Origin of the sequence: Brevibacterium oceani, from assembly GCF_017948325.1 — a bacterium.
In the GTDB taxonomy this organism is placed as follows: Bacteria; Actinomycetota; Actinomycetes; order Actinomycetales; family Brevibacteriaceae; genus Brevibacterium; species Brevibacterium oceani.
This window is the reverse complement of the sequence record NZ_CP072846.1, coordinates 1,207,024-1,264,694: the sequence shown is the minus strand read 5'-3', so window position 1 is coordinate 1,264,694 and position 57,671 is coordinate 1,207,024. Positions and strand designations below refer to the sequence as shown.

Genomic DNA, 57,671 nt, shown 5'->3' with positions numbered 1-57,671 from the left:
GCGAGGTTCGCGGTGATCGGCTGTCCGAGGTCGGTCTCGAGGCCGGCGAGCAGTCGCCGGGTGCGGACCCGGGCGAAGGAATCGTCGTCGTTCATCGGGTCGTTCCAGACCTCGATGCCCTGTGCCGAGCAGGAGGATTCGGTCTGCTCCCGGTCGAGGCCGAGCAGGGGGCGCAGCACTCGGCCGGTGCGCGGGCTCATCCCGGCCAGGGAGCGGGTTCCCGAACCGCGCATGAGTCCGAGGAGCACGGTCTCGGCCTGGTCGCTGCGGGTGTGGGCGGTGAGAATCCATTCGGCGTCGGCGGCGATCCGTGCGTCGTCGAGCGCGGTGTAGCGGGCGTCGCGAGCGGCGGCTTCGAGCCCTTCCTGTCCGGCGGTGATGGTCACGGTGCGGATCTCGGCGGGCACACCCCAGGACTCAGCGGCGGCGACGACACGGCGGGCCACCTCGGCGGACCGGGACTGGAGTCCGTGGTCGACGGTCACGGCCCGGGCGCAGACCTCCCCGCGCCGGTGCAGGAAGGCGGCCGCGTGGAGCAGCGCCATCGAATCCGCTCCCCCGGACACCGCGACGATGGCACCCGGGACGGCACCAGAACCCGACCTCGCGGTGCCCGCCTCTGCCGCGTTCGGACCTGCGCCGACGGCGTCAGCCTCGGCCAGCCCGGCCCGCACGGCGTTGCGGACTGCTCCGCTGGCCGGGTCGAGGGTCGGCCGCCTCGGCGAAGGGGAATCAGCCATGGACACGGTCGAGCCAGAGCTGCGGCTGATGGATCTCGGTCGTCGACGGCAGATTCACAGGTTCGGCGTAGATGCGGGAGAAGCCCTTCTGCCCGACCTCGCGGCGCACGGCCCGGACGAACTTCGCGCCGTCGCGGTATTGGGCGAGCTTGAGATCCATGCCGAGCAGATTCGACAGGAACCCGCCCTGTCCGGCGTCCCGGCGGGCCTCGAACTTCCGCCGCAGGCGACGCACGCTGGGGATCACCCCGGCCCCGACCTCGTCCATGACGACGTCGGCATGGCCCTCGAGGAGAGAGAGGATCGCGGTGGCCTCGTCGAGGGCGGCGCGCATGTCATCGTCGCGGATGAGATCGACGAGGCTGGCCTCACCCTTGACGATGCGTCCGAGGGTCGCGAAGAGGTCGACGATTCCGCCGACGCCGGGCATCGTCACCCGTGTGGACACGACCCCGGAGAGGAGGGTGCGCATGTGGTCGCGCAGCCATGGAGCGGTCGCGAACTGGACCTGGTGGGTGGCTTCGTGGAGGGCCACCCACATGCGGAAGTCGCGCGGATCCACCCCCATCGCCTCCTCGGCGACGAGCACGGCGGGGGCGACGAACATCAGCCTGCCGGTCTCGACGGCGAAGGGGTCGAACTGTCCGAGTACCCGCGTCGAGAGCAGGGACAGGACACCCGCGAGCTCGACGGCGGCCCCCTTGGCGGTGGCCGGGGTCACCGGCGCCGGCAGGGCCGCATCGTCGACCATGCCGTTGATCGACTGGGCGTTGGCCTTGACCCAGCTGACCTGGTCGAGGACGAGCACGGTGCCGGCGGCCAAGCGGGTGCGCACCGCATCGGCGTGGTCGGCCTCGAGCAGGAACGAGTCGAGGACGAGGTCCTGGGCGGTGAGCGCGTTGTCCTTCATCCCGGTCACGAGCGCATCGAGATCAATCGGGTCGGGGACCTTCTTCGCGGCGACGAGCTCACGGGCGGTGCGGGCGGCGAACTTCTCATCGACGATCATCGGCAACCGCAATCCGCAAGGGAGGTGACGATGTCGTCCACAGTCTTTCTGGCTTCCAAGATCTTGTCCTTGTCCACGTCGTCGATCTGGATGGAGAACACGAGGTAGCGGCCCTCGGCGTCGAGCACGCCTCCGGCCAGTGAGGTCACGGTTGAGAGCGTGCCGGTCTTCGCATGCACGATCCCCGAGGCGTTCTTCTCATCGAGGAACCGATCGTGCAGGGTGCCGGTCAGTCCGCCGACGGGAAAGTAGCTGATGAGGCCGGCGAGGGAATCATCGGCGACGACCGAAGCCTGCAGGACGGTGGTGAGATCGTGCGGGGCGATCCGGTTGTCATAGGACAGCCCCGAAGTGTCCACGAGGTGCGTGCGACCGAGGTCGACGGTCTCGCCGAGCGCGGAGAGCACCGCCTTCGGCCCTGCGGTGAGGCTGCCGTCCTGGCCCTCGGCGATTGCGACTTCGTTGCCGAGCACCTCGGCGACGACGTTGTCGCTGTGGACGAGGGCGTACTCGACGATCTCGGAGATCGTCGCCGACTCCACCCGGGCGAGCTCAGTGCCGTTGGTGTTGTCGGTGCCGTCGGCGTTGTCGGTGCCGTTGGTGTTGTCGGCGCCGTTCGCACCGTCAGCCGAGTCGCCTCCGGAGTCGCTTGCGGAATCCTTGTCCCCGCCGCCGTCCCCGTCGGCGCCGGTCACGTCGATGCCGGCCTTCTTCAGTTCCTTCGCGAATGCGGAGAGCGCATCCTTGGCCGGGTGTTCGCTGCGGGCGCGCCATTCGCGGTCCTTCGAACCGATGTAGCCTGTGTCGATCATGAGCGGTTGGATGGGGGTGATGACTCCCTTGGCGATGTCCGCCCGCTCCCACCCGGAGGCGAAGTCCTCGCCGCTGTAGCGGCTCGTGTCCAAGTTCAGCGTCACCTCGGTGACGTCGTCGTCCTTGAGTGCCGCAGCGGTGTCCTCGGCCAGAGTCCGCAGCCCGCCGTGTCCGTTCACCGAGGCCGGATCGGAGTCGCCGGCCGAGAGCAGCGGGTCGCCTCCCCCGGTCAGGGTCAGGGTGTTCGTGGACTCGTCGAAGTTCGTCGTCGTGGCCAGGCGGGTCTGCCCGCCGATGGATTTCAGTGCCGCGGCCGCGGTGAACACCTTCGTCACCGAGGCGGGTGTGCGCGGCGTCGTCTCGTCCTTCGCGTACAGCACGTCATCGGAAAGCCCGTCGCGGACCTCGAGGCCGAATCCCTTGACCTTCGAATCCTTGAGGATGGCGTCGACCGTCTTCGCAACCGTCGTCGGCACGGGGGCGGAGTCGTCCACCGCCGAGGCGGGGGCGGGCACGTCCTTCGCCTCCGCCTGCGGAGTGGGAACGGTCTGGACCTCGATCTGCGGATCCGTGGTGAGGAAACCGGGCAGGTCGGGGACGAGGTCGTAGGCGTCGACGGCGGTGTACCCGCCGAGGATGAGGACGAGGACTCCGGCGGTGATGCCCGCGGCCTTGCCCCGCTTGCGTCGGCGTGTCCGCTGCGTGCGTTCTGCGCGTGGGGATTCGGGGTCCGTCGACTTCGGCGCCTCCGGCTCATCGGGGCTGTCGTTCAAACGCGTTCTCATTCCTCGGCGACCGCGATCCGGCCGCCGTCGGTGGACGTGACGGGGACTTGTACCATCTATTCTAGTGATGCACCCCAACCGTGAAGGAGCACTATGGAACTGTTGGCCACAATCGAGATCCCCCGCGGATCCCGCAACAAGTACGAGGTCGATCACGAGACCGGTCGGGTGAAGCTCGACCGCTACCTCTACACCTCGATGCAGTACCCCGCCGACTACGGCTTCATCGAAGACACCCTCGGCAACGACGGCGACCCGCTCGACGTGCTCGTGCTGCTGCCCGAGCCCCTGTTCCCCGGTGTGCTCGTCGACGTCCGCCCCATCGGCATGTTCCAGATGGAGGACGAGGCCGGCGGCGATGACAAGGTCCTCGCCGTGCCCGCCGGTGACCCCCGCTGGGACTCGTACACCGACATCTCGGACGTGGACAAGTTCACCCTCGACTCGATCGAGCACTTCTTCTCCCGGTACAAGGATCTCGAGCCCGGCAAGTACGTCAAGGGTTCGAGCTGGGTCGGCCGCGAGGCCGCCGAGGCCGAGGTCAACGCCTCGATCGAACGCTTCAAGGCAGAGGGCCACTGAGCCTCACCCCTCGTCGTTCCCGATACGCGACCGCCCGGATGTTCTCATCCGGGCGGTCGTGTGTCTGCACACCGTGACCGCGATCACGATTTCTTAGGTCACCCTAAGGGGCAGTGTGAGCCAGGTTATGCCATCGTCGAGTCATGAAACTCGATCATGTGTCATACGCCAGTGAACCTGACGGCTATCGTGCGACGGCCGAGCGGATCTCGGAGAAGCTCGGAGTGGTTCCCTACGACGGCGGTGTGCATCCTCGATTCGGCACCAGAAATCTCATCTTCCCCCTCGCGAACGGCCACTACCTCGAAGTCGTCGAAGCCTTGGAGCACCCGGCCGCTCTCTCCACCCCGTTCGGCCAGGCCGTGCGCGCTCGTTCCGAGCTCGGCGGCGGCTGGATGGGCTGGTGCGTCTCGGTCGATGATCTCGCCGAAGTCGAAGCCCGCCTCGAGCGCAAGGCCGTCGACGGCAACCGCACACCGGAGTCCGGTCTGGAACTCAGGTGGCTGCAGATCGGAGTCAAGGGGCTCATCGCCGATCCCCAGCTCCCGTTCTTCATCAAGTGGTCCGCCGATTCCTCTCAGCATCCGTCGACCTACAAGACCAACAGCGATGTCGCCATCGACACCCTGCAGATCGCCGGGGATCGTGACCGTCTGCGCGACTGGCTGGGCACCGAGGATGCCAAGCCGATCCCGGAGATCCACATCGACTGGTCCGCGCCCCATGGGACGCCGGGCATCATGTCTGTGAGCTTCGAGACGAAGAACGGTCCCACCACCATCTGAGGCCTGACTCTCTTCAGCGCCGAGACAACGCCGGAGCGCCGAGACCACTGTGCACAGTGGTCTCGGCGCTCCGGCGTTGTCTCGATCTTGTGGACCGCCTCGGCGGAACTCAGTCGCCGCTGATCTCCTCCTTCGGCGCGGCCTCCGCCTCGGCACCAGCGCCGTTCTTGCGGCGCAGATGAGCTGCCGTGGCCATCGCGCCGCCGACGGCGAGCAGCCCGGCGCCGCCGCCGAGCAGCGGCAGAGTGCTGTCCGTGCCCGTCCAGGGCAGGTCTCCGCCGTCAGCACCCGACCCTCCGGAGCCGGAGCCGCCCGAGCTGGAACTCCCGGCCCCCGAGCCGCTGCCTCCGGAACCTGAGCCGCCGGAACCTGCCCCTCCGTCGGCAGCGGCGCTCGACGCGGCACCCGCGGCGGCTGCGTCCTTCGCTCCGTCCTGCGACCCGGCGGTCGAGCCGGAGCTGTCGGCGTCCGTTCCGGTTGTGTTCCCGCTGGAGTCGGCGTTCTCACCGCCGCCATTGGCATCGTCGCCGTCGGAGCCGCTGCCGGAGTCGCCTCCGCCGGCCTCGGCGTCTTGGTCCTTCGGCGGTTCCGTCGGGTCGGGAGCCGAACCGCCGTCGCCCTTGATCACCTGGACGACGGTCGGTCGCGGCAGGGCGGCCACGCCGGTGTCGACATCGGTCGCGTCCACGTAGTCGGGGAACTGCGAGTGCTGATCGGACCATTCACCGTCCTCACCCGGGTGCTGGACGGCGACGAAGGCCGAATCGTACTCATCGTGGACGAGCGGGCCGCAGACCTCGGCCTCACGAGGCACGGACAGGAACTGTTCGACGCGTCCGCGGTCATCGCCGTCGATGGTGACCTTGAACAGGCCGTCGCAGTAGCCGATGCCGTCGGGGGCGCCGTCGGTGGAGATCCACAGGTTCCCGGCGGTGTCGAAGGCGACATTATCGGGGCAGGAGATCGGTGAGACCTGGTCGGCCGGGAAGCCCGAGAAGTAGGTGGCGTCACCCTGCTTCGGGTCGCCGCAGACGATGAGCAGCGTCCAGTCGAACTCGACTCCGGTGTGGTCGCCGGAGCGTTCGGTGATCTCGACGATATGCCCGTCGCGGTTCTCGGTGCGCGGGTTCGCTTCGTCGGCGCCGGCCTTGCCGTCGGTGCCGCGATCGGAGTTGTTCGTGCAGGCGACGTAGATCCGACCGTTGACCGGGTTCGGTTCGACATCTTCGCAGCGGTCCATCTTCGTCGGCCCCACCTTGTCCGCGGCCAGACGGGTGTTGACGAGGACCTCCTCGACGGAGAAGCCGGAGACCCGCGACTTGCCGTCCTTGATCAGCGGCAGCCACTGGCCGCTGCCGTCGAATTCGCCGTCGGAGGGCACGTCTCCGCTGCCGTCGATCTCGGCCTTCGGCGAGTTGCCGGTGAACTTCGCGACATAGAGATCACCCGCAGTCAGCAGGGTCTTGTTGTGCTCGCGATCGCCCTCGACATAGGTGTCCTTCGACACGAATTTGTACAGGTAGTCGAACTTCTCGTCATCCCCCATGTACGCCACCGCATGGCCCGAATGGGAGATCGTGATGTTCGCACCTTCGTGCTTGAATCGGCCCATGTTCGTGTGCTTGACCGGGGTGGAGTTCGGGTCCCAGGGGTCGACCTCGACGATCCAGCCGAAGCGGTTCGTCTCGTTGCCGTAGCCGGCATTGTTCGTGTCGAAGCGGTCGACGTCGGATTCCCATCCGTTGGCCGATTCCTCATTGCTCAGCCCGTAGCGCTTGTCCGCCGCCGAGGTGCCCGGAGATCTGAAATACGAGTTGAAGTTCTCCTCCCCGGAGACCAGGGTTCCCCACGGGGTGAGTCCTCCCGAACAGTTGCCCAGCGTGCCCTGCACCTTGTCGCCGCCGGGATAGTCCTTCGTCCGCAGCAGGTCGGATCCTGCCGCAGGACCGGTGAATGCGTATTCGGTGTCGATGAGGAAACGACGGTTCCTCCGCCCGTTGACGTCGACCTTCCACGCGGACTTCTCGTCCTTGCGCATGAGTTCGGCCACGGTCAGTCCGTGGGCTTCGCGGCTGATCGCCCGCTGGTCCGCCGGGTCCATGTCGGTGGGGTACATGATGGCGTCGTTCGTGTACTCCTGGTTCGAGAACAGCAGGGCCCGGTTCGGGTCGCCGTCGTCGACCTGGATCGAGAGGAAGTCGTTGTTGTAGCCGAACTGTCGACGCTGGGATTCGGGGCTCTGGTTCTCCGGATCGAATTTCGGTGAGTCGGGGAACAGCGGGTCGCCCCAGCGCACGATCGGACGCCACGAATACCCTTTGGGGACGATGAACTCGTCGATCTCGTGCTGGACCGGGTCGATGGCGTCGAAGGCGAGAGTGCCGGCGGTGGCGGCCGCCGCGCTGCGGGCGGTCGGGCTCGGGGCCGAGGTCACGGCGATCGCGAGAGCTCCGGCGGCCGAGGCGCCGAGGACCGCACGGCGGCTGAGCTTCGCACCGACGATGTCGCGGAAGTACCCGTTCGACGAGGTGTTGCAGGTGGCCTTGAGGCAGGCATTGTCGCATTTCAGGGCGCAGGTCACGGGACTGCGTTTGCCTCGCACGTGGTCGGCCATCGGCAGCAGGGTTCTCATCGGGTCTCTCCTCGTCTCGGGTTGTTCCACCCGGCGCCTGCAGCGAATGAGGCTCGACGCCGGTCGGCTCACCCGATCGACCCTCCCACCGGCACTTGTCCCGGACCCTACCCGGCAATGAACGCAGGGTGAATGCCCGGGCGGTCAGCCGAAGTCGACGAGGCTGAGGACCCCTGGGGCGAGGAATCCGACCGCATCGATGATGAAGTGGGCCCACACCAACGGCATCAGTCGGCGCTTGCGCAGGAAGTACCAGCCGAAGATGAGGCCCATGGCGACGTTGCCGAGGAACGGGCCGATGCCCTGGTAGAGGTGGTAGCTGGCGCGGAAGAGTGCGAGACCGATGATGATCGTCCACGGCCCATACCCCAGCTGGCGCAGCCGCTGCGCTCCGAAGCCGAAGATGAGCACCTCTTCGAGGATGCCGTTCTTCGCGGCGGCGAGGATGAGCACCGGGATGGTCCACCAATGGTCGCCGAGGTTGGCCGGCTGCACCTCGGCGGTGATCCCGAGTGCCCTGCCGCCCGCGTACACGCCCAGCGTGCCGATGCCGATGATGAGGAAGATGAGGGTCCCGTGCCCGAGGTCTCTCGCACGGTGTCCGTCGACTCCCAAGCGGGTGCTCAGGCGGGGCTGATCGCGGTCGCGGGTGAGCAGGTAGAGAGCCAGCAGCACCGGCACGAGGGTGAACGCGATGTCGAGGAGCTGGTAGACGAGGTCGAATCCGGGACGCGGTGACAGTGAGGTGTTCAGCTTCGCCTGGGCCTCGCCGATCGGGCCGCGAGTGACGATGTCGGCCAGCCGCACGATCGCGTAGACCGCGGACTGGCCCAGCGACAGGGCGGCAACGAGTCCGAGCTCGAACCACAGGCGCTTCTTCTCCTGCGGTCCGAGCTCGGTCGTCATGGACTCAACTGTAACCGGGTCGGCTCAGTGTTTGGGTTCGCTGCCCCCGTCAGTGTCGCGGGGCGGCGAGCTGCGCAGCGTGAAGTCGGTGTCCGACTCGGGCTCGGTGGCCGACGAGCTCTCGGAGGGTCGCTCGGTCGCAGCCGCCTCGGCGGATTCGTCCGACCTCACCGAGGTGGCCGTGCCCGTGGATCCGGCCGCCGTCGCCCTGGAGGCCGTCCCATCGGACCCGACACCAGATCGTGCAGCGCCGGACCGGACACTCGATGGGCTCTCCGTGGCCCGCGCTTCGGCGGCGTCGAGGACCTCTCCGCGGGCCATGTTCTTCACGTGCTTCTTCTCGGCCCGGCGCTCCTTGACCCCTTCGAGCAGGAGGTAGAGCACGGGGACGAGGATGAGCGTGAGCAGCGTCGAGCTGACGAGTCCGCCGATGACGACGATCGCCAGCGGCTTCGAGATGAACACTCCCCCGCCGGTCAGGCCCAGTGCCATCGGCAGCAGCGCGAAGATCGTCGCCGCCGCGGTCATGAGGATCGGGCGGTAACGCAGCCTGGCACCGTGGACGACGGCGGTGCGAAGGTCGACCCCGCGCAGTCGGAAGTGGTTGATGAGGTCGATGAGCACGATCGCGTTCGTGACCACGATGCCGATGAGCATGAGCAGACCGATCATCGACGTCAGCCCCAGCGGGGTGTCGGTGATGAGCGAGAGCGCAATCGAACCGGTCGCCGCGAACGGGATCGAGACCAGCAGGATCAGCGGCTGCAGCAGCGACTTGAACGTGGCGACCATGATGACGAAGACGATGAGGATCGCCGCGAGCATCGCCAGTCCCAGCTGCGAGAACGCTTCGTTCTGCTCCTGGGTAGCACCGCCGGTGTCGACGGACACCGAATCGGGCAGGTCCACCTCGTCGAGGGCGGACTGCACGTCGGTCGACACCGCACCGAGGTCATCGCCTTCCGGAGTCACCGACACGGTGGTCGAGCGCTGCGAATCAGTGTGGCGGATCGTCGGGGCGGTCTTGACCTCCTTGACGTCGGCGACGTCGTCGAGCTTGATGAACCGCGGCTCCGAGGTCACGGGCGCACCGGCATTCGGGTCACCGGCTGCACCGGCACCCCCGGCTGCGCCCGCGCCACCGGTCGCACCACCGCCGGCCGCACCTGCGTCGCCTCCGCCAGCGCCACCGCCAGCGCTACCGCCAGCGCTACCGGCTGCGCCGGCGTCACCAGCCGCACCGCCCGCGCCGCCGGCCGCACCTGCGTCCCCGGTCGCACCGCCTGCTCCGCCGGCCCCTCCGGCTGCACCCGCACCACCCGCGGCAGCAGTCTCCTTCGGTTTGCCGGGAATCTTGAGATCCCGCAGCTTCTTCACGGTGTCGGCATTGCGGTCGAAGAGCAGCACCGAATGGGAGACATCGTCGATGACGACTTCGCCGATCTGCTGACCGTGCATGGCGCGTTGAACGTACTGGCCGATGGCGGCCTCGGTGAGGTTCTCCTCGGCGGCCTTCTTGTGATCGACCTTGACCTCGATGACGGGCTGGACCGCCTCGATGTCGCTCGTCACCGACTGTGTACCGGAGACGCCGTCGAGCTTGTCGGTGACCGTCTTCGTCGCGTCCTCGAGCTCCTTCGGATCCGAGGCTGTGAGGGTGACATCGATCGTCTGCGCACCGGGGGTCGAGCTCTGGCTCGCCACCTCGACGTCGCCGACGCCCTCGAGGTCGTCGAACTGCTTCTGCAGGTTGGCCGAGATCGACTGCGCCGAGACTCCGGACTTCGTGTTGACGATGTAGGTGCCGGTGAGCGATGAGTCGTCGGTGAACCCGAAGGTCGTTCCGCCCAGCGACAGCTGATAGTTCTCGATATCGGACTCGTCGGCGAGGATGTCCTCGACCTTCTCCGCCTGCTTCGAGGCCTCATCGAGATCCGTTCCGGGATCGAAGGTCTGCGAGACCTGCAGGGAATCCTGTCCGGTGTCGCCGAACAGTTCGGTCTTCAGTTGCGGGATCATCGCACCTGTGCCGGCCAGCACGAGCACGGCGATGAGGATCATGACGATCGGATGCTTCGTCGAGAACGCGATCGCCGGCATATATGTCTTCTGCAGACGGGTCACCGGCGAATGCATTCCGGCGAGTTCGTCGACGGCTTCCGTCTCATCCTCCGACTCGCCGTAGCGCGGACCGTCGGCGGCCACTCCCGCCGTACGGGCTCCCCCGGCACCGGCGCCCACAGCACCGACGCCGTCGCGGCCCGTCGTGTCTTCGGCCTCGGCACCGGCGGCGACGATGTCGCGTCTCTTCTCCGCCTTCTTCGCGGTCTTCTTCTCCGACCTCCACGTCGAGAGCATCGACCTGCGGTTGGCTCGGATCTCCTTCTTCTCAGCACGGGTGAGCTTGACCTTGGCCTCACGTTGCCGGAGGAACCAGTAGGCGAGGACCGGGACGATCGTCAGCGCCACGAACAGCGAGGACAGCAGCGCGATCGTCGCGGTCAGGGCGAAGGGTCGGAACATCTCTCCGGTCTGCCCGGTGACGAACGCCAGCGGCAGGAACACCGCCACCGTCGTCAGGGTCGATGCGGTGATCGCACCGGCCACCTCGGATACGGCGGCGAGGATATTGGAGAACTTGTCGCCTCCCGAGGCGTGTCTGCGTCTGATCGCCTCGATGACGACGATGGAGTCGTCGACGACGCGGCCGACGGAGATCGTCAGCGCCCCGAGGGTGAGCATGTTGAGCGTCTCTCCACCCATCCACAGGCCGACGAGCGCAATGAGGAGGGACAGCGGAATCGAGATCGCTGTGATGATCGTCGCGCGCACCGAGAGCAGGAAGACGAGGATGACGAGCACGGCGAAGAGCAGACCGAGCCCGCCTTCGTTGAGCAGATCGTGGATGGACTGTTCGATGAAGGGCGCCTGGTCGAATGCGGAGACGAATTCCGTGTTGTCCCCGACCATCTTCTCCAGCTCGGGCAGCTTGTCTGCCACCGCGTGCGAGACGTCGACGGTGTTCGCGTCGGATTCCTTCATCACCGACACCGACAGCGAGGGCTGCCCGTTGGTGCGGGAGATCGACTCGATGGGTTCGTCGACGAGCTTGACGTCGGCAACGTCCGAGAGAGTGATCGGGTCGTCCTTGCCGCTGATGACGAGGTCCTTGATCGCGTCGATCGAGCGGATTCGGGTGCCGACCTCGACTGGGGCGGATCCGTCGTCTCCCTTGAGTTCACCCGCCGAGGTGGGAACGCCGTTGGACTGGAGGATTCCGGCCACCTCGTCGAGGTTCGCCCCTTCGTCCTCGAGATCGTCGCGGCGGATCTTGATCTCGACCTGCTTCGTCTTCGCACCGGAGATCTGGACCTGGGAGACGCCGTCGATCTTCTTCAGCTCGGGTTCGACGATGTCGTCGAGGTTCGCGGCGAGTTTGTCCTCGTCGGCATCGGAGGTCACCGACAGCGCAAGCACCGGGATATCGTCGGTGCCCATCATCATGACATTGGGTTCGACACCGTCGGGCAGGGACGGCTGCACCTGGGACACGGCCCGCTGCAGGGCCTTGACGATATCGTCCGAGTCGTCGCCGTACTTCGTGCTCACCGTGATCTGCGCGCTGCCCGCCGAGGACGTCGAGGTCATATCCTCGACCTCGGGCAGTGCCGTCAGCGCACCCTCGAGCGGGTCGACGACCTCGGATTCGACCGCCTCGGGGGTGGCTCCCTCGTAGGAGGCGGTGACCGTGGCCTGGGGATTCTCTAGGGAGGGGAACAGTTCTTGCTTGAGAGCTCCGGCCCCGATGACACCGAAGATGACGGCGACGACGGAGATGAGCGCGATGAGCGCCCGGTTCTTCAGGCTCAGGCGGGTCAGGAAACTCACACGGGGACTTTCTCTTCGGGGCACATGGCGGCAGAGACACCGCCAGGCCCATCCTAGTGAGTGTCACGTCAACGCGACATGAGGATAACCTGAATTCGCAGAATCCGACCCGCCGACAGCGGGTCGCTTCGATCACCAGCTTGGTGAACCTGCACCAGCTTGGTCCCTGCACCGAGCTGGTGCAGTTTCACCAGGCTGCAGCTGCCGTGCGCGGGTGCGTCACCCAGCCGATTTCACTGCTCGGGGCCGGGTCTCGCGGCCGAAGAACCACAGTCCTGCGGCGATGATGCCGAGGACGCCGGTGAGCAGGAACGCCCACGAGTAGTCGAAGTGGTCGACGACGGCTCCGGCGATGACGGGACCGAGGATCGCACCGCCGTCGAGGGCCATCTGGTAGCGGGCGAGCACCCGCCCTCCCTTCCGATCGCGGCCGATGACATCGGCGACGGTGGCCTGCTGGGCGGGATTGGCCAGCCCGGAGCCGATGCCGGCGATGACGGAGAAGACGAAGAACAGCCAGATGGCGTCGGTGAAGGCCAGGGCCGCGGTGGTCACTCCGAGGACGAACAGGCCCCATTGGATGAAGGGCTTGCGGCCGACAGTGTCCGCGAAGCGTCCGACGATGGTCACGGCCGAGGCATTGCCGATGGCGAACATCGTCAGTGCCAGACCCGCCACGGCGGTGTCGGCCTTGAGGGCCTGGATCGCGAAGAGCGGGTAGATCGCCACGCGGATGCCCATCGCCGACCAGCCCTGGACGAAGGCGGAGATGAGGGCTGAGCGGTAGGCGGAGTCCTTCCAGGCTTCGCGGAAGGACATCACCTCCTGTTGCTTCTCGTTCTTCTCTGCCTCCAGGCGGGCGCGTCCGGACTTCGTCGAGGATCCGAAGGACGCGGTCGAGGCGAGGAAGATCCGCACGACGACGGCGGCGACCAGGAGGCCGACGGCGTAGATGATGAAGGGGATGCGCATCCCCCATCCGGCCATGGCACCGCCGAGCACGGGGCCGGCGATGTTGCCGACGAGGAACGCGGTGGCGTACGTCGACGACGCCTTCGCGCGGGCGTCGACGGGGGCGAGGCGGACGATGAGCGCCATCGCGGAGACGCTGAACATCGTCGATCCGATGCCGCCGAGGCCGCGGAAGATCAGCAGCTGCCAGTAATCCTGGGCGAAGGCCACGGCCGCCGTGGAGGCGGCGACGATGAGGAGGCCGGTGATATAGATGCGGCGTTCGCCGAAGGCATCGACGAGGCGGCCCGATGAGGGAGAGAAGACGAACCGGAAGAACGCGAAGGAGGAGACGACGATGGTCGCTGCGGTGACGCCGAAGTCGAAGCTCGCCGCGAACTGCGGGAGGACGGGGGCGATGATTCCGTAGCCGAGTGCGACGATGAACGCCGCGGCGACGAGGACGTAGATCTCCTTCGGCAGACGCCGGGTTTCCGCCTGCGCGGCAGCATCCGCCGAGCCGGCGTCGCCGGGTGGGGTCACGGCCGCCTCGTCGTGGGTGCCGTCGTTCTCGTGCGCGGTCACAGGGTATCGAGGAACTGTTCGGGCTTCGGCAGCGGTCGGGTGCTCGTGGCCAGGCGTTGACGGTACCGGTCGGGCACGGCACCGATGTAGAACCAGCCCATGAGGAGTTCGTTCTCCTCCAGCCGGTGGAGGTCGCGCACGGGCTGCGCGTTCGTCAGGGTGCCCGAGCGCCACATCACTCCCCAACCGGCCTGCCACAGGGCGAGTTCGAGGAGGTGCCCGGCACCGGCGGCGGTGGCGTGCTGCTCCCATTCGGGAACCTTGTCGTGCTTGGTCGGTGAGGCGACGAGGGCGAGGAGGAGTTCGGCCCGCAGGGGTTTCGTGTTGGTCTCACCAGGTTTACGGACCACTCCGGCGGCTTCGTCGAGGGCGGCGCCGAGGCGAATCCGGTCATCGCCGCGGAGGATGAGGAAGCGCCAGGGACGCAGTCCCTTGTGGTCGGCGACCGAGGAGACCGCGCGGATGATCTCGAGCAGGTCGGAGTCGTTCGGGGTCTCCGGTTCGACCTTCGAGATCGACCGGCGGGTGCTCATGGCGTAGAGGACGGGATCGGCGACGATGTCGATCGACGCCGAAACCGAGTAGTCCGGACCGCGGCGAGGTGGCTCGTCCGAGGCGGTGAACTCGTTCCCGGCAGCCGCCTCGGCGGATTGCGGCTTCGCCGAGTCCGCGGCTGGACGGGCGTTCTTCATGTCCTCGGCGGCGAGGTTCTTTGCCCACGGGCCGGTGTTGCCGTCGAGGAAATGGGCGCGGACACGATCCTTCGTCACCTGACAGGCGTCGTCCTCCTTGCCGCCGGCTTTTCGGCACTTTTTGGATTTGTGCTTTTTGTCCTTGTGCTTCTTGTCCTTCTTATCGCCGCCCATCAGCTCACCCATTCGGCGAATTCGGCGCGGGCACGGCGCAGCTTCGGATCGATGATGACACGGCAGTAGCCGTTGTCGGGGTTCGCAGTGTAGAAGTCCTGGTGGACAGCCTCGGCGGGATAGAACGTACCGAGGGGTTCGAGCGTGGTCACGATCGGTGAGTCGAAGAGGGTCTGCGCGGATTCGACGGCGGCGGCGAAGCGAGCCTTCTCCTCTTCGTTGCGGTAGAACATCGCGGACCGGTACTGGGTGCCGACGTCGTAGCCCTGCCGGTTGAGGCTCGTAGGGTCGTGCCCGGTGAAGAAGAGTCCGAGGATGATCTCTTCGGGCACAATCTCGGCGTCGAAGGTCACCTGCAGTGCTTCGGCATGACCGGTGGTCCCGGAGCAGACTTCCCGATATCCGGGGTTGTCGGTGTGGCCACCTGTGTATCCGGAGATGACTTCGGTGACTCCGGTGGTCCGCTGGTAGACGGCGTCGAGGCACCAGAAGCAGCCGGCACCGAGGGTGAGAGTACGCAGATCGCTCATAACTCGTATAACGATGACGGATTCAAGTTATTCCCGCAACGAGGTGGCCCCACCCACCCGGCGAACCTCACATCACCATGCCGCTGGGCAGGGAGAAGCCGAGTTCGGCTGCGGCCTTCTGCGTCGAGGGCTGATGCCAGAACTTCGCCACCGAGGTGTTCGTCGCCAAGGACCGCATCTCGGCCTTGTCGAGGAACAGCACCCCGGACAGGTGATCGGTCTCATGGGCGACGATGCGGGCGGACCAGCCGGTGACCACCTCGGCGATGGGGCCGCCGCCGAGGTCGGTGCCGTGCAGTTCGACCTCCCGAGGCCGGGCGACGACAGCCTGGTAGCCGGGGATCGACAGGCAGCCTTCATAGAAGGCGACCTCGTCCGCGCTTGCCCGGGAATAGGCGGCGTTGAGGACGACGCGCAAGGGCATGGGCTCGCGCTGCCGCACCGCGGCGACCTCGGGGTCGCGGGCGCCGGGGTCCTCGGCGACGAACATCGACAAGCTCACCCCGACCTGCGGTCCGGCCAGGCCGACTCCGGGGGCGGCGAGCATGGTCGCGCGCATCACCTCGGCGAGCTTCTCAAGCTCCGCATCGTCGACCTGTCCGTCGAAGGGTCGCGTCTCGGCGCGCAGCACCGGGTCTCCGGCCTCGACGATGGGTGCGGTCCCATCCCCCGACTCGGCGGCGGTGAGGACAGCGCGGATCTGGGCGGCGATGGTCGCGTCGGCCTCGTGCAACTTCGAAGTCCCTCCGTTGTTCAGTTCGCGCGGTTCTGGGCGCGTGGTTCAGTTCGCGCGGGCGACGATGAGTTCGGCGTGCTTGAGCAGCGGTGCGTCGATCATCTTGCCCTCAAACGCGAAGGCGCCCTTCTCGGTCTTCGCGAGTTCGAGCACGGACTTCGCCCAGGTCAGCTGTTCGTCGCTGGGGCGGAAGGCGTCGCGGACGACGGGGACGTGGTTGGGGTGGATCGAGACCTTGCCGGAGAATCCGGACTGCACGGCGTCCTCGGCCTCGAGCGCGAGTCCTTCGAGGTTCGGGATGTCGGCCCAGATGGAGTCGAGGGCGAACTTGCCGTGGGCGCGGGCGGCGAGCAGGGTCTGGCTGCGCACGTGCTTGGCGACGTCGCGGTAGTCGCCGTCGGCATTGCGCGAGGACCCTCCGCCGAGGTCGGCGATGAGGTCCTCGGATCCCCACATGAGGGCGTAGGCATTGGGTGCGGCGGCGATCTCGGCGACGTTGAGGGCACCCAGTCCGGTCTCGATGAGGGCGATGACCTGGTAGCCGGCGAGGATCGTCAGGTCGGACGCGCGCTGCGACTTCGGCAGCATCACGGCCGTGTAGTCGGTCTTCGCGAGCATCTTCAGGTCCTCGCCGAGGTGCTCTGAGTCCCTGGCATTGACACGCACGACCGTGCGGGCCGGGTCGAGCGGGTAGTCGATGATCGCTTCGCGGGCGGTGTCTTTGTCCGCGTCGTTGACCGCGTCCTCGAGGTCGAGGATGACGATGTCGGAGCGTTCGGCGGCTTTCGTGTACCGGTCGGGACGATCGCCGGGGCAGAAGAGCCAGGCGGGTTTGAACTCGAGGGCCATGGGAGTGCTCACTTTCCTGATTCGGGCCGGTCGTCCGCGGCGTTCCCCGCGTCGCTCGCAGCCGCGTTCGCGTCTTCCCCAGCCGCCGTCGCGTCCTTCGCGTGGCTCGAGTCGAACATCATGGTCTGGCGCACGGCCGTGGCCACGAGGGTGCCGTCCTGGTTGTACCCGCGGTGTTCGAGGGTGACGATGCCCTGACCGGGGCGGGACTTCGAGTTGCGCTTGTCGAGGATCGTCGTCTCCGCATAGAGGGTGTCGCCGTGGAAGAGGGGCGCCGGGAAACTGACCTCGGAGAAGCCGAGGTTGCCGACGATCGTGCCCTGGGTCAGCTGAGTGACCGAGAGCCCGATGAGCGTGGCCAGGGTGAACATCGAGTTCACGAGCCGCTGACCGAACGGTTCGGTCTCGGCGAAGGCGGCGTCGAGGTGGAGGGCCTGGGTATTCATGGTCACGGCCGTGAACCACGTGTTGTCCGCCTCGGTGATGGTGCGTCCGGGCGCGTGCTTGTAGGTCGCGCCGACTTCCATCTCATCCAGCCACAGACCTCGTTGTTCGATGACCTTCTCACCCATGTGTCACTCCTCACTCGTCGTACTGCGAGCTTATCGTCTGGCATGGACACGGAGGTAGCCGGGGCGGGCTTCGTGTCGGGTAGCCTCGGAGTCATCATGGCAGTCGATCGCACGCTCTACCTCGTCACCCACCCCGAGTCCCGCCACCATGTCGAGGGGCGCGTGGGCGGGTGGTTCGACTCGTCCCTGACCGAGCGCGGACGGTCCCAAGCCCGGGCCATCGCCGCCGAACTCCGCAGACGGATCCCGGCCGCCTCGGCGGAGGTGCGTTCGCGGCTCGCTCGGGCTGCATCACGGAGCTGACCGAGGATGCCGCGTTCGGCAATCGCACGCTGCGTCGGCTGGCAGACGTGAGCCACCTCGGCGAGACCTGAACCGGGCTGTTTCGATCAGAACTGAGCCGGGCCACCTCGGCGATTACTGAGGTGACCCGGCACCAGGTCAGGGATGCAGCCAAACGGTCAGCCGACGATCTCGGCGTCGAGGACGTTGAACGCGGAGTTCCAGCCGTCGTAGGCGCTGGCGTCGGATCCGGAGTCGTTGGGGAGTCCGACGACGGTGAAGGTCATCCGCGTGGTGGCGGGGTCGATTTCGTCGAGGATGACGCTGACGAGCGGGGCGTCGTCGATGGCATCGGGGCTGCCCCACGTGAAGTCGAGTCGGCGCGGTTCCTCGATGCGGCGGTAGCGCCCGGCTGTCGGGAACTCCTGCCCGGTGTCGGGGATGCGCATCGTGTAGGTGTATTCGCCGCCGACCCGGAGGTCGACGGTGACGGATTCGCGCGGGGTGATCAGGGTTTCGGGGTGGAACCACCGGGCCATGGTGTCCGGGTTCGTCCACGCATCCCAGACCTGGGCACGCGGTGCGGCGAAGTCCCTGACGATGGTGAAGCTCGGCTGGTCGGTTGTTGCGGTCTCGCTGTTGGTGTCGATGGTGTTCATGATGGTTCTCCTCCTTGAGTCGATCATGGTTCTGTTCAGTTCGTGCGCTGGTCCTCAGGGTGGCGAGCGGACTTCGGAGCATCCTCGGCGAGGATGTCGTCGAGGTTGTCGAAGCGCTGCTGCCATTCCTCGTGTGCCGCCAGCAGCCACTCGGTGGCGCCCGAGAGCTTGTCGGCATTGAGCGAGACGATGCGCCTCTGCGCGCTCTTCGACCGGGTGATGAGCCCGGCGACTTCGAGCACCTTGAGGTGCTGTGAGACGGCGGGTCGGCTGATCGGCAGCGGCTCCGCCAGGTCACCGGAGCTCAGATCACCGGCGCGGAGACGATCGATGATCGCCCGCCGTGTCGGATCGGCAAGAGCGCCGAAGACCAGATCCAGATTCATTGAAGCACTTCCTTAATTAAGTAGCCCCTACAATACAGTTCATAGCTCCGGTGTCAAGGGTCGATGACGATGAATTCGCCGTTCGGCTCCCCCACGGACACGGCGGGTTCGGCTCCCGGGTCCGCATCGGCGGCCGGGCCGACTAGGCTGGGGGTGTGCCGCTTCGGCCCACCCGCTGACTCGAGGAGAGACATGGATCGCGATTCCATCGAATGCTGGCTGACCGATATGGACGGCGTCCTGGTCAAGGAGAGCAATCCCCTGCCCGGCGCCGCCGAGCTGCTTGCCCAGTGGCGGCAGGCTGACATCCCCTACCTGGTGCTGACGAACAACTCGATCTACACCGCCCGTGACCTCTCGGCGCGACTGCGGTCGAACGGTCTCGACGTTCCCGAGTCGAACATCTGGACCTCGGCGATGGCGACCGCCGATTTCCTCTCCAACCAGGTCGAGCACGGCACGGCCTACGTCGTCGGCGAGGCGGGCCTGACCACAGCCATCCACGAGGCCGGGTTCGTCATGACCGAGAAGGATCCCGAATTCGTCGTCGTCGGTGAGACGCACTCCTACTCGTTCGAAGCGATCACCAAGGCCATCCGACTCATCGAGGGTGGGGCGCGCTTCATAGTCACGAACCCGGATGCCACCGGCCCGAGCCCCGAGGGCATTCTTCCTGCCACCGGTGCGATCGCAGCGCTGATCACGAAGGCCACGAACCGTGAGCCCTATGTCGTCGGCAAACCGAATCCGATGATGTTCCGCTCGGCGCTGAACAAGATCGGTGCGCACTCGATGAGCACCGCGATGATCGGCGACCGAATGGACACCGACATCATCGCCGGGATGGAGGCGGGCATGCACACCGTACTCGTCCTCTCCGGGATCTCGACCGCCGAGGATGTCCGCGCCTTCCCGTTCCGGCCGAACGAGATCGTCGCGGGAGTCCACGAACTCCTCGACGTCCCGTTGGAGCAGCAGAGCGATCTCGGCCCCGACGTCACCGGTTCCGCCTGAGCCTCGATTTCCCGTCTGCATCCGATCCGTCGGCCGCGGAGGCGATGCACCCAAAAATTTAGGTCACTATCGGATACTTCTGACCGCGGAAAAGTATCCGATAGTGACCTAAATTTTTGGCGAAAGTGTCCGATAGTGACCACAAGTCCGCGCCAGGAAGTGCGGGGACCGCTCACTGCAGGGCGGACGTCAGCCTCATCGCGGATTCGAGGTAGCGGCGGATGAGCGGTCGCTTCTCCCACTCCTCGAGAGTGAGTTCGTGGCTGGCTTCCTGGTAGTCGGAGATCACCCCGTCGATGTCACCGACGAGATCCCCGCCGGTCGTGAGCAGGCTGATCTCGTAGTTGAGGCCGAAGGAGCGCATGTCCATGTTCGATGACCCAATCACCGCGTATCGGTCGTCGACGACGAAGCACTTCGTGTGGAGCACCTGCGGTTTGGGGTACTGGAAGATCCGCACCCCGGCTTCGAGCAGGGACCGGTAGTACGAGGACTGTGCGTAGTCGACCATGAACTGGTCGGCCTGTTCGCTGACGTAGAGTTCGACGTCGACGCCGCGCCGGGCGGCAGTGCTCACCGCAGCCAGCAGCGATTCGTCGGGCACGAAGTACGGGCTGACGATGGCCAGACGCTCCTGCGCCAGATACATCAGCGATGTGAAGACCTTGAGGTTGGGTTCGGTGGTGAATCCGGGCCCGGAGGGCACGAGCTGCATCGCGCTCGTCTGCCCGCCGACCTCGGGCTCGACCTCATCGCCTTCGTAGGGTCGGATGCCCAGGGAATCCCCGCACTCGGTGTACCAGTCGGTGGCGAACACCGCCTCGACGGTGGCGACGATCGGACCACTGAGCTCGACCATGATGTCGTGCCAGTGCCGGCCGATCGTCACGTTCTTCTTCTTGAGGTAGCTCGAGTCGATCATGTTCTGCGATCCCATCATCGCCTTCCTCCCGTCGACGACGAGGAGTTTGCGGTGATTGCGCAGGTCGATGCGCCGCAGCTTCCCGCGCCACGGGATGAACGGGAGCATGAGGTGCCATTCCATGCCGGCCCGGCTCAGGCGTTTGCCGAGGCGGTGGAAACCGGGGTACTTGCGGGAGCCGATGTGGTCGAAGAGGACCTTGACCTTGACTCCGCGCGCGCTTGCTCGCTCGAGCGCTTGGAAGAAGACATCGGTGGTGGCATCCCAGGCCATGATGTAGATCTCGACATGGGCGTATTCCTCGGCCGAGTCGACGAGTTCGGCCATCCGAGCGATGCTCGCCTCGTAGTCCGAGATCACGCCGTGACTGTCACCGGTGACCATCGGCAGCGCGGTCAGCGCCCGCCCCAGCTGGGCGACGGAGACGAACTCCCGTGGTGCGTCCAGGGAGGGAGGCACATCGGGTAAGTCATCGGCGCCTTCGTGCATGAGCTCATTGGCCTGGGCCTGGATTCTCGCCCGCCGCTGATTGATGTAGGGGCTGCCGAGCATGAGGAAGAGCGGGATGCCGACGATCGGCACGAAGAGGATGAGCAGCAGCCATGCCGATGACGATGAGGGGCGACGGTTCTCCGGGACCACACCGATCGCAACGATCTTCGCGATGTACTCGAGGACGATCCAGCTGATGGACAGCACGGACGGAATCGAGCCCAGCTCGAAATCGAAATTCAGCCGCATGTCCCCCGCTCCTGCTCGTCCGTGGTCGCCGGCGGTCATCTGCCGGTCCGCTCACCCCACCTTAACGGGTGCCGCATGGCGAAGTTCGGCACGCACCGAGGTTCGCCGCACGCCGGAGTTCGGAACACGCGGGTCCTGCATATGGCACCGCCCGCCGTCTCCTGATTCGGATGACGGCGGGCGGATGTGTGAGGGTCCCCGCGCCGAGGCGGCCCCGCGTACCGGATCGCCTGCCCGGCTCAGCGGGTGTGTTCCTCAGATGGCCGGACTCAGATCCCGAGTTCGCGGGCGATGAGCATGAGCTGGACCTCGGTGGTTCCCTCCCCGACCTCGAGGATCTTCGAGTCCCGGTAGTGGCGGGCGACGAGGTATTCGTTCATGAACCCGTAGCCGCCGTGGATCTGGGTGGCGTCGCGGGCGTTGTCCATGGCCGCCTCACCGGCGATCATCTTCGCGATCGCCGCTTCCTTCTTGAACGGCAGTCCGGCGAGCATCCGGGAGGCGGCGAGGTAGTACGCCGAGCGGGCGGCGACGACGCGAGCCTCCATGCGGGCGATCTTGAACGAGATGCCCTGGAAGTCGGCGATGGGGTGACCGAAGGCCTGCCGTTCCTTCGCGTACTTCACCGACTCGTCCACGCAGCCCTGAGCGGCACCGACGGAGAGTGCACCGACGGCGATGCGGCCCTCGTCGAGGATGCGCAGGAAGTTCGCGTAGCCGCGTCCGCGCTCACCCAGGAGGTTCTCTTCGGGCACCTGCACATTGTCGAAGGTCAGCGGGTGCGTGTCCGAGGAGTTCCAGCCGACCTTGTCATAAGCCGGTTCGGCGGTGAAGCCGGGAGTGCCGGTGGGGATCATGATCGTCGAGATCTCGGGGACCTCGCGGCCGGACTTCGAGGTCCGGGTTCCGGTCACGGCGGTGGCGGTGACGAGTCGGGTGATGTCGGTGCCCGAGTTCGTGATGAAGCACTTGGAGCCGTTGATCGTCCACGTGCCGTTCTCGAGCGTGGCCTTCGTCTTCGTCCCGCCGGCATCGGAGCCGGCTTCGGGTTCGGTCAGCCCGAAGGCGGCCAGACCGGAGGCGTCGGTGAGCTTGGGCAGCCATTCCTTCTTCTGTTCCTCGGTGCCGAACCGGTAGATCGGCATCGCGCCGAGCGAGACTCCCGCCTCGAGCGTGATCGCCAGGGACTGGTTGACCCGGGCGATCTCCTCGATGGCCAGGCACAGCGCGAAGTAGTCCCCGCCCATGCCGCCGTACTCTTCGTCGAAGGGCAGTCCGAACAGGCCCATCTGCCCCATCTTCGCGACGAGGTCATAGGGGAATTCGTGCTTGGCATCGAGCTCGGCGCTGACGGGAGCGACCTCCTCGTCGGCGAACTTCGCGACTCCCTGGCGCAGATCTTCGTATTCTTCGGGCAGCATGCCCGGAACAAACGTGTTCATGGTGTCCTCCCCCGCATCACGCGTGGTCGTGGTGGTCATTGTTCGGTTGCTGTATCGGCGGTGGATCCGGCGTCTGCGGTGATCCCGGCGTCTGCGGCGACGTCTTCGTCGACGACGGTGGCGAGCACCTCATCGAGTCCCACCTGAGTGCCGGGGGCGGTGGCCATGGTGACGATGCCGGCGGCCGGTGCGGTGAGCACGTGCTCCATCTTCATCGCCTCGACGACGACGATGGGGTCGCCCTGCTCGACGCGGTCACCTGTGTCGACCTTCACCTCGACGACGGAGCCGGGCATCGGGGCAAGCACCTCAGCGCCCTCGAGTCCGGGCGTGAGCGAGGAGTCGGCCAGCGGTCGGGTGAAGACGTGAATGCCGCGGTCGCCGCAGACCCAGACGCTGCGGTCGGCGGCGTCGGAGAAGACCTGGGCGGTGTGCTGGACTCCGTCGAGTTCGACGTGCCAGATACCGTCATCGTCGACCGTGACCTTGCCCGTGCGTGCTTCGACAGCGTCGGCCTCCCCCGCCGAGGCGAGGGTGACGGTGGGACGGAAGTCGGGCCGTGAGGTGCGCCAGGCGGTGGGTCGTTCCCACGCCGAGGCGGCCGTGCCGTTCCCCTTCATCTGACCTGATCGAATCGCTCCGGTCAGCTCCGTCCCCGCGCTTCCGCCGGTGGCGAGCACCGCGGCCGCGGCGATCTGCTGCGCGGCCTCGTCGACAGGGTGCGCCAGCTGCTCCTCGCTCATCGCGTCGATGAGGGAGGTATCGAGGTCACCGGCGATGACCTCGGGCAGGGCGAGCAGGGTGCGGAGGAAGTCGATGTTCGTCACGATCCCCGGCACCGCCGAGGCGGCGAGCGCGGCATCGAGGCGGGCGATCGCGGCCGCCCGGTCGTCGGCGCGGACGATGAGCTTGGCGATCATCGGGTCGTAGTCGGAGACGATCCGCTGCCCGACATCGAGACCGGCATCGACGCGGATTCCCTCACCTTCAGGGAAGACGACGTCGAGCGCACGCCCACCTGTGGGCAGGAATCCTCTGGAGGGGTCCTCGGCGTAGATGCGGGCCTCGACCGAGTGCCCGGTCAGGGTGATGTCGTCCTGGGTCAGAGGCAGTTCCTCACCGGCACCGACGCGCAGCTGGAGTTCGACGAGATCGACTCCGGTGACCTCCTCGGTGACGGGGTGTTCGACCTGCAGGCGAGTGTTCATCTCCATGAAGAAGAATTCGTCGGGACGGTCGGCGCCGACGATGAACTCGACGGTACCGGCCCCCACGTAGCCCACGGACTTCGCGGTCTCGCAGGCCGCCTGTCCGATCCGGGCCCGGGTCGCCTCGTCGAGCAGTGCCGACGGGGCTTCCTCGATGACCTTCTGGTGACGGCGCTGCAGAGAGCATTCCCGTTCGCCGAGGTGGATGACATTGCCATGCGAATCGGCCATGATCTGGACCTCGATATGGCGCGGGGTCGCGACGAGGCGTTCGAGGAAGAGAGTGTCGTCACCGAAGGAGCTCGCGGCCTCGCGGCGTGCGGTCGCCAGTGCCGAAGGGAGCTCGGCAGCGTCGAAGACGGCATGCATGCCCTTGCCGCCGCCCCCAGCGGAAGGTTTGATGAGGACGGGGAACCCGATGTCGGCCGAAGCGGCGATGAGGGCTTCGTCGCTCATCGCGGCGTCCTTCGTGCCGGGCACGAGTGGGACTCCGCGGGAGGACACGGCCTGCTTGGCGGTGATCTTGTCGCCCATGGTTCGGATCGCGTCGGGACCGGGTCCGAGGAAGACGATTCCGGCGGCCTCGCAGGCGGCGGAGAAGTCGGCGTTCTCGGACAGGAATCCGTAGCCGGGGTGGATGGCCTCGGCCCCGGTCGCCTCGGCGGCGGCAATGACCTTGTCGATGCGCAGATACGATTCGGACGCTGCGGCCGGGCCGAGGTGAACGGCGGCGTCGGCGGCTTTGACGTGCGCGGCCTGGGCGTCGGCGTCGGAGTAGACGGCCACGGTGCGGATGCCGAGCCGGCGGCAGGTGCGGATGACGCGCAGGGCGATCTCTCCGCGATTGGCGATGAGTACGGTTTTGAACATTGCGGGGCTCACATTCTGAAGACGCCGTAGCCGCTGGCACCCAGCGGGCGTTCCATCGGTCCGAAGCGGGCGAGTTCGAGGGCCATGGCCAGCACCTGGCGGGTGTCGCCGGGTTCGATGATCCCGTCGTCCCACAGCCTGGCGGTCGAGTAGTAGGGGTTGCCCTGGGCTTCGTACTGGTCACGGACGGGCTGCTTGAACTCGTCTTCGGCCTCGGCGGACCAGGTCTCGCCGCGTCCTTCGATCTGGTCGCGCTTGACGGTGGAGAGCACGCTGGCGGCCTGCTCACCGCCCATCACGGAGATGCGGGCATTGGGCCACATCCACAGGAACCTGGGCGAATAGGCGCGGCCGCACATCGAATAGTTGCCGGCACCGAAGGAGCCGCCGATGACGACGGTGAACTTCGGCACTCGGGCGGTGGCGACGGCGTTGACCATCTTCGCTCCGTGCTTGGCGATGCCGCCGGCCTCGTAGTCGCGGCCGACCATGAACCCGGAGATGTTCTGGAGGAAGATGAGCGGGGTGCTGCGCTGGTCGCAGAGTTCGATGAAGTGGGCGCCTTTGACGGCGGACTCGCCGAAGAGGATGCCGTTGTTCGCGACGATCCCCACCGAGTGCCCGTCGAGGTGGGCGAAGCCGGTGACGAGGCTCGTGCCGTATTCGGCCTTGAACTCGTGGAACTCAGAACCGTCGACGAGGCGGGCGATGACCTCGCGCACGTCGTACGGGGTGCGGGAGTCCACGGGCACGACCGAGGTCAGTTCGGCCGGGGCATGGGCCGGTTCCCGGGAGTCGACGACGTCCCAGTTGGCCGCCCCCTTGGGCCCGAGCGTGGAGACGATGTCGCGCATGATCTCCAGTGCGTGGGAGTCGTTCGCAGCCAGATGGTCGGTGACTCCGGAGACGCGTGAGTGCAGTGCTCCGCCGCCGAGCTCTTCGGCGGTGACTACCTCGCCGGTGGCGGCCTTGACCAGGGGTGGGCCGCCGAGGAAGATCGTGCCCTGTTCGGAGACGATGATCGATTCGTCGGCCATCGCCGGGACGTAGGCTCCGCCGGCGGTGCAGGAGCCGAGGACGGCGGCCAGCTGCGGGATGCCTGCGGCCGAAAGGGTGGCCTGGTTGTAGAAGATCCGGCCGAAGTGTTCGCGGTCGGGGAAGACGTCGTCTTGGTTGGGCAAGTTCGCACCACCCGAGTCGACGAGGTAGATGCACGGAAGGTTGTTCTCCTTCGCCACTTCCTGGGCCCGCAGGTGCTTCTTCACCGTCACCGGGTAGTAGGTGCCGCCCTTGACGGTCGCGTCATTGGCGACGATGACGCATTCGCGTCCGGCGACCCGGCCGATTCCGGTGATGATGCCGGCCCCGGGGCTCGCGTCCTCGTACATGCCGTTGGCCGCGAGCGGTGAGAGTTCGAGGAAGGGCGTGCCCGGGTCGAGCAGATGCTCGACACGGTCGCGCGGCAGCAGTTTGCCGCGGTCGACGTGACGCTGTCTGGACTTCTCCGATCCGCCGCGGGCAGTGACCTGCACGCGCTCCCGGAGTTCGGCGATGAGCTCGGCATGGGCGTCGGCGTTGACCTGCCCCGTTGCCGGACTGACCGCAGTTCCCACTGCTCTCATTCCCACCCTCATTTCAGTTAATAGTTCTTAACTGACTGCTATGATACTGCTCACAGGCGAAAGTGACAATGCGCGAGCCCCGCTGCCCACGGATCACCGGACACAGGCTCAGAGCGAGGGAAGGAAGTCGGACATGTCGACCGAGGACACGGTCAAGCCGACGGCACGCGCGGCCGCGAAGGCGGCCAGACGCGAGCAGCTGCTCGAGGTCGCGAAGACCCTCTATGCCCGACATGGATTCCACGGCGTCCGCCTCGATGACCTGGGCAAAGGCGCGGGGATCTCGGCACCGGCGGTCTACCGACACTTCTCATCGAAGGAAGCCGTGCTCGAAGAGCTGCTCGTCGGGATCTCGGAGTATCTGCACACCGGCGGTGCCGAGATCGTCGCCTCCGCCGATCTCCCCGCACAGCCCGACTCGGATACCGGCACCGAGGCGGCCGCCACGGCTCATACGGACGCACGGTCGGTGCTGCGCCGCCTCATCGACTTCCATGTCGATTTCGCGATGAGCGAGCCCGAGCTCATCCGCATCCAGGACCGCGACCTCGCCGCTCTGCCCGAGGAATCACGCCGGACGGTGCGCCGGCTGCAGCGCTCCTATGTCAGTCGGTGGGCCGAGGTCGTCGCGCAGTCCCAGCCGGAGTGGACCCTCGAGGCCGCGACGGTGCGCGTCCACGCGGTGTTCGGGATGATGAATTCGACCCCGTACCAGGCCCGACGCTCAAGCGCCGAAGTGGTCGGGGTCGAATTGCGCGCCGCCGCAGCCGCGGCGCTGGGCATTGACTGAGGCTCACGCCTCAGGGGACGATGACGAGCTTTCCGCGGGTGTGTCCTTCGGCGTTGTCGCGGAAGGCCTGCGGCACTTCGTCGAGGCCGTAGGTTCCGGCCACCTCGACGGTGACCCGGCCTTCGTCGACGAGCTGGCCGAGTCGGGCGGTCTCCGATCCGTCGGGGCGGACCCAGATGTAGCGGCCACTATGCTCGGTCACACCCGGATCGGCGACCGAGGCGTGAGCTCCGCCCTCGGCGAGAACGGCCAGAGTCGTCTCGAGCTGTTCGCCGACGAAGTCGACGACGCCGTCGACCTTGCCGCCGGCCACCTCGAGGATGCGCTCGACCACGCCGTCGCCGTAGGTGACAGGATCAGCGCCGAGTTCCCGCAGATAATCGTGGTTGCGTTCGGACGCGGTGCCGATGACGCGGGCACCGTAGGCGACGGCGATCTGCACGGCGAAGCTGCCCACTCCCCCGGCCGCACCGTGGACGAGGACGGTCTTCCCGTCGATCTCACCGAGCGACTCGAGAGTGCGCAGGGCGGTTCCTCCGGCCAGCGGCAGTCCGCCGGCCTGTTCCCAGCTCAGGCTCTTGGGCTTGCGCGCCACGGCACGGACGGGGACGGCGACCTTCTCGGCGAACGTGCCGGTGGAGAGCACGTCCTTTCGGGCGTAGGCGACGACCTCGTCGCCGATGGAGAATTCGGGGGTGTCGAAGCCGAGGCCGACGACGACGCCGGCGACGTCCCAGCCGGGTGTGACCGGGAACTGGGTCGGCATGAAGGCGTCGAGGTGACCGCCGACGAGCTTCCAATCCACCGGGTTGACCCCGGCGGCCCTGACCTCGATGAGCACCGATGCCGGGGGAAGTTTGGGATCGGGCAGGTCCCTGACGATGATGTCGTCGAAGTTCTCGGTGTAGGCGTCGTAGACGGCGGCGCGCATAGCAATGGCCTTCCGGTAGCTGTCAGTGCGGCTGAACTCAGCGTCAGCGTGACTGGACAACACCGGAAGGCCATCAGGCTATTCCTGCGAAGCAGCTGGGGTTACGAGGCTCTCATTCGTAGGTCTCGCCGGTCTTCGCGCGCTCGACGAGCGAGGCCGGCGGGGTGAAGCGATCTCCGTAGGTCGCGGCGAGTTCCTTCGCCCGCTCGACGAACCCGGACAGGCCGCCCTCGTACTGGTTGACGTACTGGAGCACACCGCCCGTCCAGGCCGGGAACCCGATGCCGAAGATCGAACCGATGTTCGCATCCGGCACCGAGGTGAGCACATCCTCGTCGAGGCACTTGATCGTCTCGATCGCCTCGGCGAAGAGCATCCGTTCCTGCAGGTCGGCGAAGGGTTCGGTCGTCGACCCGGATTCGAAGTGGTCTCGCACACCGGACCACAGTTTCGTCCGCTTGCCGTTCTCATCGTAGTCGTAGAAGCCGGCACCGTCCTTGCGCCCGGTCCGACCCTGCTCGACCATCCAGTCGACGACGGCCTCAGAGGGGTGCGCCTCCCAGGTGCCGCCCTCGGCCTCGACGGCCGTCCGGGTCTCCTGACGGATCTTCTGCGACAGCGTGAGCGTGAGCTCATCGGTCAGCTGCAGCGCGCCGGTCGGGTAACCGGCCTGGAGGGCCGCCTGCTCCACCGTTGCCGGCTCCACACCCTCACCGACGGCGGCGACCGCCTCGGCGATGAAGGTGCCGATGACACGGGAGGTGAAGAATCCGCGGGAGTCGGTGACGACGATCGGGGTCTTCTTGATCTGCTGGACGAGGTCGAAGGTTCGGGCCAGGGTCTCATCCGAGGTGTTCGCTCCGCGGATGATCTCGACCAGGGGCATCTTGTCGGCCGGTGAGAAGAAGTGGATGCCGATGAAGTCGGCGTCGCGGTCGACGCCCTTCGCCAACTCCGTGATCGGCAGCGTCGAAGTGTTCGATCCGAGGACCGCATCGGGTTCGACGATGCTTTCGATCTCGCCGAACACCTTGTGCTTGACGGACACGGACTCGAAGACCGCTTCGATGACGAAGTCGACGCCGGCAAGGTCCTCGGCCGAGGCGCTCGGAGTGATCCGATCGAGTACGGCCTGCGACTTCTCTTCGGTCGTCTTGCCCTTCGACAGCGCGGATTCCTCACGCTTGGCGGCGTAGGCCTTGCCCTTCTCGGCGGCAGCGAGCTCGACGTCCTTGAGGACGACCTCGATGCCGGCCTTCGCGGCGGTGTAGGCGATAGCCGCACCCATCATGCCGGCGCCGAGCACGCCGAGCTTCTTCACCTGTCGGGGCTCGTATCCGTCGGGGCGTGAGCCGCCGGAGTTGATGTGGCCGAGGTCGAAGAAGAAGGCCTTGATCATGCTCTTCGCCACCGGGGTGTGGGTGAGGTGGACGAAGTAGCGGGATTCGACGCTGAGCGCGGTGTCGATGTCGACCTGGGCGCCTTCGACGGCGGCGGCGAGGACCGCACGCGGGGCCGGCATCGGTGCACCCTTGGTCTGTCGGCGCAGCAGGGCGGGCATGGCCGGGAGCATCGCGCCGAGCTTCGGCGCTGAGGGTGACCCGCCGGGGATCCTGAAGCCCTCGGTGTCCCAGGGCTGGGCCGCCTCGGGGTTGTCCTTGATCCATGCCTTCGCCCGAGCCTCGAGTTCGGCGGTCGGGGCGAGTTCGTCGACGAGGCCGAGCTTCTGAGCATCGGCTGCCTTGAACTTCGTCGAGGGCAGGATGACCTTCTGCAGTGCGGTCTGGAGTCCGAGCAGACGGACCGTGCGGGCGACTCCGCCTCCTCCGGGCAGGAGTCCCAGGGAGACCTCGGGGAAGCCGAAGCGGGCCGCGGGGTTGTCGTCGGCCGCGATCCGGTGGTGGGCGGCCAGGGCGATTTCGAGTCCGCCGCCGAGAGCGGCACCGCCGAGGGCGGCGACGACGGGGCGACCGAGTGTCTCGAGTCGGCGCAGGACGGCCTTGACGCCTTCGACCGCGGCGAATTCCTCGTCGGACTTCGCGGGGTCGGCGGCGCGGATCTTGTTGAGGTTGCCGCCGGCGAAGAAGGTCTTCTTCGCCGAGGTGAGTACGACGCCGGTGATGTCCTCGACGTTGGCTTCGAGCCACTCCACGGTCGCCTCCATGGCGGCCGAGTAGTAGTCGTTCATGGTGTTGACCTTGGCGCCCGGTTCGTCGATGACGACGGTGACGATGCCGTCGGCATCGGTCTCGTGGCTGTATGCGGTGGCTGTCGTTGTCGTCATGTCAGACCCTTTCGATGATCGTCGCGATGCCCATGCCTGCACCGATGCACAGGGTGACGAGCCCGCGCTTGAGGTCGCGGCGTTCGAGTTCGTCGAGGACGGTGCCCAGAATCATGGCACCGGTGGCGCCCAGCGGGTGGCCCATGGCGATCGCCCCGCCGTTGACGTTGACCTTCTCGTGCGGGATGTCGAGGTCCTTCATCCACTTGAGCACGACGGCTGCGAAGGCTTCGTTGAGCTCGAAGAGGTCGATGTCGTCGACGGTCAGGCCGGCCTTGTCGAGGGCCTTCTGCGTCGCCGGGGTCGGGCCGGTGAGCATGATGGTGGGTTCGGAGCCGGTGACGGCGGTGGAGACGATGCGGGCGCGTGGTTTCATCCCCATCTTCTGGCCGACCTCTTCGTCACCGAGGATGACGAGGCTGGCTCCGTCGACGATGCCCGAGGAGTTCGCGGCGGTGTGGACGTGGTCGATGGCTTCGACCCAGTGGTACTTCTGCAGGGCCACCTCGTCGAACCCGGTCTGGGCGGCGAGCTTGGCGAAGGCCGGGGGTAGCTTCGCCAGCGACTCGGCGGTCGATCCGGGACGCATGTGCTCATCGCGGTCGAGCAGGGTGATGCCGTTGATGTCCTTGACGGGCACGATCGACTTGTCGAAGCGGCCCTCGTCCCACGCCGCGGCGGCGCGCTTCTGCGATTCGGCGGCGAACGCGTCGACGTCGGCGCGGGTGAAGCCCTCGGTGGTGGCGATGAGGTCGGCACCGATGCCCTGCGGGACGAAGTAGGTGTCGAAGTTCGTCGTCGGGTCCTGGGCCCAGGCGCCGCCGTCGGAGCCCAGCGGCACGCGCGACATCGACTCGACGCCGCCGGCGAGGACGAGGTTCTCGAAGCCGGAGCCGACCTTCTGGGCGGCGATGTTGACGGCTTCGAGGCCGGAGGCGCAGAACCGGTTGACCTGGACGCCGGCCACGGATTCGTCGAGGCCGGCGGCGATCGCGGCGACGCGGGCGATGTCGCTGCCCTGTTCGCCGACCGGAGAGACGACGCCGAGGACGATGTCGTCGATCTGGGAGTCGTCGAGGTCCGGGTTGCGCTCGCGCACGGCGTCGATGAGGCCGGTGACGAGATCGATGGGCTTGACGCTGTGCAGCGCCCCGCCGCGGTTCTTGCCGCGTGGGGTGCGCACTGCGTCATAGATGAACGCTTCGCTCATGTGTTCCTCACAGTCTGGATGGAAGACCGACCACAAGATCTGATCGATCGTTCAGTAACATTCGCACCCCCATTGTGTCCCAGTTTCGGGTGACGGGCAACACACGCACGAGCGCCGACGCAAGCAGAGTGAATTCGACCGTAAACCCGCACTTCCGCGACTTCCTCAGTTGTCGAATACCTGGCGTTCCCTTTCGACGACAGAGGTGATTATGATAAGTCGACACATCAGCTCGGAATCCCTTGGAGAATCATGTCCTTGACCACCCCTGCCCGCACGAAAGCGGGCTCGAAGCTCTTGGCACTCACTCTGGCCGTCGGCCTCCTCGCCGGCCCCATCGCCCTCGACGCCCAGCCTGCCGAAGCGGCAACGAAGAAGTGCTCGGCGAAGATGTCGATCTCGAAGCCTCGCCAGTACTCGTACACCAACGTCAACGTCTCGAAGGTCGGGTCCAAGGCAAAGGTGACGACGACCGCCCATTACAAGACCACGACGACAAAGAAGAAGGCCACTGCCTCGAAGAAGGGCAAGGCGTCGCTCAAATACTATATTGCCCGAGCCACTCCGGGAAAGAAGGTCTCCGTGACCATCACCGCGAAGAAGGGCAAGACGACCTGGAAGTGCTCCACGTCGTTCAAGCCGAAGAAGAAGTAATGCTCCCGCCGCGCCTTCGGGCACACTGACGACGGGCATCCTCGTCCGAATACCCTCTGGTCGGAGCCGGTCCCCAACCTACAGCTCGTCACCAACAGCGCCGTCGTCGTGACCGCCCTCGGGCTGAGCGTCGAGGATCAGCGGAGTTCAGATCCTCGAGCGAAGCCCGGGTCAGCCGTTGCCGACCGCTATGATGCAGGTCGGCGACCGGAGATTGGTTGACCTGAGTGAGCACAAAGCGTAGCGTCCGGAATCAGATACCCCTGGGTGGTATCCGCAAAGGAGGTGCTCGATGAACAGCCACATGCAAAGCGGACACGACGATGCTCCCGACGCCCACATTGGTCACTCGACAGGCCAGGCGCATGACATGTCGGGGATGGCGGTCGGGGCGACGCTGCACTGCCTGACAGGGTGCGCGATCGGCGAAATCATCGGGCTGCTAGTCGGGACCGCCGCCGGGTGGTCGAATCTGCCCACCACAATCCTGTCGATCGGTCTGGCCTTCGTCTTCGGCTATTCCCTCTCAGCACTGCCGCTGGTGCGCGGAGGCATCGCACTGTCCGCCGCACTGAGCCTCGTCCTCGTCGCCGACACTCTGTCCATTGCGACCATGGAGATCGTTGACAACCTGGTGATGTTGGTGATTCCCGGTGCGATGAACGCCGGTCTGCTCAATCCCATCTTCTGGGTGTCCATGGCGGTCTCACTGACAGCAGCCTTCTTCGCCGCTTGGCCCGTCAATCGGACTCTGCTGCGTCGTGGAAAGGGGCACGCCGTCACCCACCGCGCTCTCGGCGACGATGCAAACATGGACAATCGGCCGCTGGTCATCGGCATCAGCGCATTTCTGCTCGGGGGCCTGGTCGCTTCGCTCGGTTCGCTGCTGGGCTGATCTGAAGAATCTGCCCGCTTTCGGACGGAATCACTCGCGTACACTCTGGTCGACGAACTGACCTGGCCGCGAAATTCTGGCAACAGGAGCACCTGCCTGAGGAAGGCAAGGAGCGATGACACCGCGTCATCACCGAACCTGTTGAGCACTCGTGCACGAAGAAGCCCCTCGCCATCCAGACGCATCTTCTGGTGGGAGGGGCGTTGCCGAGCCGCCTGCGGGAATCGAACCCGCGACCTATTCATTACGAGTGAATCGCTCTGCCGACTGAGCTAAGGCGGCAACCGACCCAACTTTAGCCAACCTGAGTGCCGGTGGTCAAAACGAGCGACGAACCGCTCCGACGTCCCCGCGGGGACGTCACGGACAGCATATCCGTACCGCTCGAGATGCGAGCATTCACTCGTAATAGCGGACCACCTCGGTGCCGTCGGACTCTGTCGGAGCGGCGGGTGAAGGCGTGAAGTCAGAGCACGCTAACCTGGACAGGACAGACGATCAGCGAGCACAGAAGGTGGCATCCGTGGCAGAGTTCGACTCCGACGACTTCATGAGTGACTTCCAGGCGCTCATCGAATGTGAGTCGTTCTCCAACGACCCCGAATCGCTGGCCCGCAGCGCCCAGCTGGTCTCCCGCATCGGCACCGGGCTGCTCGGTGCCGCGCCGCGCATCATCGACACCGATGGTCACCCGCATGTGCTCTGGCGCTTCGGCACCGGTCCCCGCATGGTCGTGCTCATCGGACACCACGACACCGTCTGGCCGACCGGAACAATCGAGGGCTTCCCCTACTCGGTCAAGGACGGCGTCGTCCGCGGACCCGGTGCCGACGACATGAAGGGCGGACTTCTCATCGCTCTCTATGCGCTGGCGAAGGTCCGTGCCGAACAGGGCAGCCTCGACGGAGTCAGCCTGCTGATCACCGCCGACGAAGAACTCGGCTCCCCCGGCTCCCGACCGCTCATCGAGGAGGAAGCTCGCGGCGCGAAGGCTGCGCTCGTCTTCGAAAGCGGAGCAGCCGACGGTGCGGTGAAGATCGCCCGCAAGGGAGTCGCGATCTACCAGCTCGAAGTCACCGGCCTCGCCGCCCATGCCGGAGTCGAACCGGAGAAGGGCATCAATGCCACCATCGAGGTGGCCAATCAGGTCGTCGACATCGCGAAGTTGCACAAGCCCTCCTCCGGCACCTCGGTGGTGCCGACGGTGATGTCGAGTGGATCGACGACGAACACGGTACCAGCCAAGGCCGTCGTCGGGATCGACTCAAGAGCCGCCTCGGCGAGTGAACAGGTGCGCATCGACGATGCCCTGCGCACGCTGGCCCCCACAGTCGCCGGCGCGAAGGTCGACCTCAAGGGCGGAATCAACCGGGCCCCGCTCGAAGAGGACATGGCCATGGGGCTCTACGCCCGGGCCCAGCGCCTGGCCGGAAAGCTGGGGCACCCTCCGCTGCGATCGGTCGCCGTCGGCGGCGGTTCGGACGGGAACTTCACCGCCGGAGTCGGCACGCCGACCTTGGATGGTCTGGGCACCGTCGGCGGGGGCTCCCATGCGCGCACCGAGCACGCTCTGCAGATCTGGATTCCCCGCCGCATCGAACTCACCGCTGCCCTCGTGGCAGAACTCCTCTCAGAAGCCTGAGACAAGGCCCACTCCCCCGCAGTCGCGACCGGGCAGGTCGGCACCTACGCGGCCGCAAACGAGCGGATCAGTACCTGATCGGCCTCGACCGAGCGGGTCAGCGTCAAATCACTCCGGTCCGGTCGTCCTGCAGCCACGGATTCGACAGCAGCACGAACGCGGATTCGACGATGAGGACCGGTGACATGTTCGTCTGCAGACGCCGCCTGGCCTCGGTGATCGCGTCGATGCGCAGCAGAGTCGTATCCGGTCCGTCCCGGTTCGCCTGTTCGGCGATGAGGTCGACTTCGCCGGCGTTGATCCAGCCGTCGCGGATGCCCAGCTGATACATGAGGATGTCGCGGTAGAGGCTCATCAGTTCGAGGAAGATCCGGTCGAGCTCGTCGTTGCGCGCCCGCACGGACCGCCTCTTCTGCTCTTCCTCGAGCTTCCTGATCTGAGCCCTGGCTGAGGGCGGGATGGTCTTCTCCCCCTCGATGCCCAAGGTGGTCATCAGTTCGCTGCGTTCGGCGGCGTTGCGCTCTTCGACACGCGACTTCGCCGTCTCTGCGGCTTCGTCGACGATACGCCCGGCCAACCGGATCGTCGCCCCCACCGAGGTGAGTTTGCCCGGGATCGCGAGGATCTGCTTGCGTTCAGCGTCGGCTGATTCGTTCAAGGCCAGGTACTTCGCCCGCCCGATGTGGTTCTGAGCCACGGCCGCGGCCCACTGCGCCCGTTCCTCGCTGACATCGTCACGCTGCATGAGCAGCTGAGCCACGGCCTCGCGCGACGGGATCCGCAGACGCACCGGTCGACACCGCGATCTGATGGTGGTGAGCACATCGATCGGGCTGGGGGCGCACAGCAGCCACACCGTCGCCGGCGGCGGCTCTTCGATGGCTTTGAGCAGCACGTTCGCAGTGCGCTCCATCATTCGGTCGGCATCTTCGATGATGACGACGCGCCACTGCGAGTTCACCGGCGCCGACTGCGCCTTCGCCACGAGCTCCCTGACTTCGTCGATCGCAATGACCGACTTCTGGGTCGACATGATCGTCAGCGATTCGTGGTGTCCCGAGAGCACCCGGGACGTCACATCGTTGGACTCCGTCCCGCCTGAGATCAGGGCGGCCGCGAACGCTCTGGCCGCGTTCGATCGCCCCGAACCGGGTGGGCCGGTGAACAGCCATGCGTGGGTCATCGCGGCTGGATCGTCCAAGGCGTAGCCGAGCTGAGTGACCACGTCATCCTGGCCGACGAGTTCGTCGAAGACGCTCACCTCAGGATCCCTCCGGGTTGTTGAAGCGGCGGTTGTTGCGTTCGCGCTGTCTGCGCAGCCGTTCCCTGGCCTGGCGTTCGATCTCGGCCTGTGCCTGCAGGCGTTCGCGGCTCATATCGCGGGCGCTGCGGACCGGCAGAACCGTGGTCTCGGCATCGTCGGTCGAGTCGACGTGGTCGCCGTCATCGGGCGAGTCGCCCGGGGCGACCTGCTGGTCACGGCTGGAGCGTTCGACGACCCGTGTCTCCGCTTCCTCCGGGTCGACCTGCTTGACCACACGGGTTTCGGCCTCGTCGGGATCGACGTAGGTGACGACCCGGGTCTCGGCCTCCTCAGCGCTGTCGGTCTCGATGCGGTTCGTCGGCACGCCGTCCTCGTCATCGGTGTCATCGATGAGTGCATCAGCGGTGCGTCCTCGTGCGGGCAGCACCGTCGTGGCGTCATCCTCGCCGGTCGGAGACGCCTTGGATGGTTCGGGTGACGATTCCGTCGAATCGTTCGCCGAGGCGGCCGCATCGTCACGCAGATCGGCACCGAGATCGACCCGTTCGGTGGGAACGGCTCCGGATTGTGCGACCTCGTCGTCGGTGATGGCGCTGGGGGTGAACCGATCGTTGGTCACCGGCACGAAGCGCGGCCCCCGCTCATGCCAGGAACCGGCATCAGGATCGGCGGTCGGATCCTCGTTCGGCTCCGCCGCCGACTCAGCATCCGCTGACTCATCGGGCACCGCACCGTCGTCTGCGCTTGAGTCCGACTCCGCGGAACGGTCGCGACCGTCTGGCTCGGATCCGCCGTCCGATTCGGACTGCGTGCCCGACGCGGACTGCTCGCCGGAATCGGACTTCGCCTCCGAATCAGACGGGACATGCTCTGACTCCGCCCCCACCTCGGCGACGGCGGAATCACTGCCTGAAGCGCTGTCACGGGTCACGAGTGCCTGCGGAAGCCGGTCACGGATCGCCTGCAGGATCTGCCCGGTGAGCTCATCGGCTCCGACCGCGGCGTCGAGGACGACGTAACGATCGGGTTCCTTGTGGGCACGCGAGAGGTAGGTCTGGCGGACGCGCTGGTGGAACTGCTGGTTCTCCGCGTCAAGGTAGTTGCTCTCGCCGCGCTTGCCCATCCGCTCGGCCGCGACCTCGGGTTCGATGTCGAGGACGATCGTCAGATGCGGGACGAGTCCCTGGGTGGCCCACCGGCTCAACGCGAGAATCGTCTTCTCGTCGAAGCTGCGTCCGGCTGCCTGGTAGGCGATCGTCGAATCGATGTACCGGTCGGTGATGACGATGGCGCCCTCATCCAGGCTGGGATCGACCAGCGACGCCACATGGTGGGCACGGTCGGCGGCGAAGAGCAGCGCCTCGGTGCGGGTGCTCGGCGGTTCGGCATCGAAGAGGACGGAGCGGATCTTCGTGCCCAGTTCGGTTCCGCCGGGTTCGCGAGTGGACTCCACGTGGTAGCCGTCATCGGCGAGAGCTCGGGAGATCCGCTTGATCTGGGTGGTCTTGCCGGATCCGTCCCCACCCTCGATGGCGATGAAGAACCCGGCCCCGAGGCGTTCGGCCGGATTGCTCAGACCGCCGGCCGAGCTCTCGGCCTGATTGGGGGGACGGAAGCCGTGGACGATGTCGACAGACAGACCCTGCAGCTTGTGCGGATCGAAGGTGAAGAGGCCGATGACACCGGCGACGAGCGCGGCGACGCCGAAGACGAGGAAGGCGACATCGCTGGGAGCGAGCACCCAGTCCGGACTCGAACCGACGTCGACGGTGCCGCCGAGATCGAGCGCATTGATGACCATCGCCAGGCCAGCACCGCCGACAGCCCCGTAGCGGCGGGAGAAGTCATAGGGCTGGGCGCGCACGCCGATGCCGACGAGAAACGCGATCGCCGCGGACAGCACGACCTTGCCGGAGAGTTCACCGATGGCTCCGGTCGCCAGCAGCAGGACGCCGGAGACGAGGAGTGCGAAGGTCGACACACGGGGACGAGACATGCCGGGGGCGAAGGTCGGTCCCATCTCGAAGCCGATCGCCCACCCGACGAGGCAGCACGCGATGATGAGCGCGAAACCGGCCTGACCGTAGCCGTGGCTGACCGCCGTGGGCTGAGCGAGGATGAAGGTCGCGCCGAGGACGGCGAAGAGTCCGACGCACACCCAGGGGTTCGCGATCGCCTCGGGCGGCCTGGCCACGCGAGCCTTGAGCTCCGGGAAGGAACCGGTGGTCGCTGTCTCCGCGTGCAGGACGCGTTCGGGCGTGAGGAAGATGATGATGGCGCCGATGGCCATGCCGATGCCCACCAACAGGCTCATCCACCCCAGCGCCTGCGTGCCTGCAGCCGAACCGCCGAGGATCTGGAACGCACAGGAGACGAAGACGAGGACCGCCGCGGGAATGCCCACACGCCGCCACGGCTTCTCGTTCGTGAACGGGTTGATGCTCATGAGCAGTCCGACCACGGCTCCGAGGAACAGACCGGCGACCCAGGTCAGCCAGGCGCTCGGCGCGAGGCTGAGGATGACGAGCAGGGCCGCCTCGACGATGGCGGAGATGCTCAGAGCAGTCTTGCGCACGGCGGGCGGTCGTTTGGCGAAGACCTTGGTGGGGATGAAGAGACCTGCGCAGGAGAGGACGAAGACGATGAGCAGCGACAAGCTGCCCATGCGGTTGTCGAACCCGCCTGCGCTGATGGAATCGGCAATCATGGTGAACGCGCGTCCGCCCACCGTTGCCGTCAGTCCGCTGGTGCCGGCGACCACATAGCTGATCGCGACCAGAGCGATCAGGGCTCCCCAGGTGGCGGTCTCGGTGACCAAGCGGCCGGGGGCTCCGGGCAGTCGGTGTCCTGTAGTCGTCAACATGCTCACGGCTCTACACTATCTGCCCGAACTGACATATCTCTTGGAAACCGGTGCGATCTCGGACAACCTGCACACCGAGGACAGGACAACCAGTGCCCCGACGACCAGCACCGATCCTCTACTCTTGATCTCGTGCACACAGACAAGACCGCGATGACCATGGTGGCCGCCGAGGGCCTGGGCCCCGTCGAGCAACTCGCCTTCGCCCGCGTCCTCCTCGATTCGGTCAAGGCCGGCAGGCGCGGTGCGACGCTGCGGATGTATCGGCCCGCCCCCACCCTGGCCTTCGGTGCTCGCGATCGGTTCCTGCCCGGCTTCGCCGCCGCCATCGAGGCGGCCCGGGACCACGGTTTCACGCCTGCGCTGCGCAGCCTCGGCGGGCGTGCCGCTGCCTACCATCCGGGGTCGCTCGTCATCGATCACATCGAACCGAGTGATGCGTTCATCACGAACACGAACGCGCGGTTCACCGGTTTCGGTCTCGACTACGTCGAGGTGCTGCGCGGAATCGGCATCGATGCCCGCCTCGGCGAGATCCCCGGCGAGTACTGCCCCGGCGAGCACAGCGTCAACGTCGCCGGACGGATCAAGGCCATCGGCACCGCTCAGCGCGTCGTCTCCGGTGCGTGGCTGTTCTCCTCCTCCGTCGTCGTCGAGGATCCGGATCCGATCCGAGCGGTCCTCACCGATGTCGAGGCCGCGCTCGGAGTCGAGTGGGATCCTGCGACGGGCGGGTCGATCAGTGAGATCCATCCCGAGGTGACGACCGATGCCGTCGCCGAGGCGTTCGCCGCCTACTATGACTCCGCCGCCCCGCAGTCGCCCCAGTCCCCCACCGCCTCAGAGCGGGCCGAGTTGGCCGGGTACGTGAACAAGCACGTGCTGTGAGGCCCCGGCAACCCACCACATCAGAATCTCAGAACTCCAGAATCCCAGAGGAGCATCGATGACCGTCACCGTCCGTGAAGCCACGCCTGGGGATCTGCCCGAAATTCTCCGGCTCGTCCATGGGCTGGCCGAGTACGAGAAGGAACCGGACGCGGTGGAGGCCACGGAGGCGGACTTCGCTGCGGTGATGTTCCCCGCCGACGGTCACCCGAACACCTTCGGGCTCGTCGCCGAGGTGGATGGGCAGATCATCGGCATCGCGATCTGGTTCCACACGTTCTCCACCTGGACCGGTAAGAACGGCATCTGGCTCGAGGACCTGTTCGTCTCCCCCTCCCGTCGCGGGTCCGGTGCCGGCACGGCGCTGCTCGGTCGGCTCGCCCGGATCTGCCGGGAGCGGGGATACACCCGCCTCGAGTGGTGCGTCCTCAAATGGAACACCCCCTCGATCGGGTTCTACGAATCGCTCGGTGCGAAGGCACAGGACGAGTGGGAGACCTACCGCCTCGATGGGGAGGCGCTTAAGGAGTTCGCTGACTCAGTGAGCAGCTGACGCGGAAGCTGCAGCTCTGGTGGCCTCTATGCCAAGGTAAGTCTCGAGAAACCGCCGTTGTTTGGTCATTCCAACGTGTTTTCGACGCTGAAAACACATTGGAATGACCAAACAACGACGTGCACACGGCGGTCAGCGGCTCAGGGAGTCTTCGGCTTCGCCGAGCTCGTCTTCTTCGCTGCGGTGGTCTTGCTCGCCGCAGTCTTGCTCGCAGTGGTCTTGCCCGCCGTGGTCTTCTTCGCGGCAGTGCTCTTCGCCGCAGTTGACTTCGCGGTCGTCGACTTCTTCGCGGTCGTCGACTTGGAAGCCGTCGACTTCGAGGCTGTCGTCTTCGCCGCGGTCGTTTTCTTCGCAGGAGCCTTCTTCGCCGCGGTCTTCTTGGCCGGTGCCTTCTTCTTCGCCGGTCCCTTGGCTCGCTTCTCGGCCAGCAGGGTCGCGGCGCGTTCGAGGGTCACGGCCTCGACGGAGTCGTCCTTGCGCAGGGTCGCGTTCGTCTCCCCGTCGGTGACGTAGGGGCCGAAGCGGCCGTCCTTGACGACGACGGGCTTCTTCGTCTCCGGGTCCTCGCCGAGTTCCTTCAGCGGTGCCGCGGCACGGCGACCGCCGCGCTGCTTGGGTTCGGCGTAGATCTTCAGCGCCTCGTCGAGGGTGATGGTGAAGATCTGCTCCTCCTCGGTCAGCGACCGGGAGTCGGTGCCCTTCTTCAGGTACGGGCCGTAGCGACCGTTCTGCGCGGTGATGTCCGTGCCCTCTTCGTCCTGGCCGACGACGCGCGGCAGGCTGAGCAGCTTGAGCGCGGTCTCGAGGTCGATCGTGTCGAGATCCATCGACTTGAACAGAGAACCGGTGCGCGGCTTCGGCTTCTTGGCACCACGCTTCGGCTTCTCCTCGGACTCGGGAAGCACCTCGGAGACATAGGGACCGAAGCGGCCGTTCTTCGCCACAATGGTGTGCCCGGTCTCCGGGTCGACGCCGAGTTCGCGGTCCTCACCGCCCTGGGTCTCGATGAGCTCGGCCGCCTTCGCCGCCGTCAGCTCATCGGGGGCGAGATCCTCGGGCACGGAGACCCGCTTCGGGTCTTCGCCCTCGGCTCCCGAGACCACCTCGAGGTAGGGGCCGTAGCGACCCACGCGGAGGTTCACACCCTCGCTGATGGCCACGGTGTTGACCTCGCGGGCGTCGATGTCGCCCAGGTCGTCGACGATCGCCTTGAGACCTTCCCGGTCCTGCGTCTGGTCGCCGAAGTAGAACCCGGCCAACCAGTCGTTGCGGTCCTCTTCGCCCATCGCGATGCGGTCGAGTTCGGACTCGAGATCGGCGGTGAACGCATAGTCGACGAGCCCGGTGAAGTGCTCTTCGAGCAGGCGGACGACGGAGAACGCCAACCAGCTGGGCACCAGGGCGTTTCCGCGCGTGGTCACGTAGCCGCGGTCCTGGATGACCGAGATCGTCGCCGCGTACGTCGAGGGACGGCCGATGCCGAGCTCTTCGAGCTGCTTGACGAGGCTGGCCTCGGTGAAGCGCGGCGGCGGTGCGGTGGTGTGCCCGTCGGCTTCGGCCTTGACGACCGACAGCGTCTGACCCTCTTCGACCTGCGGCAGTCGCGATTCCCCGGACTTCGTGTCATACCGGGAGGCGTCGGTGCCCTCTTCGTAGGCGGCGAGGAAGCCGCGGAAGGTGATGACGGTGCCACTCGCGCTGAAGCCGGCCTCGTGGCCGTTCGCGAGTGCGGCGCTGACCTTGATGGTCGCGGTCTTGCCCTTCGCGTCGGCCATCTGGCTGGCAACGGTGCGCTTCCAGATGAGGTCGTAGAGACGGAATTCGTCCCCGCTGAGCTGCTTGGACACCTGGGCCGGGGTCCGGAAGGAGTCACCGGCGGGGCGGATCGCCTCGTGGGCCTCCTGCGCGGACTTCTGCTTGCTCGCGTACTGGCGCGGCGACTGCGGCACGAATTCGGGGCCGTAGAGTTCGGTCACCTGCTTCCGGGCGGCCGCGATGGCCTGACCGGACAGTGCCGAGGAGTCCGTACGCATGTACGTGATGTAGCCGTGTTCGTACAGCGACTGCGCGGTGCGCATCGCCTGGCGGGCGCTCATGCGCAGCTTGCGGCCGGCCTCCTGCTGCAGCGTCGAGGTGGTGAACGGTGCGGCCGGGCGGCGGGAGTAGGGCTTCGACTCCACCGCGGTCACGGTCAGCGCGTCCTTCGCGGTGCCGTTCAGTTCCGTGGCCAGCGCTTCCGCACGGGCCTGGTCGACGACCGTCGCCGAGGTGGTCTTCAGTTGGCCCTTGTCGTTGAAGTCCCTGCCGGTGGCGACCCGTGACCCGTCGAGGGTGGTGAGGTTCGCGGCGAACGGGTTCGTCCCGTCGGGCAGGCCGAGGTCGATGTCGAGGTCCCAGTAGTCGGCCGGCACGAACGCCATGCGTTCGCGTTCGCGTTCGACGACGAGGCGGGTGGCCACGGACTGCACTCGTCCGGCGGAGAGGCCCGCTCGGATCTTGCGCCACAGCACAGGTGAGACCTCATAGCCGTAGAGACGGTCGAGGATGCGGCGGGTCTCCTGCGCGTCGACGAGTGAGGTGTCGATGTCGCGGGTGTTCTCAAGTGCCCGTTCGATCGCTTCGGGGGTGATCTCGTGGAAGACCATGCGCTTGACGGGGATCTTCGGCTTGAGCACCTCGAGCAGGTGCCACGCGATGGCCTCTCCCTCGCGGTCCTCATCCGTTGCCAGATAGAGTTCGTCGGCGTCCTTGAGCAGGCGCTTGAGTTCGGTGACCTTCTTCTTCTTGCCCGGGTCGACCCGGTAGTAGGGGTCGAAGCCGTTGTCGACGTCGACCGCGAACTTCCCGTACGGCCCCTTCTTCATATCCGCGGGCAGTTCCGAGGGGGTAGGCAGGTCGCGGATGTGGCCGACTGAGGCCTCGACGTCATAACCGTCGCCGAGGTATCCCACGATCGTTCGCGCCTTCGTCGGAGACTCGACGATGACGAGGCGACGGGGCTTCTTCTCGGTTGTGGTCACGCTTTCACATTCCTCTCACGGCACCTGCTGCTTCATGCAACGGACGATCCGGCCCAATGTAACACTGTTGTTCGGGCCTGCTCCGCATCGGGCCGACCAGGCCGGACACGGCGTCAACGGTTTTCGATCCTATCCCTATTCCTCGACCGGTCGAGTCACTCTTCCTCATCCCGCCACGTCGCTCAGCCGTCCTCGGGGCCGCTTCCGGGCAACAGGGCCCCTGCCGCGGCCAGGGCTCTGACCTGGGCGATCAGCTGGTCTTCCAAGGCCGTGGCATCCACCTCGAGCAGCTGCGCAAGGGCACCTGCCGTCTGCCGCAGCGTGAGCGATCCGTCGGCCACGGACACGAACCCGGCCAAGGCCGTGTCGAGGTCGAAGACCTGCCCGAAGCCGATCCCCTGTTCCAGGGTGATCGAACTCGGTTCCGACTCACCGGGCACGAAATGGCGGTGTTCGACGAGGTCCGGTGACCGGGTGAAGGCGGTCTGAGCGATCTCCTCGGGCCCGGCCCCGGCCAACCAGGTGCGGATGGCGATGACCGTGGTGAGGAATTCGGCGAGTCCGTGCGGATTGTTCGCCGGCGCCGAGGTGATCCGCACACTGGTCTTGAATGTGCCGGTGTCAATCGTTGGCACATCGTTATCGGCCCGGACCATGAGCACGTACCCGAAGACGATCTCCTCCACAGCTCGAGCGTCGAAGTCGTCGAGCCAGTCGGTCACGGCGGTGTTCCAGGAGTCGCTGGCTCGCGGGATGCCGCCGTCACGGACCCAGGTCTCGGCGTAGGCGACGGGGTCGAGGGCTTCGCGTTCGATGACGAACACGGAGGTGTCGTCCTCGCTCACCCAGGTCTCCGGCCCGTCCCCGCTGCCCGAGGTGGTCTCCCAGTTGCCGAGGCAGACGCTGCGTCCGCCGGGGGCGAGGACGGTGGGGATTCGGGCGAAGAGGGCCCGGACGAGGGCGTCGCCGGTCATTCCGCCGTCGCGGTATTCGAACGTGGTGTCAGTGCTGCGCGGGGTGATGACGAAGGGAGGGTTGGACACGAGGAGGTCGACCCTCTCATGCAGCGGTTCGAGCAGGGATCCGTGGCGGAAGTCGATGGTGTCCACCCCGTTGATCTGCGCCGACAGGGACGCCAGGTGCAGGGCGCGGTGGGAGATGTCGGTGGCGATGACCTTCTGGCTGTGGCGGGCCAGCAGCAGGGCCTGGATGCCGCAGCCGGTGCCGATGTCGGCGGCCAGTTCGACCGGTTCACGCGGGGTGATGGACACGAGGGTGCGCCCGGCCCCGCCGAGTCCGAGGACGAACTCCCCGTCGAGGACGTCGGGGTTGGTCAGAGTGCCGTGGTCGGCCACGAGGTAGAGGTTCTCATCGCCTGGCCTGAAGCCTCGCGGGACGCCGACGGGGAGGTCATAGGGGGTCAGCGCGAACGGGGCGCAGACCTCGGCGTCGGTGATCTCGATCAGCCCCGCCTCGGCGGCGGTGTCGAAGGACTCCCCCAGCACGGTGCGGATCGTCTCGATCTCGACGCTGCGGTGGAGGTGGAAGAGCAGCGCCAGGCCGGCCAGCCCCCGGTCGGCGGATGCGGTCGCGTCATCTGCGAGCAGACGTGAGCAGGCGCGGATGGCAGGTGCGGCGTCATTGCGCAGCAGCGCCTCCGAGGTCGGCCCACCCCAGAGCTGTCGCAGTCGCGGTTCGGTGTAGCCGGCACGGTAGAGGGTCTCGCCCAGGCGGGTCAGCGGTAGATCGGTCACAGAAGAATCCTAACGACTGCGCCATAATTGACCCATGGCCTCCTCTGCTCTCCTCGACATCGTCACCGGTTTCGGTGCCCGGGATGAGCGCATCGTCCACGTCCGCGACGTCCCGCAGCGCTTCGAGTCCGATGCCGCCTGGCCGGACTGGATCGACGAGGAGCTCAAGCACGCCTGCCATGCGATCGGCGTCGACGCCCTGTGGCAGCACCAGCTCGAGGCCGCGACCGCCGCCAGGGGCGGATCCGATGTCGTCATCGCCACCCCCACCGCCTCGGGCAAGTCCCTGGGGTTCTGGCTGCCGGTGCTCGAATCCGTCCAGGCCACGCGGGACAAGCTGCGCACCGCCTCAGCGATCTACATCGCCCCGACGAAAGCACTGGCCGCCGATCAGCTGGCGAAACTGGAGCGATTCATCATCCAGGGCATGCGACCGGCGGCCTACGACGGGGACACCTCGCAGGCGTCGAAGGACTGGGCCCGGCGGCATGCGAACATCATCTTCACCAACCCGGACATGCTCCACCGGTCGATCCTGCCCCAGCACGAACGCTTCACCCGGATGTTCAAGAATCTGCGCTTCATCGTCATCGACGAAGCCCACCGGTACCGTGGAGTCTTCGGCTCTCATGTCGCCCTCATCCTCCGTCGCCTGCTGCGCATCGCCGCGCACTACGGGGCGTCGCCGGTCGTCATCGGGGCCTCGGCGACGATGGCGGATCCGGATGCGGCGTTCGCGAAGCTCACCGGTCGGCCCGCTCACGCCGTGAGCCTCGATTCCTCCCCGCGGGCCGCCGGCAGCTTCGCCCTGTGGGAGCCTCCGGTCTCGCCCGGCGGGGATCGGCGCAGCGGGCTGGTCGAGGCCGCAGACATCATCACCGATGCGATGTGCGCAGGCTACCGTTCGATCACGTTCATCGCCTCCCGCCGCGGCACCGAGGCGCTCGCGCAGACCGTCCGCGATCAGGTCGGAGCGGTCGATGACTCACTGACCGGGAAGGTCGCCGCCTACCGGGGCGGGTACCTGGCCGAGGAGCGGCGGATGCTCGAGACCGCTCTGCGGTCGGGTCAGCTGCTGGCGGTGGCCTCGACGAACGCCCTGGAGTTGGGCATCGACATCTCCGGTCTCGACCTCGTCATCATCTCCGGCTGGCCGGGCACCCTGGCCTCCCTGTGGCAGCAGGCGGGGCGGGCCGGGAGGGCCGGGCAGCGGTGGATGGCTGTGTTCATCGCCCGCGATGACCCGCTGGATACGTACGTCGTCCACCATCCCGAGGTCATCTTCGACTCCCCCGTCGATGCCGGGGTCATCCACCCGGGCAATCCGCACGTGCTCTCCGGGCATCTGTGCGCGGCCGCCGCCGAGGTGCCTCTGAAGGCAGGCGATCTCATGCACTTCCCGGACAATGCGCGTGAGGTCATCGACGACCTCGTCGAGCGGAAGATGCTGCGGGCACGGCCCACCGGATGGTTCTGGGCCAAGGACGAACCGGCGACGGATCTCTCCGACATCCGCGGGGCCGGGGGTGGACAGTTCCGCCTCGTCGAGTCGAGCACGGGCACACTGTTGGGCACCGTCGACGAGTCTGGGGCGCACACCGGCGCCCATCCGGGTGCGGTGTATACGCATCAGGGCGTCGACTTCACCGTCCTCGATCTCGACCTCGACGAACGCATCGTCTTGGTCGAACGCAGCGAGGTCGATTACACGACGCAGCCACGTTCGGCCACGGAGATCGAGATCGTCGACACCGACGCGCAGCGGGTGCTGCCCTCTGGAGTGGCAGTGTGCAGCGGGACCGTCGACGTCAAGGACCAGGTCGTGGCCTACCGGATGCGAGCGAAGCGCGGTGGGGCGATCATCGCCGAGCACGAACTCGACCTGCCCGAACGCACCCTGCAGACGAAGGCCGTGTGGTGGACGATCCCGCAGACGGTCCTCGATGAGGCCGAGGTCGCCTCCGGTGACCTGCCCGGAGCCGTCCATGCCGCTGAGCATGCCTCGATCGGGCTGCTGCCCCTCTTCGCCGGCTGCGACCGGTGGGACATCGGCGGGGTGTCGACGGCGCTGCATGCCGATACCGGCCTGGCGACCGTGTTCGTCTACGACGGGTTGGCCGGGGGTGCCGGTTTCGCCGAACGCGGCAGCGAGGTCATCGAAGACTGGCTGGCCGCAACACGGGATGCCATCGCGGCGTGTGAGTGCATCGACGGCTGCCCCTCCTGCGTGCAGTCACCGAAATGCGGCAACGGCAATGAACCCTTGGAGAAGGACGCCGCGCTGCGCCTGCTGCGCACCGTGCTGCAGTGACGGCTCTACTTGCCCGCCACAGCCTTCTCCCTGACCTTCGGCAGCGGTCCCGGGATGTCGACCTCGACGACGACGTAGGCGGACTGTTCGCTCATCGACGCCCGACAGTCGCCGAGCCTACCGCCGTTGCGCTCAGCCACCTCCTTCGCGATCTCACAGGGCTCGCCGGTCGCGAGTCCGCGCACGGCATCGGCGGCGGCCAGCGCCGCCAGGTCGGCGGCACTCTGGGCTCGACTGTGAGCGACGAACGCCTGCCCGAGACTGCCGATCGCGGTGACGAGGACGAGGATGATCGAGCACAGTCCTACGACGATGTTCGTCATGACGTTCCTCCTCGGTCCCCTTCGTATCTGGCGGTGGCGGCGGCATCGACGGTGTCGAAGAAGAAGATCGCGGCCGGCAGACGGATGGTCACGGTGACGACGGAATAGCCGCCGTCGGCACGGACGGTGACCGATGAGGCCTCCCCTGCGTGCTTCTTCGCTTCGGCGACGACGGCCGCCTGCGACTCGCCGCGGGCGATCTCACGGGCCGCCGAGCGTGCCGCGTCGAAGGCTCGCAGCTGGGAGAAGCCGACCGCGGCGGCTCCCGTGAGCAGAACGATGAGCAGGACGATGGCGGGCATGACGACGGCGAATTCGGCCGTCGCCGTGCCCGCGTCACGGCCCTGCCTGTCGTCGACAGCACGGGAGCCTCGCCGGTTCATCTCGGTTCAGCTTCCCAGTCCGAGCGCGGTCTGGATGACCCCGGTGACGAGTTCCTTGATCGGTTCGGATTTGAGGATCACGACGAGCAGGGCTGCGAATCCGCAGGCGGCAAGCGTGGTGATCGCGTATTCGGCGGTGGTCGCTCCGGTGTCGTCTCCCCAGAACTCGTCGATGCCGAGATTCTCAGGGGCCGATTCGATCGGCTCGTCCGATAGGTCGGCGATCTCCGGGGGCGGTGACGTGGTGCTCATGTTCTCCTCCTTGGCTGCGGATCCGCTCGCGCTCTGCAAGCGGACCTTCAGCCTGGGAGGCAGGAGGCGGGGCTGTCCAGGGTCGGAGTTGAGCCTGTGGATACCGTTTCGTCGTCCACAGGCAGATCACGTTCGAGTCGCGGCGGTGTCCACAGTCATCGGCGTGTGAGTGACCGCCTGATCGGCGGGTTCGGTCCGAAGCCGACGGATGGTGCGGCTGCCGAGGCCGGCCGTTGCCGCGGCCGCTGAGCCCGACTCCTGGGCGGCTCAGGTGTTTCCGGCCCAGTCATCTCGGAGAATGGCCATGATCACCTCGTCGTGGCGGCGTCCGTTGAAGAACACGGCCTCGCGTCGACGTCCTTCCTCGACGAATCCGGCCTTCGTGTATGAGGCGATTCCGCGGGTGTTGAACGCCCACGTCTGCAGCTCGATGCGGTTGAGTCCCAACTGGAGGAACCCGTACTTCACAGCCAACCGCACCGCATCGGAGCCGTACCCGCGACCGTGGAACTCCGGACCCAGGACGATCGCCAGGGTCGCGGACTGGTTGATCGGATTGCGTCCGTAGAGGGTGACGTGACCGACGAACTCCTCGGTCTCGATCAGTTCGATGCTCAAGCCCACGGCCTCGCTCGAGGTGTTCGCGCTCCACTGGGAGAACTGTTCGGAGACCCCGCCTTCGGGCCGCGGCAGAATCGTGTGGTTCTGCAGGACGACGATCGAGGGATCGAACCACCACTGTTCGAGGTAGGGCAGGTCCTCCTCACGCAGAGGACGCAGTCGCACGGTTCGGCCGACGAAGAGGTTTTCGGCGTAGTCTTCGGCCTGTTCGACATCGGACAGCTGATTGAAGGGTGTTACCTGTGCCATACGCCGACCCTACCGGCCGAATCTGAAAACCGGTTCAATACCACCGCCGTGCAGGGCTCGGAGGAAGCGTGCAGGGCTCGGAAGAACCAGTCAGGGCCCAGAAGCATCGGTCAGGGTTCAGAGGAAGACCGCAGTGAGATCCGAGAGAAGGGAGATGACGACGGGCACGACCGACAGCAGCAGGAACGCCGGCAGGATGCACACGCCCAGGGGCAGCACCAGCCTCACTCCGAGTGCCGCGGCGGCCTCCTGACGTCGTCTGCGGGAGGAGTCACGCAGCTCCTTGGCCACGGATTCGATGAGCGGTGCGGGGCCGACTCCGGTGTGTTCGGAGAACTCGAAGACTTCGAGCACGGGCAGCAGCCGGTCGTCCTCGGCGAGCTTCTTCCCACCGATCGTCATCGCCCGTCCGATGCGCTGCAGACCAGAGCGGTCTCCCGTGGCGTCGGCCGTCAGCGTCAGTGCCACAGGGATCGGCAGTCCCGAGGTCAGGCAGATCGCCACAAGGTCGAGATCGAAGGCCAGCTGATCATCGGCCACGGCCGCAGGAGTGCCGGCGCGAACAGCTCCAGATTCGTCCCTACCGGCATCCTCGCGGGTTCCGACGTCACCGGCACCGCCACCGCGGCGAGCCCTGTCCCCAGCACCGGCACCACTCCCGCTCGCGCCCGCACCGCTGCCGATTCTCCCAGCACCGAGCAGGCCCTGCAGTCGACCGCCGGTCGAGCTCGACCACAGCAGCACTGCGAGGGCGACGAGGATGCCGATGAGCACGGGTCCCATGACGCTCACCGCTGTGCCCGCAGCATCATGGTCCGCATCCACCATCGACCGAGCACGTAGAGGACGATTCCTCCGCCGATGCTCAGCTGACCGGGCAGACCGGAGACCAATTCGACCGGTCTGACGCCGATGAGCAGTCCCAGGCCGATGCCGATGAGCGGCAGCCAGCTGAGCACCCGCACTGTCGATTTCGGCCCGGCCATGGCGATCTGACGTTCCCGCTCCGCATCCAGGGCATCGCGTTGGGCGGCGGCATACCGCAGAATCATCTCGGCCGCCGGCGCCCCGGAACGTTCGGAGACCGTCCACACCGCAGCCATGCCGGCGAGCACCTCGGCGGCGGGTGCCGGCAGTCCGACGCTGCGGGTGGCAATCGCCCGGCCGGGCTCCTCGCCCAGCGAGATGGCCCGCGATATCGGTGACAGGGCATCGTTCTGCCGACTCAAGGTCGCCATCACCGCCTGCGGGGTCATCCCGACCTTGAGCAGGTGGGCGCAGTTCTCGACCGCGGCGATCGCCCACAGTCTCTCGCTCTGCGCGTCCTCGACACTGCCGCCTCGGCGCAGGAGTCGAAGAGGGGACCATCGAGGAGATTCCTCGCGGCCGCTTCGGCGAAGGAGTTCGCGCAGACGGGCGCCCGGGTCCGGTAGGGCGGTGAGGATGACCCCGACGGCCACGAGGACGGCGGTGAGAACGATCATCCGGCGGACTTCTGTTCGAGCACGGCTTCGAACCGGGCCAGGGCACGACGGTTGACGGTGCCCGGCGACGACGGAGAAGGTCTGCCCCACACGGGTTCCATCACCACCCCATCGGTGCTCGTCCGCGTCGGAATCGCCAGTTCGGTGACCCCACGGTCGGACCCTGACCTGCGCAGATGGACGACGAGATCGATGGCGGTGGAGAACTGCGAATACACCGCCTCGGGGCTCATGTGCGCCAGCGCACCCAGGGCGGCCACACGGCTGGGCACAGCATCGGCGGTGTTCGCGTGGATCGTCGCGCACCCGCCCTCGTGGCCGGTGTTGAGCGCGGTGAGCATGTCCCTGACCTCGGCCCCGCGGCACTCCCCGACGACGAGGCGGTCCGGGCGCATCCGCAGGGCATTGCGGACGAGATCGGTCAGGGTCACCTCGCCGCCGCCTTCGACATTGGCCTGGCGGGCGGCGAGCTGGACGACGTGGGGATGGGCGACGATGAGCTCACGGGAGTCCTCGACGATGACGATGCGCTGGATGTCCTCGACGAGGGTGAGCAGGGCACCGAGGAGGACCGTCTTCCCCGTGCCCGTGCCGCCAGAGATGAGGATGTTCGCCCGTGCGGTGACCGCCTCGGCGATGAGCGGGCTGATCTCGTCAGGGATGAAGCCGTCGGCGCAGAGCACCGCGAAGGGGAACCCGGAGCGTTTGGGCACGCGGAAGGAGATCGTCGTGGTCTCGCCGGAGATCGGCGGGACGATCGCGTTCATCCGCACCCCGTCGGGCAGACGCACATCGACATAGGGACTCGAATCGTCGAGGCGGCGCCCACCGAGCGCGGCCAGCCGCACCGCCAGGGACCGCACCTCGTCCTCGGAACCGAGCGAGAGGTCGAGCAGACGGGGACCGTCGCCGGTGTCGGCGAAGATCTCCCGCGGTCCGTTGACGAACACGTCGGTGGTGCCGGGGACCTCGAGCACGGACTGCAGGGGCCCGGCCCCGGACAGCTGCGCGGAGAGGCGGGTGACCAATTCGAGCAGGGCGGCCGACCCGAGGACCCGGCCGGTGCGTTGGACCGCCTCGGCGACGGCAGCGGTGGTCACCGGTCCCGGTTTGTCGAGCAGGGTCTTGCGGACGTCGGCGACGAGGGAGGCGTCGAGCCATTCGCTCATTCCACCCACTCCCCCAGCAGACGGTCGACGAGGCGGCCGAGGTGGGCGCCTCCGGGGATGCCCTCCCCACGGTCGACGGCGGCGGACAGGCCGCGGTCGTCGCGGATGCTTCCGGCCAGGCTCAGCCCGATGGAGTCGGCGAGGAGTTCGGCGTCGAGTCCGCCGGCCCCGGTCTCGCGGACGACGAGGCGGACATCCGGGTGGGCTTGGGAAAGGCGTTTGGCGACCTGGGAGGCGGCGACGGCCGATCGTACCCTGGCCGGGGAGACGAGCAGCACGTGGTGGCAGCGCCGCGTCCATTGAGGTGGGGCGTGGCGGGGCAGGTCGACGATGACGAGGTCGAAGGCCTGACCGGCGGCGGCGAGGAAGTCGTCGAAGACGTCCGGGTCGAGGTCGACGGTGTCGTCGCGTCCCCAGGACAGGAGGGCGAGCCCGTCGTGGCGGGGCAGGGCATCGGCCAGGGTCGACGGGCGCAGCTGACCGCGGGAGGCGCTGAGGTCGGTCCACCGGGGCCCGGGCACCTGTTCGGCTCCGAGGACGAGGTCGAGTCCGCCGCCCAAGGGGTCGGCGTCGACGAGGACGGCGCTGCTGTCGGCGGCGGCCCGGCGGGCGAGCGCGCAGGCCAGCACCGAGGCTCCGGCCCCGCCGCATCCGGCGACGACGCCGACCGTGGTTCCCGGGGCGACCGGGGGTTCGATGGCGGCGATCATCCGCCCGCTCAGCCATTCGGCCGCCGCCGGCAGCACGGCGAGCTGATCGACGCCGAGGTGGCTCGCCTTCGCCCAGGTCGAGCCGGGTTCGTCGCCGTCGAGGACGACGAGGATCCGGTCGGCTCGGTCCGTGGCGGGGGCTTCCTTCACATCCTCGCCGAGGAGGATGAGGGAGGCCGACTGCCAGCCTCCGGAGTCGGGCGGCAGGACGGTGAGGGTGACGCCGATGCTTTCGGCGACGCGGGCGCATTCTTCGGTGATTGCGCCGAGGTCGGTGATGAGGGCTACCTGCATGGCATGAAGCCTGTCGGCGGCTGGGTGTGCCGGGCCAGGTCGGAGTCGGTGCCTGTGGACGAGGACAACGAAGGGGCGCCTCCTGTGAGTTCGAGTCACAGGAGACGCCCCTTCGGCGCGTTGCGGACCTTCGGCCCTGGTCAGCGACGGTGTCGGTCGCTGCGGCTCAGCTGGTGTGAGCCGGCTGAGGGCCGTTCGGTGCGAGCTGCGTCCACAGCTGAGGCGTCCGAGTCGGCCCCGGCACGATCAGCCGCGCTGGATACCGTCGATGTTGCGCAGAACGCCTTCGCGGCCGTCGGTGTCACGGACCTTGAACCAGGAACCGTTGTCCTCGAGACTGAGGTACCAGTCGCCGGGATAGATCGTGAACACCGGCATCCCGGTTGTCGGGTCGACGGCCTCGCGCGGTTCGGGCACCGCGAACCAGAACGCCTGGATGATGGTGCGTCCACCGTCCTGGTTGTTCGGGTTGTTCGAGTTGTTCTGGACAGCGTCGGTTCGGCCCTGACCGCCGACGGCGGGGCCCTGTCCGGCATCGGCCGGAACGGGCTCGTTGTCGATGGCCGTCTGCGCCACAGTGTCCTCATCCGAGGAGCCCGACACCGCAGGCGCCTGGTTCTCGGTTTCGGGCCGGTCGGTCCCGGGCCGGTCGTTCTCGGGCCGGTCGTTCTCGGTTTCGGGCCGGTTGCGGTAGTTGGCGACGGGAACGTACTGTGTCGGTTCCTCGCTCTCGGGCGCTTCGGTCCTCTCGCCCCGAGACGACGGCTGGTCCCCGGATTCCCCGGCCACGACGTTCTCGCCTGCCGGGCTGCTGACGACCGTCGCCTCTGTGGAGCGGATGTTGGCGTTGTCGCCCGAGGCCTCTGACGAGGTGCCCCCATCCGTTGCCGAGCTCTCATCGGCTGTCGGGCTCTCACCGACTGACGAGTCGTCGGTCTGGCGCTCATCGGAGACGGGCTGCGCCGGGGAGTCGGCCTTCCCTGCCTCGTCGGCCCGTCCTGCCTCGTCGGCCCGCCCTGCCTTGTCGGTCGAGGCCGCCGTCTCGGTGTCCCCACCGCCGATGGCCACTCCCTCGGAGGCAGGTGTGCTCGTGTCCGAGGACTTCGAGTTGACCTTCGAGACGAGGTCGCTGCTTTCAGCGGGCGAGACGACCGTCGGGGTCTCCTCGTCGGCGCGTGATTCCGCTTCCTTCGCCGAGGCGGTGGTGACGGAGTCCGAGCCCGTCGCCGCGTCGGCCGGGGCAGAATCCGAACCCGTGGTCGAGGCCGTTGAGCCGTCGCCCGGGCGTGCCGCAGAATCGGCGGTCTCGTCGGAATCCGATTCGGGGGCGGCGTGGCGTCCGCGGCGGCGTTCGGAGTCCGCATTGGCCGCGGCGGTTCCAGCGGCCACAGCTCCGGCGCCGGCACCGACCACGCCGACGCTCGCGGCGGCTGCCGCGGCACCGGAATCCGAGTCGCTGTGCTCCGAGACCTGCTGGCCGGAATCACCCTGCGGCCGGTCTGCCGCAGTGTGCCCGTCATCCGAGGTGAACTGACTGGCACGAGCGTCGGACTGACCACGACCGGCCCCGACACCGAAGGCCTGAGTCGGTTCGCTCTGCGAGTGCTGCGGAGCCTCCGAATCCCGACGACCGAGGTAGGTCTGCCCATCACCGGTGCTGTGCACAGCACCGTCGGCGGAGTCGTCCGCTGACGTTCCCGCATCGGCCGAATGAGCACCGGCGGCACTCCCGTGCGTGGAGTCGACAGCAGAATCGGCGCCAGAATCAGGGGAACTCTCAGCCGGCGGGGCGAAGGCGTTCGCTGAGCCCACTGGCTCCTGCTGCTGCGGCGGAGCATAGGGGTTCGGCTGCTGTCCCTGCTCGGGAGCACCGAACTGGTTCTGGTTCTGTGGGAACTGATCGGAGCCGGACTGTCCCTGACCGCTGGTGGGGTCCTGCTGACCCGGCTGACCGGGCGCTGCGAACTGTGCCGATCCCGACTGACCGGAACCATCAGGCTGACCGGGCTGACCCGGCTGGCCGAATCCCCCGAATTCGTCCTGACCGGGCTGACCCGGCTGGCCACCCTGACCGGGCTGGCCGAACTGACCAGGCTGAGCCTGCCCTGGCTGTCCGGGCTGCCCCTGACCAAACTGAGCACCCTGAGCGGCACCGGCCGGAGCCGAACCGTACGGGGCGAAGCCGGGAGCTCCGGCGTTGCCGCCGGGGACGTTCGCCACGGGGGCCGGATGCGGGGTGTGCTTCGCGACCGGGCGAGCCTTGGGATGAGTCTCGATGGCCTCGCGACCGTCGAATTCCTTCGCGAAGAAGGGAATCATCGTGAACACGCCGGCGAAGAACGCGATGAGAGCCGCGAAGAACGTCAGGTAGGAGCCCACATGCCAGTAGACGGCCGAGGTGAGCAGGTCGACGAAGACATAGGTGAACGCGATCGCCGAGAGCACCGAGATGAGCTGGTCGAGTCCGAGCGATCCGACCCGCATCCGACCGCTGCCGAGCTTGTTGACCAGCACGGCCGCGACGATGAGCAGAATCGTGAGCACGGCGAAGACGAGTGCGCCCATATCGGCGACGTTCCAGTGCCACAGGGTCGTCGACTCCAACGAGTAGGCGCGGTACGGCACGAACAGAGCGATGAGTGCCAGCAGACCGGCGAACAGCAGGAACAGGTCACGCAGCGTCAGCGGTCCGATGAGGCCCGGCCCCGTCTTCTGCTTGGGCGCGGGCGCTCCGCCGAACTGACCGGGTGCCGAACCGTAGGGTCCGGGTCCCGAGCCGTATTGGGCGGGTCCCGAGCCATACTGAGCAGGTCCGGACCCGTACGGTCCGGGAGCAGACCCGTACTGCGCGGGCCCCGACCCATACGGTCCCGGCGCAGAGGCGTTCTGCCCGGGCGCTGCACCGTAGGGTCCTGGTCCCGATCCGTAACCCCCGGGCGCACCGCCTGGCTGCTGCTGATTCTGACCGGGGTACTGCGGGGGCTGATCCTGCCACGGCTGTGGCCCGGACCCGGTTGGATGCTGCGGCGAACTCATCGCTTACTCCACTCGATCTCGGGGAAAGGTAACAGTACTACTGTGCCTGCGCAGGTGGTTTCCCGACAGGTTCTGACCCCCATCCTTGCAGAACACAGGGCACCTGTGCACTCGTTCGCACATTCTGAACCGTTCGAATCGCCCTGCCTTCACCTCGCCGAGGCGGGTCTCCGTGACCGTGGGGCCCCACCGTCTCCCTGTGACCCATAGCACGTCGATTCCGTTGTGGCTACCCCCGATCACACCGTTCATCCGGTGAAACACAGCGTCTCGTCCCGAGTCTGCGGGTATACAGTTCAAGAGGAATTTTCGATCCACCAAAGAAGTCGGAGGGAAGAATGACTGAGACCAGTGCCGAGCAGACCGAGACCTTTGCTCCACCCGAGCAGTTCGCGGCAGCCGCCAACGTCAAGGCCGACGAATACGAACGCGCCGATGCCGACTACCTCGGCTTCTGGGCCGAGCAGTCGCGTGATCTCGTCGATTGGAACGAGGACTTCGGTGAGGTCCTCGACTGGACGAACCCGCCGTTCGCGAAGTGGTTCGTCGGCGGCAAACTCAATGTCGCGTACAACTGCCTCGACCGCCACGTCGAGGCCGGCAACGGCGACCGCGTTGCGATCAACTTCGAGGGCGAGCCGGGCGATTCCCGCGTCTTCACCTACGCCGAACTCCTCGCCGAGGTGTCGAAGGCGGCCAACACGCTCACCGATCTCGGCGTCAAGGCCGGCGACCGCGTCGCCATCTACCTGCCGATGATCCCCGAGGCGATGATCTCGATGCTCGCCTGCGCCCGCCTCGGCGCCGCCCACTCGGTCGTCTTCGGCGGATTCTCCGCCGACGCGCTGCGCTCGCGCATCATCGATGCCGAGGCACGCGTGGTCATCACCGCTGATGGCAGCTACCGCCGAGGCAAGCCCACCAGCCTCAAACCGGCCGTCGACGAGGCACTGTCGGCCGGTGACACGCCCGTCGACCACGTCATCGTCGTCAACCGCACCGGTCAGGACGTCGAATGGGTCGACGGCCGCGACAAATGGTGGTCCGACACGGTGGACAAAGCCAGCGATCAGCACGAATGCGAGTTCTTCGACTCGGAGAACCCGCTGTTCATCCTCTACACCTCCGGCACGACGGGGAAGCCCAAGGGCATCCTCCACACCACCGGCGGCTACCTCACGCAGGTGCTGTACTCGATGAAGGCCGTCTTCGACGCGAAGCCGGAGACCGATGTCTTCTGGTGCACCGCCGACGTCGGCTGGGTCACCGGACACTCCTATGTCGCCTATGGTCCCCTGGCCGCGGGGATGACGCAGGTCGTCTACGAGGGCACCCCCGACACTCCGCACCAGGGCCGCTGGTGGGAGATCGTCGAGAAGTACAAGGTGACGACCCTCTACGCCGCCCCGACGGCGATCCGCACCTGCATGAAGTGGGGCGAGGAGATCCCGGGCAAGTACGATCTGTCCAGCCTGCGCCTGCTCGGCAGCGTCGGCGAACCGATCAACCCCGAGGCCTGGCGCTGGTACCACCGCGTCATCGGCGGCGAGCGCTGCCCGATCGTCGACACCTGGTGGCAGACGGAGACCGGTGCGCACATGATCGCTCCCCTGCCCGGAGTGATGTCGACGAAGCCCGGTTCCTCGCAGCGCCCGATCCCCGGCATCTCCGTCGATGTCGTCGACGACACCGGGAAGAACCCGGCCGGACCGGAGG

General features: G+C 66.9%; 47 protein-coding genes and 1 tRNA gene (2 of these 48 only partly in view). 12 read left to right on the top strand and 36 right to left on the bottom strand.

Annotated elements, in window-relative coordinates; all coding sequences use genetic code 11:
* The 3 genes in view from tilS to dacB are tightly spaced (each overlapping or abutting the next) and all read right to left on the bottom strand, a layout consistent with a single transcriptional unit that may run on beyond the window.
* Window positions 1-740: the 5' portion of a tRNA lysidine(34) synthetase TilS gene (tilS, locus tag J9314_RS05430; RefSeq protein WP_210604874.1), read on the bottom strand. It extends 328 nt beyond the left edge of the window; the window shows 740 of its 1,068 coding nt (coding positions 1-740); the start codon lies at window positions 738-740; the stop codon falls past the left edge of the window.
* Window positions 733-1,749: a zinc-dependent metalloprotease gene (locus tag J9314_RS05425; protein ID WP_210605547.1), complete on the bottom strand. Its 1,017-nt coding sequence runs from the start codon at window positions 1,747-1,749 to the stop codon at window positions 733-735. Before J9314_RS05425 ends, tilS begins: the two co-directional genes overlap by 8 nt.
* The gene (gene dacB, locus J9314_RS05420) at window positions 1,746-3,335 is read right to left on the bottom strand and encodes a D-alanyl-D-alanine carboxypeptidase/D-alanyl-D-alanine endopeptidase (protein ID WP_246490628.1); all 1,590 of its coding nucleotides are present in this window, start codon (window positions 3,333-3,335) and stop codon (window positions 1,746-1,748) included. The genes J9314_RS05425 and dacB overlap by 4 nt, the downstream gene beginning before the upstream one ends.
* Window positions 3,336-3,440: 105 nt before the next feature.
* Here dacB and J9314_RS05415 point away from each other — a divergent pair, with 105 nt between their 5' ends.
* Together J9314_RS05415 and J9314_RS05410 are read left to right on the top strand one after the other, a co-directional pair.
* Window positions 3,441-3,929 carry an inorganic diphosphatase gene (locus J9314_RS05415; RefSeq protein WP_181274696.1) on the top strand — a complete coding sequence of 163 codons (489 nt, stop codon included), beginning with the start codon at window positions 3,441-3,443 and terminating at the stop codon, window positions 3,927-3,929.
* Between the two features lie 143 nt (window positions 3,930-4,072).
* Window positions 4,073-4,714 (top strand): VOC family protein, encoded by a 642-nt coding sequence (locus J9314_RS05410; protein ID WP_210604872.1) that lies wholly within the window; start codon window positions 4,073-4,075, stop codon window positions 4,712-4,714.
* A 109-nt stretch (window positions 4,715-4,823) separates the two neighbouring features.
* Here J9314_RS05410 and J9314_RS05405 read toward each other — a convergent pair whose 3' ends face one another.
* The 9 genes from J9314_RS05405 to J9314_RS05365 all read right to left on the bottom strand — a co-directional run bounded on the left by J9314_RS05405 (window position 4,824) and on the right by J9314_RS05365 (window position 17,229).
* Window positions 4,824-7,346: a PhoX family protein gene (locus J9314_RS05405; RefSeq protein ID WP_210604871.1), complete on the bottom strand. Its 2,523-nt coding sequence runs from the start codon at window positions 7,344-7,346 to the stop codon at window positions 4,824-4,826.
* A gap of 144 nt (window positions 7,347-7,490) precedes the next feature.
* Entirely contained in the window at window positions 7,491-8,252 is a 762-nt protein-coding gene (locus J9314_RS05400) for a CPBP family intramembrane glutamic endopeptidase (RefSeq protein WP_210604870.1), read from the bottom strand.
* 24 nt (window positions 8,253-8,276) lie between these two features.
* Complete coding sequence (locus J9314_RS05395) at window positions 8,277-12,140, bottom strand: efflux RND transporter permease subunit (protein ID WP_210604869.1); 3,864 nt, start codon at window positions 12,138-12,140, stop codon at window positions 8,277-8,279.
* Between the two features lie 219 nt (window positions 12,141-12,359).
* Window positions 12,360-13,634 carry an MFS transporter gene (locus J9314_RS05390; RefSeq protein WP_484793039.1) on the bottom strand — a complete coding sequence of 425 codons (1,275 nt, stop codon included), beginning with the start codon at window positions 13,632-13,634 and terminating at the stop codon, window positions 12,360-12,362.
* A 38-nt stretch (window positions 13,635-13,672) separates the two neighbouring features.
* A complete protein-coding gene (locus tag J9314_RS05385) occupies window positions 13,673-14,554 on the bottom strand; it encodes a nitroreductase family protein (protein ID WP_246490626.1) in 882 nt (293 codons plus the stop codon).
* Window positions 14,542-15,063: a peptide-methionine (S)-S-oxide reductase MsrA gene (msrA, locus tag J9314_RS05380; RefSeq protein WP_210605544.1), complete on the bottom strand. Its 522-nt coding sequence runs from the start codon at window positions 15,061-15,063 to the stop codon at window positions 14,542-14,544. Before msrA ends, J9314_RS05385 begins: the two co-directional genes overlap by 13 nt.
* 76 nt (window positions 15,064-15,139) lie before the next feature.
* Window positions 15,140-15,805: a peptide deformylase gene (locus J9314_RS05375; protein ID WP_210604868.1), complete on the bottom strand. Its 666-nt coding sequence runs from the start codon at window positions 15,803-15,805 to the stop codon at window positions 15,140-15,142.
* A 48-nt stretch (window positions 15,806-15,853) separates the two neighbouring features.
* Complete coding sequence (locus J9314_RS05370) at window positions 15,854-16,657, bottom strand: HpcH/HpaI aldolase/citrate lyase family protein (protein ID WP_210605543.1); 804 nt, start codon at window positions 16,655-16,657, stop codon at window positions 15,854-15,856.
* 8 nt (window positions 16,658-16,665) lie between these two features.
* Window positions 16,666-17,229: a MaoC family dehydratase gene (locus J9314_RS05365; protein ID WP_210604867.1), complete on the bottom strand. Its 564-nt coding sequence runs from the start codon at window positions 17,227-17,229 to the stop codon at window positions 16,666-16,668.
* A gap of 42 nt (window positions 17,230-17,271) precedes the next feature.
* Between J9314_RS05365 and J9314_RS05360 the strand changes: the two genes are divergently transcribed.
* On the top strand, window positions 17,272-17,532 hold the full coding sequence (locus J9314_RS05360; protein WP_246490625.1) for a phosphoglycerate mutase family protein: 261 nt from the start codon (window positions 17,272-17,274) through the stop codon (window positions 17,530-17,532).
* Between the two features lie 158 nt (window positions 17,533-17,690).
* Here the strand turns inward: J9314_RS05360 and J9314_RS05355 are convergent, their stop codons facing one another.
* Genes J9314_RS05355 through J9314_RS05345 form a run of 3 tightly spaced genes read right to left on the bottom strand, consistent with a single transcriptional unit; the run spans window position 17,691 to window position 18,750 of the window.
* Window positions 17,691-18,170, bottom strand: coding sequence for an SRPBCC family protein (locus tag J9314_RS05355; RefSeq protein ID WP_210604866.1), 480 nt, complete (start codon window positions 18,168-18,170; stop codon window positions 17,691-17,693).
* 35 nt (window positions 18,171-18,205) lie between these two features.
* Entirely contained in the window at window positions 18,206-18,556 is a 351-nt protein-coding gene (locus tag J9314_RS05350; protein ID WP_210604865.1) for an ArsR/SmtB family transcription factor, read from the bottom strand.
* Window positions 18,557-18,609: 53 nt separating this feature from the next.
* Window positions 18,610-18,750 carry a hypothetical protein gene (locus J9314_RS05345; protein ID WP_181274685.1) on the bottom strand — a complete coding sequence of 47 codons (141 nt, stop codon included), beginning with the start codon at window positions 18,748-18,750 and terminating at the stop codon, window positions 18,610-18,612.
* On the opposite strand from J9314_RS05345, the gene J9314_RS05340 reads away from it, so the two are divergent.
* Window positions 18,749-19,570 (top strand): HAD-IIA family hydrolase, encoded by an 822-nt coding sequence (locus tag J9314_RS05340; protein ID WP_181274684.1) that lies wholly within the window; start codon window positions 18,749-18,751, stop codon window positions 19,568-19,570. The genes J9314_RS05345 and J9314_RS05340 overlap by 2 nt on opposite strands.
* A 172-nt stretch (window positions 19,571-19,742) precedes the next feature.
* Here the strand turns inward: J9314_RS05340 and cls are convergent, their stop codons facing one another.
* The 4 genes from cls to J9314_RS05320 form a co-directional block, all read right to left on the bottom strand.
* The gene (cls, locus tag J9314_RS05335) at window positions 19,743-21,233 is read right to left on the bottom strand and encodes a cardiolipin synthase (RefSeq protein ID WP_210604864.1); all 1,491 of its coding nucleotides are present in this window, start codon (window positions 21,231-21,233) and stop codon (window positions 19,743-19,745) included.
* Window positions 21,234-21,502: 269 nt separating this feature from the next.
* A complete protein-coding gene (locus tag J9314_RS05330; protein WP_210605541.1) occupies window positions 21,503-22,675 on the bottom strand; it encodes an acyl-CoA dehydrogenase family protein in 1,173 nt (390 codons plus the stop codon).
* A 35-nt stretch (window positions 22,676-22,710) separates the two neighbouring features.
* Complete coding sequence (locus J9314_RS05325; RefSeq protein ID WP_210604863.1) at window positions 22,711-24,753, bottom strand: acetyl/propionyl/methylcrotonyl-CoA carboxylase subunit alpha; 2,043 nt, start codon at window positions 24,751-24,753, stop codon at window positions 22,711-22,713.
* 8 nt (window positions 24,754-24,761) lie between these two features.
* Window positions 24,762-26,375, bottom strand: a complete 1,614-nt coding sequence (locus J9314_RS05320) for a carboxyl transferase domain-containing protein (protein ID WP_210604862.1) — start codon at window positions 26,373-26,375, stop codon at window positions 24,762-24,764.
* Between the two features lie 133 nt (window positions 26,376-26,508).
* Between J9314_RS05320 and J9314_RS05315 the strand changes: the two genes are divergently transcribed.
* Window positions 26,509-27,165 (top strand): TetR/AcrR family transcriptional regulator, encoded by a 657-nt coding sequence (locus tag J9314_RS05315; RefSeq protein WP_210604861.1) that lies wholly within the window; start codon window positions 26,509-26,511, stop codon window positions 27,163-27,165.
* 10 nt (window positions 27,166-27,175) lie between these two features.
* On the opposite strand, the gene J9314_RS05310 is transcribed toward J9314_RS05315, so the two are convergent.
* The 3 genes from J9314_RS05310 to J9314_RS05300 form a co-directional block, all read right to left on the bottom strand.
* Entirely contained in the window at window positions 27,176-28,096 is a 921-nt protein-coding gene (locus tag J9314_RS05310; RefSeq protein ID WP_210604860.1) for an NADP-dependent oxidoreductase, read from the bottom strand.
* Window positions 28,097-28,208: 112 nt separating this feature from the next.
* Window positions 28,209-30,380 (bottom strand): 3-hydroxyacyl-CoA dehydrogenase NAD-binding domain-containing protein, encoded by a 2,172-nt coding sequence (locus tag J9314_RS05305; RefSeq protein ID WP_210604859.1) that lies wholly within the window; start codon window positions 30,378-30,380, stop codon window positions 28,209-28,211.
* Between the two features lies 1 nt (window position 30,381).
* A complete protein-coding gene (locus J9314_RS05300; protein WP_210604858.1) occupies window positions 30,382-31,590 on the bottom strand; it encodes an acetyl-CoA C-acetyltransferase in 1,209 nt (402 codons plus the stop codon).
* Between the two features lie 252 nt (window positions 31,591-31,842).
* Between J9314_RS05300 and J9314_RS05295 the strand changes: the two genes are divergently transcribed.
* Both J9314_RS05295 and J9314_RS05290 read left to right on the top strand, forming a co-directional pair.
* Complete coding sequence (locus tag J9314_RS05295) at window positions 31,843-32,244, top strand: hypothetical protein (protein WP_210604857.1); 402 nt, start codon at window positions 31,843-31,845, stop codon at window positions 32,242-32,244.
* A gap of 292 nt (window positions 32,245-32,536) precedes the next feature.
* A complete protein-coding gene (locus J9314_RS05290; protein WP_246490624.1) occupies window positions 32,537-33,139 on the top strand; it encodes a DUF4396 domain-containing protein in 603 nt (200 codons plus the stop codon).
* Window positions 33,140-33,348: 209 nt separating this feature from the next.
* Here the strand turns inward: J9314_RS05290 and J9314_RS05285 are convergent.
* Window positions 33,349-33,421, bottom strand: a tRNA-Thr gene (locus tag J9314_RS05285).
* Between the two features lie 241 nt (window positions 33,422-33,662).
* Here J9314_RS05285 and J9314_RS05280 point away from each other — a divergent pair.
* Window positions 33,663-34,781: a M20/M25/M40 family metallo-hydrolase gene (locus tag J9314_RS05280; protein ID WP_210604856.1), complete on the top strand. Its 1,119-nt coding sequence runs from the start codon at window positions 33,663-33,665 to the stop codon at window positions 34,779-34,781.
* A gap of 103 nt (window positions 34,782-34,884) precedes the next feature.
* Here J9314_RS05280 and J9314_RS05275 read toward each other — a convergent pair whose 3' ends face one another.
* Window positions 34,885-36,042, bottom strand: coding sequence for a DNA polymerase III subunit delta' (locus tag J9314_RS05275; RefSeq protein WP_210604855.1), 1,158 nt, complete (start codon window positions 36,040-36,042; stop codon window positions 34,885-34,887).
* Between the two features lies 1 nt (window position 36,043).
* Window positions 36,044-38,908: a dTMP kinase gene (gene tmk, locus J9314_RS05270; protein WP_210605539.1), complete on the bottom strand. Its 2,865-nt coding sequence runs from the start codon at window positions 38,906-38,908 to the stop codon at window positions 36,044-36,046.
* A gap of 153 nt (window positions 38,909-39,061) precedes the next feature.
* Here tmk and J9314_RS05265 point away from each other — a divergent pair, with 153 nt between their 5' ends.
* Entirely contained in the window at window positions 39,062-39,796 is a 735-nt protein-coding gene (locus J9314_RS05265; protein WP_246490734.1) for a lipoate--protein ligase family protein, read from the top strand.
* Window positions 39,797-39,854: 58 nt separating this feature from the next.
* Window positions 39,855-40,349: a GNAT family N-acetyltransferase gene (locus tag J9314_RS05260; protein ID WP_210604854.1), complete on the top strand. Its 495-nt coding sequence runs from the start codon at window positions 39,855-39,857 to the stop codon at window positions 40,347-40,349.
* 140 nt (window positions 40,350-40,489) lie between these two features.
* Here J9314_RS05260 and topA read toward each other — a convergent pair whose 3' ends face one another.
* Complete coding sequence (gene topA / locus J9314_RS05255; RefSeq protein ID WP_210604853.1) at window positions 40,490-43,369, bottom strand: type I DNA topoisomerase; 2,880 nt, start codon at window positions 43,367-43,369, stop codon at window positions 40,490-40,492.
* A gap of 182 nt (window positions 43,370-43,551) precedes the next feature.
* Window positions 43,552-45,123, bottom strand: coding sequence for a DUF7059 domain-containing protein (locus J9314_RS05250; RefSeq protein ID WP_246490623.1), 1,572 nt, complete (start codon window positions 45,121-45,123; stop codon window positions 43,552-43,554).
* 34 nt (window positions 45,124-45,157) lie between these two features.
* On the opposite strand from J9314_RS05250, the gene J9314_RS05245 reads away from it, so the two are divergent.
* Window positions 45,158-47,434: a DEAD/DEAH box helicase gene (locus J9314_RS05245; protein WP_210604852.1), complete on the top strand. Its 2,277-nt coding sequence runs from the start codon at window positions 45,158-45,160 to the stop codon at window positions 47,432-47,434.
* Between the two features lie 5 nt (window positions 47,435-47,439).
* Here J9314_RS05245 and J9314_RS05240 read toward each other — a convergent pair whose 3' ends face one another.
* The 9 genes from J9314_RS05240 to J9314_RS05200 all read right to left on the bottom strand — a co-directional run bounded on the left by J9314_RS05240 (window position 47,440) and on the right by J9314_RS05200 (window position 55,955).
* A complete protein-coding gene (locus J9314_RS05240; RefSeq protein WP_181274665.1) occupies window positions 47,440-47,757 on the bottom strand; it encodes an Rv3654c family TadE-like protein in 318 nt (105 codons plus the stop codon).
* On the bottom strand, window positions 47,754-48,140 hold the full coding sequence (locus J9314_RS05235; protein ID WP_210604851.1) for a TadE family protein: 387 nt from the start codon (window positions 48,138-48,140) through the stop codon (window positions 47,754-47,756). The genes J9314_RS05240 and J9314_RS05235 overlap by 4 nt, the downstream gene beginning before the upstream one ends.
* A gap of 6 nt (window positions 48,141-48,146) precedes the next feature.
* Window positions 48,147-48,392 (bottom strand): DUF4244 domain-containing protein, encoded by a 246-nt coding sequence (locus tag J9314_RS05230; protein WP_210604850.1) that lies wholly within the window; start codon window positions 48,390-48,392, stop codon window positions 48,147-48,149.
* Window positions 48,393-48,659: 267 nt separating this feature from the next.
* The gene (locus J9314_RS05225; protein WP_181274662.1) at window positions 48,660-49,262 is read right to left on the bottom strand and encodes a GNAT family N-acetyltransferase; all 603 of its coding nucleotides are present in this window, start codon (window positions 49,260-49,262) and stop codon (window positions 48,660-48,662) included.
* 117 nt (window positions 49,263-49,379) lie between these two features.
* Window positions 49,380-50,090, bottom strand: a complete 711-nt coding sequence (locus tag J9314_RS05220) for a type II secretion system F family protein (protein ID WP_246490622.1) — start codon at window positions 50,088-50,090, stop codon at window positions 49,380-49,382.
* A complete protein-coding gene (locus tag J9314_RS05215; protein ID WP_210604849.1) occupies window positions 50,051-50,746 on the bottom strand; it encodes a type II secretion system F family protein in 696 nt (231 codons plus the stop codon). The genes J9314_RS05220 and J9314_RS05215 overlap by 40 nt, the downstream gene beginning before the upstream one ends.
* A complete protein-coding gene (locus J9314_RS05210; protein ID WP_181274659.1) occupies window positions 50,743-51,915 on the bottom strand; it encodes a TadA family conjugal transfer-associated ATPase in 1,173 nt (390 codons plus the stop codon). The genes J9314_RS05215 and J9314_RS05210 overlap by 4 nt, the downstream gene beginning before the upstream one ends.
* Window positions 51,912-52,919 carry a septum site-determining protein Ssd gene (gene ssd / locus J9314_RS05205; RefSeq protein WP_210604848.1) on the bottom strand — a complete coding sequence of 336 codons (1,008 nt, stop codon included), beginning with the start codon at window positions 52,917-52,919 and terminating at the stop codon, window positions 51,912-51,914. The genes J9314_RS05210 and ssd overlap by 4 nt, the downstream gene beginning before the upstream one ends.
* A 246-nt stretch (window positions 52,920-53,165) precedes the next feature.
* Entirely contained in the window at window positions 53,166-55,955 is a 2,790-nt protein-coding gene (locus tag J9314_RS05200) for a hypothetical protein (protein WP_210604847.1), read from the bottom strand.
* Window positions 55,956-56,293: 338 nt separating this feature from the next.
* Between J9314_RS05200 and acs the strand changes: the two genes are divergently transcribed.
* On the top strand, window positions 56,294-57,671 hold the 5' portion of the coding sequence (gene acs / locus J9314_RS05195) for an acetate--CoA ligase (RefSeq protein ID WP_210604846.1). It continues 560 nt past the right edge of the window; 1,378 of the gene's 1,938 nt are visible here — the first part of the coding sequence; its start codon is at window positions 56,294-56,296; the stop codon falls past the right edge of the window.

Excerpts from the sequence above, each read along its gene's own strand:
- J9314_RS05230 (WP_210604850.1), bottom strand. The coding sequence starts at position 48,392 with ATGAGCACCACGTCACCGCCCCCGGAGATCGCCGACCTATCGGACGAG.
- J9314_RS05225 (WP_181274662.1), bottom strand. The coding sequence starts at position 49,262 with ATGGCACAGGTAACACCCTTCAATCAGCTGTCCGATGTCGAACAGGCC.
- ssd (WP_210604848.1), bottom strand. The coding sequence starts at position 52,919 with ATGCAGGTAGCCCTCATCACCGACCTCGGCGCAATCACCGAAGAATGC.
- J9314_RS05365 (WP_210604867.1), bottom strand. The coding sequence starts at position 17,229 with ATGGGTGAGAAGGTCATCGAACAACGAGGTCTGTGGCTGGATGAGATG.
- J9314_RS05340 (WP_181274684.1), top strand. The coding sequence starts at position 18,749 with ATGGATCGCGATTCCATCGAATGCTGGCTGACCGATATGGACGGCGTC.
- J9314_RS05235 (WP_210604851.1), bottom strand. The coding sequence starts at position 48,140 with ATGAACCGGCGAGGCTCCCGTGCTGTCGACGACAGGCAGGGCCGTGAC.
- J9314_RS05425 (WP_210605547.1), bottom strand. The coding sequence starts at position 1,749 with ATGATCGTCGATGAGAAGTTCGCCGCCCGCACCGCCCGTGAGCTCGTC.
- J9314_RS05220 (WP_246490622.1), bottom strand. The coding sequence starts at position 50,090 with ATGGTGGATGCGGACCATGATGCTGCGGGCACAGCGGTGAGCGTCATG.
- J9314_RS05300 (WP_210604858.1), bottom strand. The coding sequence starts at position 31,590 with ATGAGCGAAGCGTTCATCTATGACGCAGTGCGCACCCCACGCGGCAAG.
- J9314_RS05360 (WP_246490625.1), top strand. The coding sequence starts at position 17,272 with ATGGACACGGAGGTAGCCGGGGCGGGCTTCGTGTCGGGTAGCCTCGGA.
- J9314_RS05405 (WP_210604871.1), bottom strand. The coding sequence starts at position 7,346 with ATGAGAACCCTGCTGCCGATGGCCGACCACGTGCGAGGCAAACGCAGT.
- J9314_RS05240 (WP_181274665.1), bottom strand. The coding sequence starts at position 47,757 with ATGACGAACATCGTCGTAGGACTGTGCTCGATCATCCTCGTCCTCGTC.
- J9314_RS05245 (WP_210604852.1), top strand. The coding sequence starts at position 45,158 with ATGGCCTCCTCTGCTCTCCTCGACATCGTCACCGGTTTCGGTGCCCGG.
- J9314_RS05345 (WP_181274685.1), bottom strand. The coding sequence starts at position 18,750 with ATGTCTCTCCTCGAGTCAGCGGGTGGGCCGAAGCGGCACACCCCCAGC.
- tmk (WP_210605539.1), bottom strand. The coding sequence starts at position 38,908 with ATGTTGACGACTACAGGACACCGACTGCCCGGAGCCCCCGGCCGCTTG.
- J9314_RS05325 (WP_210604863.1), bottom strand. The coding sequence starts at position 24,753 with ATGTTCAAAACCGTACTCATCGCCAATCGCGGAGAGATCGCCCTGCGC.
- J9314_RS05400 (WP_210604870.1), bottom strand. The coding sequence starts at position 8,252 with ATGACGACCGAGCTCGGACCGCAGGAGAAGAAGCGCCTGTGGTTCGAG.
- J9314_RS05265 (WP_246490734.1), top strand. The coding sequence starts at position 39,062 with ATGACCATGGTGGCCGCCGAGGGCCTGGGCCCCGTCGAGCAACTCGCC.
- J9314_RS05370 (WP_210605543.1), bottom strand. The coding sequence starts at position 16,657 with ATGGCCCTCGAGTTCAAACCCGCCTGGCTCTTCTGCCCCGGCGATCGT.
- J9314_RS05385 (WP_246490626.1), bottom strand. The coding sequence starts at position 14,554 with ATGGGTGAGCTGATGGGCGGCGATAAGAAGGACAAGAAGCACAAGGAC.
- J9314_RS05310 (WP_210604860.1), bottom strand. The coding sequence starts at position 28,096 with ATGCGCGCCGCCGTCTACGACGCCTACACCGAGAACTTCGACGACATC.
- J9314_RS05350 (WP_210604865.1), bottom strand. The coding sequence starts at position 18,556 with ATGAATCTGGATCTGGTCTTCGGCGCTCTTGCCGATCCGACACGGCGG.
- cls (WP_210604864.1), bottom strand. The coding sequence starts at position 21,233 with ATGCGGCTGAATTTCGATTTCGAGCTGGGCTCGATTCCGTCCGTGCTG.
- J9314_RS05215 (WP_210604849.1), bottom strand. The coding sequence starts at position 50,746 with ATGATCGTTCTCACCGCCGTCCTCGTGGCCGTCGGGGTCATCCTCACC.
- J9314_RS05415 (WP_181274696.1), top strand. The coding sequence starts at position 3,441 with ATGGAACTGTTGGCCACAATCGAGATCCCCCGCGGATCCCGCAACAAG.
- J9314_RS05410 (WP_210604872.1), top strand. The coding sequence starts at position 4,073 with ATGAAACTCGATCATGTGTCATACGCCAGTGAACCTGACGGCTATCGT.
- J9314_RS05295 (WP_210604857.1), top strand. The coding sequence starts at position 31,843 with ATGTCCTTGACCACCCCTGCCCGCACGAAAGCGGGCTCGAAGCTCTTG.
- J9314_RS05210 (WP_181274659.1), bottom strand. The coding sequence starts at position 51,915 with ATGAGCGAATGGCTCGACGCCTCCCTCGTCGCCGACGTCCGCAAGACC.
- J9314_RS05290 (WP_246490624.1), top strand. The coding sequence starts at position 32,537 with ATGAACAGCCACATGCAAAGCGGACACGACGATGCTCCCGACGCCCAC.
- J9314_RS05200 (WP_210604847.1), bottom strand. The coding sequence starts at position 55,955 with ATGAGTTCGCCGCAGCATCCAACCGGGTCCGGGCCACAGCCGTGGCAG.
- J9314_RS05330 (WP_210605541.1), bottom strand. The coding sequence starts at position 22,675 with ATGAACACGTTTGTTCCGGGCATGCTGCCCGAAGAATACGAAGATCTG.
- J9314_RS05260 (WP_210604854.1), top strand. The coding sequence starts at position 39,855 with ATGACCGTCACCGTCCGTGAAGCCACGCCTGGGGATCTGCCCGAAATT.
- J9314_RS05305 (WP_210604859.1), bottom strand. The coding sequence starts at position 30,380 with ATGACGACAACGACAGCCACCGCATACAGCCACGAGACCGATGCCGAC.
- J9314_RS05315 (WP_210604861.1), top strand. The coding sequence starts at position 26,509 with ATGTCGACCGAGGACACGGTCAAGCCGACGGCACGCGCGGCCGCGAAG.
- J9314_RS05355 (WP_210604866.1), bottom strand. The coding sequence starts at position 18,170 with ATGAACACCATCGACACCAACAGCGAGACCGCAACAACCGACCAGCCG.
- J9314_RS05320 (WP_210604862.1), bottom strand. The coding sequence starts at position 26,375 with ATGAGAGCAGTGGGAACTGCGGTCAGTCCGGCAACGGGGCAGGTCAAC.